This window comes from Burkholderia sp. MSMB1826, from assembly GCF_001526325.1.
Lineage (GTDB): Bacteria > Pseudomonadota > Gammaproteobacteria > Burkholderiales > Burkholderiaceae > Burkholderia.
In genome coordinates this window covers 112,172-169,842 of the sequence record NZ_LOYN01000030.1, presented here as the reverse complement: position 1 = coordinate 169,842, position 57,671 = coordinate 112,172, and the positions used below count along the sequence as shown (strand labels likewise).

47 protein-coding genes and 2 pseudogenes (2 of these 49 running past the window's edge) are annotated in these 57,671 nt (G+C 61.1%); 38 read left to right on the top strand and 11 right to left on the bottom strand.

Annotated features, from left to right (window positions below; genetic code table 11):
* The 4 genes from WS95_RS20160 to WS95_RS20145 all read left to right on the top strand — a co-directional run.
* Nucleotides 1-349, top strand: the 3' portion of a protein-coding gene (locus WS95_RS20160) for an alpha/beta hydrolase (RefSeq protein ID WP_059506516.1). It extends 296 nt beyond the left edge of the window; the window shows 349 of its 645 coding nt (coding positions 297-645); the start codon falls outside the window, past its left edge; it ends in the stop codon at nucleotides 347-349.
* Between the two features lie 545 nt (nucleotides 350-894).
* Nucleotides 895-2,205: a D-alanyl-D-alanine carboxypeptidase family protein gene (locus WS95_RS20155; protein WP_059825256.1), complete on the top strand. Its 1,311-nt coding sequence runs from the start codon at nucleotides 895-897 to the stop codon at nucleotides 2,203-2,205.
* A gap of 48 nt (nucleotides 2,206-2,253) precedes the next feature.
* Complete coding sequence (locus WS95_RS20150; RefSeq protein WP_034208484.1) at nucleotides 2,254-3,180, top strand: D-amino acid aminotransferase; 927 nt, start codon at nucleotides 2,254-2,256, stop codon at nucleotides 3,178-3,180.
* On the top strand, nucleotides 3,180-3,488 hold the full coding sequence (locus WS95_RS20145) for an HP0495 family protein (protein ID WP_059825297.1): 309 nt from the start codon (nucleotides 3,180-3,182) through the stop codon (nucleotides 3,486-3,488). The genes WS95_RS20150 and WS95_RS20145 overlap by 1 nt, the downstream gene beginning before the upstream one ends.
* A gap of 17 nt (nucleotides 3,489-3,505) precedes the next feature.
* Here the strand turns inward: WS95_RS20145 and WS95_RS20140 are convergent, their stop codons facing one another.
* Nucleotides 3,506-4,495, bottom strand: coding sequence for a transcriptional regulator GcvA (locus WS95_RS20140; RefSeq protein WP_006485238.1), 990 nt, complete (start codon nucleotides 4,493-4,495; stop codon nucleotides 3,506-3,508).
* Nucleotides 4,496-4,597: 102 nt separating this feature from the next.
* On the opposite strand from WS95_RS20140, the gene WS95_RS20135 reads away from it, so the two are divergent.
* From WS95_RS20135 to WS95_RS20110, 6 genes are all read left to right on the top strand, one after another.
* Nucleotides 4,598-4,924: a DUF2917 domain-containing protein gene (locus tag WS95_RS20135; protein ID WP_059781492.1), complete on the top strand. Its 327-nt coding sequence runs from the start codon at nucleotides 4,598-4,600 to the stop codon at nucleotides 4,922-4,924.
* Nucleotides 4,925-5,008: 84 nt separating this feature from the next.
* Complete coding sequence (gene lipB, locus WS95_RS20130) at nucleotides 5,009-5,764, top strand: lipoyl(octanoyl) transferase LipB (RefSeq protein ID WP_034208483.1); 756 nt, start codon at nucleotides 5,009-5,011, stop codon at nucleotides 5,762-5,764.
* Nucleotides 5,757-6,749 (top strand): lipoyl synthase, encoded by a 993-nt coding sequence (gene lipA / locus WS95_RS20125; protein WP_006499067.1) that lies wholly within the window; start codon nucleotides 5,757-5,759, stop codon nucleotides 6,747-6,749. Before lipB ends, lipA begins: the two co-directional genes overlap by 8 nt.
* A gap of 257 nt (nucleotides 6,750-7,006) precedes the next feature.
* Nucleotides 7,007-8,023 (top strand): taurine ABC transporter substrate-binding protein, encoded by a 1,017-nt coding sequence (gene tauA, locus WS95_RS20120; RefSeq protein WP_059825253.1) that lies wholly within the window; start codon nucleotides 7,007-7,009, stop codon nucleotides 8,021-8,023.
* Between the two features lie 40 nt (nucleotides 8,024-8,063).
* Nucleotides 8,064-8,864: a taurine ABC transporter ATP-binding protein gene (locus WS95_RS20115; protein ID WP_059825250.1), complete on the top strand. Its 801-nt coding sequence runs from the start codon at nucleotides 8,064-8,066 to the stop codon at nucleotides 8,862-8,864.
* The gene (locus tag WS95_RS20110) at nucleotides 8,861-9,838 is read left to right on the top strand and encodes an ABC transporter permease subunit (RefSeq protein ID WP_034208480.1); all 978 of its coding nucleotides are present in this window, start codon (nucleotides 8,861-8,863) and stop codon (nucleotides 9,836-9,838) included. The genes WS95_RS20115 and WS95_RS20110 overlap by 4 nt, the downstream gene beginning before the upstream one ends.
* 48 nt (nucleotides 9,839-9,886) lie before the next feature.
* On the opposite strand, the gene ggt is transcribed toward WS95_RS20110, so the two are convergent.
* Nucleotides 9,887-11,761: a gamma-glutamyltransferase gene (ggt, locus tag WS95_RS20105; protein WP_059825247.1), complete on the bottom strand. Its 1,875-nt coding sequence runs from the start codon at nucleotides 11,759-11,761 to the stop codon at nucleotides 9,887-9,889.
* Nucleotides 11,762-11,848: 87 nt separating this feature from the next.
* Nucleotides 11,849-12,811: a LysR family transcriptional regulator gene (locus WS95_RS20100; protein ID WP_059825245.1), complete on the bottom strand. Its 963-nt coding sequence runs from the start codon at nucleotides 12,809-12,811 to the stop codon at nucleotides 11,849-11,851.
* Between the two features lie 159 nt (nucleotides 12,812-12,970).
* Between WS95_RS20100 and WS95_RS20095 the strand changes: the two genes are divergently transcribed.
* The 9 genes from WS95_RS20095 to WS95_RS20055 all read left to right on the top strand — a co-directional run bounded on the left by WS95_RS20095 (nucleotide 12,971) and on the right by WS95_RS20055 (nucleotide 25,911).
* Nucleotides 12,971-15,097 (top strand): 3-hydroxyacyl-CoA dehydrogenase NAD-binding domain-containing protein, encoded by a 2,127-nt coding sequence (locus tag WS95_RS20095; RefSeq protein WP_059825242.1) that lies wholly within the window; start codon nucleotides 12,971-12,973, stop codon nucleotides 15,095-15,097.
* A 29-nt stretch (nucleotides 15,098-15,126) separates the two neighbouring features.
* Nucleotides 15,127-16,323, top strand: coding sequence for an acyl-CoA dehydrogenase family protein (locus tag WS95_RS20090; RefSeq protein WP_059825240.1), 1,197 nt, complete (start codon nucleotides 15,127-15,129; stop codon nucleotides 16,321-16,323).
* 14 nt (nucleotides 16,324-16,337) lie between these two features.
* Nucleotides 16,338-17,474 (top strand): acyl-CoA dehydrogenase family protein, encoded by a 1,137-nt coding sequence (locus WS95_RS20085; protein ID WP_059825239.1) that lies wholly within the window; start codon nucleotides 16,338-16,340, stop codon nucleotides 17,472-17,474.
* A 29-nt stretch (nucleotides 17,475-17,503) separates the two neighbouring features.
* Nucleotides 17,504-18,709 carry a CaiB/BaiF CoA transferase family protein gene (locus tag WS95_RS20080; RefSeq protein ID WP_059825295.1) on the top strand — a complete coding sequence of 402 codons (1,206 nt, stop codon included), beginning with the start codon at nucleotides 17,504-17,506 and terminating at the stop codon, nucleotides 18,707-18,709.
* Nucleotides 18,710-18,812: 103 nt separating this feature from the next.
* Nucleotides 18,813-19,118, top strand: a complete 306-nt coding sequence (locus WS95_RS20075) for a DUF485 domain-containing protein (RefSeq protein WP_034208474.1) — start codon at nucleotides 18,813-18,815, stop codon at nucleotides 19,116-19,118.
* An 11-nt stretch (nucleotides 19,119-19,129) separates the two neighbouring features.
* Nucleotides 19,130-20,815, top strand: coding sequence for a cation acetate symporter (locus tag WS95_RS20070; RefSeq protein WP_059781409.1), 1,686 nt, complete (start codon nucleotides 19,130-19,132; stop codon nucleotides 20,813-20,815).
* Between the two features lie 357 nt (nucleotides 20,816-21,172).
* Nucleotides 21,173-22,462 carry a dicarboxylate/amino acid:cation symporter gene (locus tag WS95_RS20065; protein WP_034208472.1) on the top strand — a complete coding sequence of 430 codons (1,290 nt, stop codon included), beginning with the start codon at nucleotides 21,173-21,175 and terminating at the stop codon, nucleotides 22,460-22,462.
* Between the two features lie 4 nt (nucleotides 22,463-22,466).
* On the top strand, nucleotides 22,467-24,476 hold the full coding sequence (locus WS95_RS20060) for a sensor histidine kinase (RefSeq protein ID WP_059781411.1): 2,010 nt from the start codon (nucleotides 22,467-22,469) through the stop codon (nucleotides 24,474-24,476).
* An 82-nt stretch (nucleotides 24,477-24,558) separates the two neighbouring features.
* Nucleotides 24,559-25,911 (top strand): sigma-54-dependent transcriptional regulator, encoded by a 1,353-nt coding sequence (locus WS95_RS20055; protein ID WP_034208470.1) that lies wholly within the window; start codon nucleotides 24,559-24,561, stop codon nucleotides 25,909-25,911.
* A gap of 98 nt (nucleotides 25,912-26,009) precedes the next feature.
* Here WS95_RS20055 and WS95_RS20050 read toward each other — a convergent pair whose 3' ends face one another.
* Entirely contained in the window at nucleotides 26,010-26,546 is a 537-nt protein-coding gene (locus tag WS95_RS20050; RefSeq protein WP_059825238.1) for a peroxiredoxin family protein, read from the bottom strand.
* Between the two features lie 157 nt (nucleotides 26,547-26,703).
* Between WS95_RS20050 and WS95_RS20045 the strand changes: the two genes are divergently transcribed.
* Nucleotides 26,704-27,276 (top strand): hypothetical protein, encoded by a 573-nt coding sequence (locus tag WS95_RS20045; protein ID WP_059825293.1) that lies wholly within the window; start codon nucleotides 26,704-26,706, stop codon nucleotides 27,274-27,276.
* A 333-nt stretch (nucleotides 27,277-27,609) separates the two neighbouring features.
* On the opposite strand, the pseudogene WS95_RS20040 reads toward WS95_RS20045, so the two are convergent.
* Nucleotides 27,610-28,209, bottom strand: a pseudogene (locus tag WS95_RS20040) (ATP-binding protein); the annotation flags it as partial.
* A gap of 91 nt (nucleotides 28,210-28,300) precedes the next feature.
* On the opposite strand from WS95_RS20040, the gene WS95_RS33695 reads away from it, so the two are divergent.
* From WS95_RS33695 to WS95_RS34910, 4 genes are read left to right on the top strand one after another with little or no spacing between them, the layout of a single operon-like run.
* Nucleotides 28,301-29,452, top strand: coding sequence for a tyrosine-type recombinase/integrase (locus tag WS95_RS33695; RefSeq protein WP_082746955.1), 1,152 nt, complete (start codon nucleotides 28,301-28,303; stop codon nucleotides 29,450-29,452).
* Nucleotides 29,449-31,131 carry a site-specific integrase gene (locus tag WS95_RS34920; protein ID WP_156444512.1) on the top strand — a complete coding sequence of 561 codons (1,683 nt, stop codon included), beginning with the start codon at nucleotides 29,449-29,451 and terminating at the stop codon, nucleotides 31,129-31,131. Before WS95_RS33695 ends, WS95_RS34920 begins: the two co-directional genes overlap by 4 nt.
* A 4-nt stretch (nucleotides 31,132-31,135) precedes the next feature.
* The gene (locus WS95_RS34915) at nucleotides 31,136-32,953 is read left to right on the top strand and encodes a hypothetical protein (protein WP_156444511.1); all 1,818 of its coding nucleotides are present in this window, start codon (nucleotides 31,136-31,138) and stop codon (nucleotides 32,951-32,953) included.
* Nucleotides 32,946-33,278 (top strand): TetR/AcrR family transcriptional regulator, encoded by a 333-nt coding sequence (locus WS95_RS34910; protein ID WP_156444510.1) that lies wholly within the window; start codon nucleotides 32,946-32,948, stop codon nucleotides 33,276-33,278. Before WS95_RS34915 ends, WS95_RS34910 begins: the two co-directional genes overlap by 8 nt.
* Before the next feature lie 89 nt (nucleotides 33,279-33,367).
* Here the strand turns inward: WS95_RS34910 and WS95_RS20035 are convergent, their stop codons facing one another.
* Nucleotides 33,368-33,964, bottom strand: coding sequence for an SLATT domain-containing protein (locus WS95_RS20035; protein ID WP_059825237.1), 597 nt, complete (start codon nucleotides 33,962-33,964; stop codon nucleotides 33,368-33,370).
* 9 nt (nucleotides 33,965-33,973) lie between these two features.
* Entirely contained in the window at nucleotides 33,974-35,287 is a 1,314-nt protein-coding gene (locus tag WS95_RS33690) for an SMODS domain-containing nucleotidyltransferase (RefSeq protein ID WP_082746958.1), read from the bottom strand.
* Between the two features lie 471 nt (nucleotides 35,288-35,758).
* Here WS95_RS33690 and WS95_RS34905 point away from each other — a divergent pair, with 471 nt between their 5' ends.
* From WS95_RS34905 to WS95_RS36030, 3 genes are all read left to right on the top strand, one after another.
* Nucleotides 35,759-36,172: a hypothetical protein gene (locus WS95_RS34905; RefSeq protein ID WP_179950208.1), complete on the top strand. Its 414-nt coding sequence runs from the start codon at nucleotides 35,759-35,761 to the stop codon at nucleotides 36,170-36,172.
* Between the two features lie 294 nt (nucleotides 36,173-36,466).
* On the top strand, nucleotides 36,467-37,093 hold the full coding sequence (locus WS95_RS20025; RefSeq protein WP_059825290.1) for a DUF4145 domain-containing protein: 627 nt from the start codon (nucleotides 36,467-36,469) through the stop codon (nucleotides 37,091-37,093).
* A gap of 387 nt (nucleotides 37,094-37,480) precedes the next feature.
* Complete coding sequence (locus WS95_RS36030) at nucleotides 37,481-37,768, top strand: MbcA/ParS/Xre antitoxin family protein (protein ID WP_082746954.1); 288 nt, start codon at nucleotides 37,481-37,483, stop codon at nucleotides 37,766-37,768.
* Between the two features lie 69 nt (nucleotides 37,769-37,837).
* Here the strand turns inward: WS95_RS36030 and WS95_RS20020 are convergent.
* Nucleotides 37,838-38,169: pseudogene (locus WS95_RS20020) on the bottom strand (arsenic resistance protein); the annotation flags it as partial.
* Between the two features lie 2,223 nt (nucleotides 38,170-40,392).
* On the opposite strand from WS95_RS20020, the gene ald reads away from it, so the two are divergent.
* From ald to WS95_RS33675, 3 genes are all read left to right on the top strand, one after another.
* Nucleotides 40,393-41,508 (top strand): alanine dehydrogenase, encoded by a 1,116-nt coding sequence (gene ald / locus WS95_RS20015; protein ID WP_059825233.1) that lies wholly within the window; start codon nucleotides 40,393-40,395, stop codon nucleotides 41,506-41,508.
* Between the two features lie 178 nt (nucleotides 41,509-41,686).
* Nucleotides 41,687-43,222: an MFS transporter gene (locus tag WS95_RS20010; protein WP_059825231.1), complete on the top strand. Its 1,536-nt coding sequence runs from the start codon at nucleotides 41,687-41,689 to the stop codon at nucleotides 43,220-43,222.
* A gap of 157 nt (nucleotides 43,223-43,379) precedes the next feature.
* The gene (locus tag WS95_RS33675) at nucleotides 43,380-43,781 is read left to right on the top strand and encodes a VOC family protein (RefSeq protein WP_082746953.1); all 402 of its coding nucleotides are present in this window, start codon (nucleotides 43,380-43,382) and stop codon (nucleotides 43,779-43,781) included.
* Nucleotides 43,782-43,939: 158 nt separating this feature from the next.
* Here the strand turns inward: WS95_RS33675 and WS95_RS34900 are convergent, their stop codons facing one another.
* Nucleotides 43,940-44,542 (bottom strand): hypothetical protein, encoded by a 603-nt coding sequence (locus tag WS95_RS34900; RefSeq protein WP_156444508.1) that lies wholly within the window; start codon nucleotides 44,540-44,542, stop codon nucleotides 43,940-43,942.
* 1,078 nt (nucleotides 44,543-45,620) lie between these two features.
* On the opposite strand from WS95_RS34900, the gene WS95_RS20005 reads away from it, so the two are divergent.
* The 8 genes from WS95_RS20005 to WS95_RS19975 all read left to right on the top strand — a co-directional run bounded on the left by WS95_RS20005 (nucleotide 45,621) and on the right by WS95_RS19975 (nucleotide 55,939).
* Nucleotides 45,621-47,891 (top strand): iron-containing redox enzyme family protein, encoded by a 2,271-nt coding sequence (locus WS95_RS20005; RefSeq protein ID WP_156444507.1) that lies wholly within the window; start codon nucleotides 45,621-45,623, stop codon nucleotides 47,889-47,891.
* Nucleotides 47,892-47,924: 33 nt separating this feature from the next.
* Complete coding sequence (locus WS95_RS20000) at nucleotides 47,925-49,766, top strand: carbamoyltransferase family protein (RefSeq protein ID WP_059825226.1); 1,842 nt, start codon at nucleotides 47,925-47,927, stop codon at nucleotides 49,764-49,766.
* A 291-nt stretch (nucleotides 49,767-50,057) separates the two neighbouring features.
* Complete coding sequence (locus WS95_RS19995; protein WP_059825222.1) at nucleotides 50,058-51,134, top strand: SGNH/GDSL hydrolase family protein; 1,077 nt, start codon at nucleotides 50,058-50,060, stop codon at nucleotides 51,132-51,134.
* 23 nt (nucleotides 51,135-51,157) lie between these two features.
* Nucleotides 51,158-51,295 carry a hypothetical protein gene (locus tag WS95_RS34895; RefSeq protein ID WP_156444506.1) on the top strand — a complete coding sequence of 46 codons (138 nt, stop codon included), beginning with the start codon at nucleotides 51,158-51,160 and terminating at the stop codon, nucleotides 51,293-51,295.
* 61 nt (nucleotides 51,296-51,356) lie between these two features.
* The gene (locus WS95_RS19990; RefSeq protein ID WP_059825219.1) at nucleotides 51,357-52,523 is read left to right on the top strand and encodes an ATP-grasp domain-containing protein; all 1,167 of its coding nucleotides are present in this window, start codon (nucleotides 51,357-51,359) and stop codon (nucleotides 52,521-52,523) included.
* Between the two features lie 156 nt (nucleotides 52,524-52,679).
* On the top strand, nucleotides 52,680-53,999 hold the full coding sequence (locus WS95_RS19985) for an aspartate aminotransferase family protein (protein WP_059825217.1): 1,320 nt from the start codon (nucleotides 52,680-52,682) through the stop codon (nucleotides 53,997-53,999).
* 295 nt (nucleotides 54,000-54,294) lie between these two features.
* Nucleotides 54,295-54,609 carry a hypothetical protein gene (locus tag WS95_RS19980; RefSeq protein WP_059825214.1) on the top strand — a complete coding sequence of 105 codons (315 nt, stop codon included), beginning with the start codon at nucleotides 54,295-54,297 and terminating at the stop codon, nucleotides 54,607-54,609.
* Nucleotides 54,610-54,625: 16 nt separating this feature from the next.
* Nucleotides 54,626-55,939 carry an amidohydrolase family protein gene (locus tag WS95_RS19975; RefSeq protein WP_156444505.1) on the top strand — a complete coding sequence of 438 codons (1,314 nt, stop codon included), beginning with the start codon at nucleotides 54,626-54,628 and terminating at the stop codon, nucleotides 55,937-55,939.
* Nucleotides 55,940-56,266: 327 nt separating this feature from the next.
* Here WS95_RS19975 and WS95_RS19970 read toward each other — a convergent pair whose 3' ends face one another.
* Nucleotides 56,267-57,388, bottom strand: coding sequence for an IS110 family transposase (locus tag WS95_RS19970; protein WP_059825287.1), 1,122 nt, complete (start codon nucleotides 57,386-57,388; stop codon nucleotides 56,267-56,269).
* A gap of 260 nt (nucleotides 57,389-57,648) precedes the next feature.
* Nucleotides 57,649-57,671, bottom strand: the 3' end of a protein-coding gene (locus WS95_RS19965) for a LysR family transcriptional regulator (RefSeq protein WP_082746951.1). The gene runs 958 nt beyond the window's last position; only the last 23 of its 981 coding nucleotides appear in the window; the start codon falls outside the window, past its right edge — the gene reads right to left on this strand; the stop codon is at nucleotides 57,649-57,651.

Below are 57,671 nucleotides of genomic sequence, written 5' to 3'. Positions count from 1 at the left end.
CGCGCACATGCGCGCGCAGCCCGCGTATGCGGACCTGCCGCTCGTGCTCGCGGGCTTCTCGTTCGGCACCTTCGTGCTGTCGCACGTCGCGAAGCGCCTGCGCGACGCGGGCGAGACGATCGAGCGAATGGTGTTCGTCGGCACGGCCGCGAGCCGCTGGCAGGTGGCCGACGTGCCCGAGAACACGCTCGTGATCCACGGCGAAACCGACGACACGGTGCCGATCGCGTCGGTGTACGACTGGGCGCGGCCGCAGGAGCTGCCGGTCGTCGTGATCCCCGGCGCCGAGCATTTCCTCCATCGCAAGCTGCACGTGCTGAAGCGCATCATCGTCGACGCGTGGCGCTAGGGCCGGCGCAAGCCCGTCATTAGCGTGCGCGGTCCCTAGCCCCGCATGCGGGCGCCGGCGCAAGCGCCGGCGGCCCGTGCCGCGCACCGTCGCCCGGCCGGACGATGCGCGACCCTTCCCCGCACTTCACGCGACATCGCGCCGCACCGCACTCCGCTTGCCGCACGCCGGCGCGACGCGCGTTGCACGCCGCTCGCGCCCGCCCGTCGCGCGGCGTCGAGCGCGCGTGCCCGATGCGTCGCCGCGCGATGCGCGCGCAGCCGGCATGCGGGCGTTCGGCGGCCAAGTTCGCGAAAACGCCGTTCGCGGCCACGTATAATGGCCGCATTCCGCGTTGCCCGCGGCCCGGCTGGGCCCATGCGGCGCTCGTTTCGCCGCCTGTCCGCCCGCTCGCGACGGCCGCGAACCGAACGCGTCCGCACGAGTCCAACCGGCGCGTTTCGCGTTGCCCGACAGTGTCGGGCGAGTGCCCGAAACGCCCGCCGCCTTGCCGTTCAACCCTGCGCGTTTCGCACCGCACTTTCTGCCATCAGCCTGAATCGATCATGCGTCTGTCTTCCCAAGGCCTCAAGTCCCTCGCTTCCTCCATCGCCTTCGGCACCGCCGCGCGCAACGTCGCGCTCGGCGTGATGCTGCCCGTCGCGCTCGCATCGACCATCGTCGTCGCCGAGGCGAAGCCGGCCGCCAAGGCCAAGGCCGCGCATGCGGCGCCGGCCGCCGAGCAGTCCACCGGCGCGCCCGCGACCTACATGCCGGGCGCGGTGCCGCCGCCGGGCGTGAACGCACGCTCGTGGGTGCTCGTCGACGCGACGAGCAACACGGTGCTCGCATCGGGCAATGCGGACGAACGCGTCGAGCCGGCGTCGCTGACGAAGCTGATGACGGCGTACCTCGTGTTCGAGGCGCTCGACAAGAAGAAGATCTCGATGGAGCAGATCGTCACGCCGAGCGACGCGGTGCGCCGCGTCGGCCGCGACGAGTCGCGCATGTTCATCGAGGCGAACAAGCCGGTGTCCGTGCATGACCTCGTGTACGGGATGATCATCCAGTCGGGCAACGATGCCGCGATCGCGCTGGCCGAACTCGTCGGCGGCAGCGAAGGGCAGTTCGTCACGATGATGAACGACGAGGCCGCGCGCCTCGGCATGAAGGGCACGCACTTCGCCGACGTGAACGGCATGCCCGACCCGAACCACTACACGACGGCCGGCGACCTCGCGAAGCTGTCCGCGCACCTGATCCGCGATTTTCCGCAGTACTACGGGATCTTCTCGGAGAAGGAATTCAAGTACAACAACATCCGCCAGGGCAACCGCAACCGGCTGCTGTGGCTCGACCCGACGGTCGACGGCCTGAAGACGGGCCATACGCAGGCGGCCGGCTACTGCCTGATCGCGTCGGCCAAGCGCGCGATCCCGGGTGTCGACGGCCAGCGCCGCCTCGTGTCGGTGATGATGGGCGAGCAGAAGGAAAGCGACCGTACGCAGGACAGCATGAAGATGCTGAACTACGGCTACAGCGCGTTCGACTCGGTGCGCCTGTTCAAGGGCGGCCAGGCGATCGCGACGCCGCGCCTCTACAAGGGCAAGGACAACACCGTGCAGGTCGGCGTGAGCGCCGACCAATGGGCGACCGTGCCGCGCGGCCTCGGCGACAAGGTCAAGACCGAAGTCGACGTCAACGCGCCGCTGATCGCGCCGCTCGCGCAAGGCCAGCAGGTCGGCACCGTGAAGGTCGTCGCCGACGGCAAGACGCTGTCCGAATTCCCGGTCGTGGCACTGCAGGCCGTGCCGGAAGCGGGTATCTTCGGACGTATCTGGGACTCGATCCTGCTGATGTTCAGCAAGAAGAAGTAAGCGCGACGGGCCTTTGTTTTCACGACTTCATCCCCATCTGTCATAGCCATGAGCCAAGCCGAATTCGAACCGATCGTCTACCTCAGCGTCTCGTCGCAGGAGGAACTGGTACCGCTGTCCGAAGCCCGTGTGCCGGTGCTCGACCGCGGGTTCATCTTCGGCGACGGCGTGTATGAAGTCGTCCCCGTGTATGCGCACGACGGCGCGCACGTGCCGTTCCGGATCGAACAGCATCTGGAGCGGCTCGCGCGCAGCCTGAAGAAGATCGGCATCGACGACCCGCACGATGCGGCCGGCTGGCGCGCGCTGATCGAGCGGGTGGTCGCGGCGAACGCCGAAGGCCTCGGCGACGGCAACGCGCTCGTCTACCTGCAGGTGACGCGCGGCGTCGCGAAGCGCGGCCACGCGTTCCCGGCGAACGCGGTGCCGACGGTGTTCGCGATGACGAGCCCGCTGCGCCTGCCGTCGGAAGAGGAGCGCGCGAAGGGCGTGCGCTGCGTGACGGCCGAGGATCGCCGCTGGCTGCATTGCGACATCAAGTCGATCTCGCTGCTCGGCAACGTATTGATGGCGCAGCATGCGGCCGAACGCGACGCGTTCGAGACGATTCAGTTGCGCGACGAAAACGTGACCGAAGGCTCGTCGTCGAACGTGTGGATCGTGAAGAACGGCGAACTGTTCGCGCCGCCGCGCAGCAACAAGATCCTCGAAGGGGTCCGCTACGCGCTGGTCGAGCAACTGGCCGACGAATGCGGGATCCGGTTCGTCGCGCGCGAGATCAGCGAGGTCGAGCTGCGTTCGGCCGACGAAATCATGATCACGTCGGCCACCAAGGAAATCCTGCCCGTCACGTCGCTCGACGATCTGCCCGTGCAGGGCGGCAAGCCGGGCCCCGTGTTCGCGGCGCTGTACGACGCGTACCAGCGTGCGAAGGCGCGCGAGTTTGAACAGTTTGACCTAACCCGGAGAAAATGATGAGCGAACCGACCAAAACCGTCGAGGTCACCGGCGCGATCGAAACCCGGAAGGAGTCGCTGCTGGAGTTTCCGTGCGATTTCCCGATCAAGATCATGGGCAAGGCGCACCCCGAATTCAAGGACACGATCTTCAAGGTCGTGGCCGTTCACGACAACGAGATCGACGTCGAGAAGATCGAGGAGCGCGCGTCGAGCGGCGGCAATTACACGGGCCTCACGATCACCGTGCGCGCGACGAGCCAGGAGCAGCTCGACAACATCTACCGCGCGCTGACCAGCCATCCGATGGTCAAGGTCGTGCTCTAACGCCAGGCAGTCCGGGATCAGCGCAAACGGCCGCTGATCCCTTTCCATCCGCCCTCCAGCGCGCACTCGGCGGGGCATTTCCCCGCCGCGCGCCGCGCGTCCAGCTCGTCGCACAGACGCTTGTATTCGGCGACTTCCTCGAACAGCCAGGTCCGGAACGCCTGCACGCGCGGCGTGTTCAAGAGCGGCGGCGGACACACGAAAAAATAGTGCCACGGGCTCGGCCCGTCGATGTCGAACAGGCGCACGATGCGCCCGTCGAGCAGGTCGTGCACCGCGAGCGAGCGGCGCACCAGCGCGATCCCCTGGCCCTCGATCGCGGCGAGCAGCAGGTTCGACGAATCCTGGTACAGAATGCCCCGTTTCGGCTCGGTCAGCGTGTCGAGCCCGGCCGCGTCGAACCATGGTCGCCACAGCTCGTCGTCCGAGCGCAGCAGCGGGTAGTGCACGAGATCGGCGGGCGTCTGCGGCAGCTTGCCGCCGTTCAGTGTCGGCGCGCACGCGGGAAAGAACACCTCCTCGAACAGCGGCTCCACGTGCAGCCCCGGATAGCTGCCGAAGCCGAAGCGGATCGCGAGATCGACGTCGTCGCGCGCGAAATCGGTGAGCGAGTTGGTCGATTGCAGCTCGACGTCGATTTCCGGATGCCGCTCGATGAACGTGCCGATGCGCGGCGTGATGAAGCGCGCGGCGAACGACGACAGCATCGACACCACCAGCCGCCGGTCGCGGTCGCTCGCGCGCACGTCGCGCGTCGCGTCGGCGATCACCATCAGCGCGGTGCGGATCTGCTGCGCGTAGCGCATGCCGGCGTCGGTCAGGCACAGCCGCTTGCCGTTGCGCGTGAACAGCTGCACGCCGAGCTCTTCCTCGAGCGCGCGCACCTGATGGCTGACCGCGCCGTGCGTGACGAACAGCTCGTCGGCGGCGCGCGAGAAGTTCTCGTGGCGGGCGGCGGCTTCGAACGCGCGAATCGCGTTCAGCGCCGGGAGCTGGCGGAGGTCCATTTGCTAATTTTCCTCACATCGACGTGAAAATTGGTCGTTTGGTCGGGCGCCTTCGAGTGACTACGATTGTAGCCATCGAAGCACTTATTGGCGGAGTCGATCATGCAAGAAATCTCTTCAAGCATCACCTTCGAAATTCCCGCGGGCGAGACCGTGCCGATGAAGGTGCAACGCAGCACGCGGCTGATCGTCCAGTGCGGGCCGGTCTGGGCGACGCGCAGCAACGACGTCGACGATTACTTCCTGGTCGACGGCGAGACGCTCAAGCTGCGCCGCGGCGAGCGGCTGTGGCTCAGCGCGGAAAGCCGGGAGGGCGCGCGCGTCGCGTTCTCGGTGTCGCGGCCGCCGCGGGAAGTCGCGCTCGGCGGGCTGAGCCGGCTGCGCGAACGCGTCGCTGCGTTGGTCCACGGCGGCTGGCGCACCGTCTGACCGTCGTTTCGTCCGACGGATACCGGCGATCCGTCCCCCACCCAAGGCCGGCGAGACCCACGGGTTTTCGGTAAACTACCGCCCATGTCCGTTTCGCCGGTTTCCATCGTGTCCACGCCTGTCGCCGTTTCCGCATCGCCCGCCGGAGCCTTGGATCAGCCGGCTCAGCCGGTCACCGTGCGGTGGCGGGGCCGCGAGGCCTACGAGACGAGCTTCGACGCGATGCGCGCGTTCACCGACACGCGCACCGCCGACACCGGCGACGAGATCTGGGTGGTCGAGCATCCGCCCGTCTACACGCTCGGCCAGGCCGGCGACCCGGCGCACCTGCTGGTGGCCGACAGCGGCGTGCCGCTCGTGAAGGTCGACCGCGGCGGACAAATCACCTACCACGGCCCCGGCCAGATCGTCGTCTACCTGCTGCTGGACTTGCGCCGGCGCAAGCTGATGGTGCGCACGCTCGTGACGAAGATCGAGCAGGCCGTGATCGACACCCTCGCGGCGTATAATCTCGCTTCGGTCCGCAAGGCGGGCGCGCCCGGGATCTATGTGGCATCCGGCGTGCACGAGGGCGCGAAGATCGCGGCCCTTGGCCTGAAGATCCGCAACGGCTGCAGCTATCACGGGCTGAGCCTGAACGTGAAGATGGATCTGCGCCCGTTTCTCGCGATCAATCCGTGCGGCTATGCCGGACTGGAAACCGTCGACATGGCGAGCCTCGAGGTTGCCGCCGACTGGAACGACGTCGCCCACACGCTGGTGGGCCGTCTGATCGCCAACCTCGACGGCGCATCCGCGGCCGCCGACAAGCCGCACGCACTGGAACAATCGAATGACTGACGTTACCGCTTCTCCCGCACCGGCCGATACGGCCGCGACCCCGGCCTACGATCCGACCGCCAAGCAGAAGGCGCAGGCGAAGACGGCGCGCATCCCGATCAAGGTCATTCCGATCGAAAAACTGAAGAAGCCGGAGTGGATCCGCGTGAAGGCGGCTACCGGCAGTTCGCGTTTCAACGAGATCAAGACGATCCTGCGCGAGCACAACCTGCATACCGTGTGCGAGGAAGCGAGCTGCCCGAACATCGGCGAGTGCTTCGGCAAGGGCACCGCGACGTTCATGATCATGGGCGACAAGTGCACGCGCCGCTGCCCGTTCTGCGACGTCGGCCACGGCCGGCCCGATCCGCTCGACGCGGATGAGCCGAAGAACCTCGCACGCACGATCGCCGCACTGAAGCTCAAGTACGTGGTGATCACGAGCGTCGACCGCGACGACCTGCGCGACGGCGGCGCCGCCCACTTCGTCGAGTGCATCCGCGAAGTGCGCGAGCAGTCGCCCGACACGCGCATCGAGATCCTGACGCCGGACTTCCGCGGCCGTCTCGACCGTGCGATTTCGATCCTGAACGCGGCGCCGCCCGACGTGATGAACCACAACCTCGAAACGGTGCCGCGCCTGTACAAGGAAGCGCGCCCGGGTTCGGACTACGCGCACTCGCTGAAGCTGTTGAAGGACTTCAAGGCGCTGCATCCGGACGTCGCGACGAAGTCGGGGCTGATGGTCGGCCTCGGCGAGACGGAAGAGGAAATCCTGCAGGTGATGCGCGACCTGCGCGCGCACGACGTCGACATGCTGACGATCGGCCAGTACCTGCAGCCGTCCGAGCACCACCTGCCGGTGCGCGCGTACGTGCATCCGGATACGTTCAAGATGTACGAGGAAGAAGCGTACAAGATGGGCTTCACGCACGCGGCCGTCGGCGCGATGGTGCGTTCGAGCTATCACGCCGATCTGCAGGCGCATGGGGCGGGGGTGGTCTGAGCACCGCGTTTGCCTCCATCCGCGCAAGACCCGCAGTCCCGAAAGCCCGCAGCGATGCGGGCTTTTTCGTTGGCGCGGCGGTGATCCGCGCATGCGCGCGGCAATCGTCACCCGATCGGACGCGCGATCCAATCCGACACGAAAAGCAAAGCTGAAACGACATCGATAGCTTCGCACGATAAGTTCGCTCCCGCTGCGCGCAAAGCTCGTAAAGTCGGCTCTCCGCTTGCAACACCCGCATTCCGAAGGAGAGCCGCATGTCCCGTTTCAGCTTCATCCGCCGCGCGCTCGTCGCGCTGACCGCCTTTGCCGCGCTCGGCGCGGCGCACGCCGAATCGCGCGAAGTCGTGATCGCGTATCAGGACATGGTCGTGCCGTGGCGCTACGCGCAGGCGAGCGGTGAAGTCGAAAAGGCGACCGGCTACAAGGTCACGTTTCGCAAGCTCGACAGCGGCGCCGACGTGATCCGCGCGCTCGCGTCGGGCTCCGTGCAGCTCGGCGAAGCCGGTTCGAGCCCGATCGCGGCCGGCCTGTCGCAGGGGCTCGACATCTCGCTGTTCTGGGTGCTCGACAACATCAACGATGCCGAGGCGCTCGTCGCGCGCAACGGCTCGGGCGTGACCAGCGTCGCCGCGCTCAAGGGCAAGAAGATCGGCGTGCCGTTCGTGTCGACGTCGCACTTCCATACGCTCGTCGCGCTGCAGGCCGCGGGCGTGAATCCGAACGACGTGAAGATCGTCAACCTGCGTCCGCCCGAAGTCGCGGCCGCGTGGACGCGCGGCGACATCGACGCGACCTATATCTGGGACCCGGTGCTCGCGAAGGTCAAGCAGTCGGGCACCGTGCTCACGACGTCGGGCCAGGTTGCGAAGGAAAGCGGCAAGGCGACGTTCGACGGCTTCGTCGTGAGCCGCAAGTTCGCGCGCGAGAACCCCGAGTTCGTCGCGCGCTTCGTGAAGGTGCTCGCGTCCGCCGATGCCGACTATCGCGCACACACCGCCGCATGGCGGGTCGGTTCGCCGCAGGTCGCGGCGGTCGCGAAGGTATCGGGCGCGAACGCGGCCGATGTGCCCGCGAGCCTCGCGCTCTATGCGTTCCCGACGCCCGCTGAGCAGGCATCGCCGACGTGGCTCGGCGGTGGCGCGCAATCGGGCGCCGCGAAATCGCTCGCGGCCACGGCCGCGTTCCTCAAATCGCAAGGCACGATCCAGACGGTGCTCGCCGACTATTCGGCGGGCGTCGATCCGCAGTTCGTGCAGAAGGCCGCGCGCTGAGCGCGGTCATCCGGCCCATTCATCGCGGAGCCCTTCGATCATGAGCACGCTGGAAGTCCGCCAGGTATCGGTCGCCTATCCGGGCGAGCGCGGCAGGCCGACGACGCAGGCGCTCGCGCGCGTCGACCTGCGCATCGATTCCGGTGAATTCGTCGTCGCGCTCGGTGCGTCCGGCTGTGGAAAGACGACGCTGCTGAACTGCATGGCCGGCTTCGTCGCGCCGACGACGGGCGACGTATGCGTCGACGGCGTGCCGGTCACGGGCCCCGGCGCCGATCGCGGCGTCGTGTTCCAGAAATACGCGCTGCTGCCGTGGCTCGACGTGCTCGACAACGTCGCGCTCGGGCTGCGCTTCGCACGCGTGTCGAAGGCCGAACGTCGCGCGCGCTCGCGCGAGATGCTCGCGCTCGTCGGCCTCGAGCGTCATGCGCATGCGCGCGTGTACGAACTGTCGGGCGGGATGCAACAGCGCGTCGGCATCGCGCGCGCGCTCGCGAGCGATCCGCGCGTGCTGCTGATGGACGAGCCGATGGGCGCGCTCGACGCGATGACGCGCGGCACGATGCAGGCGCTCGTGCTCGACGTGTGGGCGCGCACCGGCAAGACGGTGTTCTTCATCACGCACGACGTCGAGGAGGCGCTCTTTCTCGCGACGCGTCTCGTCGTGATGACCCCGGGCCCCGGTCGCATTGCCGAAGCCTTCGAGCTGCCGTTCGCGCGGCGCTACGTCGAATCGCGCGATGCGCGTGCGGTGAAGTCGTCGCCGGAGTTCATCGCGTGGCGCGAGCGGCTGATCGCGTATCTGCATCGCGACGAGGCCGTCGCGGAGGCCGCGCCATGAGCGAACTCGCGCGGCACGGCGTGGCCGTCGGACGCGGCCGGATCAGTACATTGCACAGGCAGGACAGCATGAGCACGCAGGATTCGTGGGCGGCCGATCGCACGGCCGCGGGTGTCGAGCCGAACGACGGTCGCACGACGCGGGCCGAGGCTGCGGCGCGCGCCGTGCGTGCGCGTCGTTCGTCGGGCCGTTATCGCTTGCCGGGGCAGGGGAAAACGGCTGCGCTCAGCGCGGCGACGGTCGCTGCGCTGGCCGTGCTGTGGTGGGTTGCGACGCATCGGCAATGGTTGCCGCCGCTGTTTCTCCCCACGCCGGAAGCCGTATGGACGGCCTTCGTCGACGCGTGGCACGGCCGTATCCAGGGCGGCCTGCCGCTGTCCGAGCATCTGTTGTGGAGCGCTGCCCGCGTGTTCGGCGCGTTCGCGCTCGCCGCCGCGCTCGGCGTGCCGGCCGGCATCCTGATGGGCGTGAGCCGCATCGCACGCGGCGTGCTGGATCCGCTGCTGGAGTTCTACCGGCCGCTACCGCCGCTCGCGTATCTTCCGCTCGTCGTGATCTGGTTCGGCATCGACGAAACGGCGAAGCTCGTCGTGATCTTCCTCGCCTGCTTCGCGCCGATCGCGATGGCCGCACGCGCCGGCGTGCGCGCGGCGACGGTCGAGCAGATCAACGCCGCGTATTCGCTCGGCGGCAGCTTCGCGCAGATCGTGCGGCACGTCGTGTTGCCGGCCGCGCTGCCGGAAATCCTCACCGGGCTGCGGATCGCGATCGGGTTCGGCTGGACGACGCTCGTCGCCGCCGAGATGGTTGCCGCGACGGCCGGGCTCGGGCAGATGGTGCTCAACGCATCGAGCTTTCTGCGCACCGACATCGTCGTGATGGGGATTCTGATCATCGGCGCGATCGCGTGGCTGTTTGATCTGGCGATGCGCTGGGTCGAGCGGCGGGTGGTGCCGTGGAAGGGGAGAGGGTGACTCGAAGCAGGCGGCGCATGCGCGCCGTCCGCTGCCGACAAGCGTCGATCATTCCCCCATCGCCACCCCTTCCCGCCGCGGATCCGCGCCGCCGAACCACACCGTCTGCCCCTGCACGTTCAGCCGCTGGATCCCCTGCAGCCCCGAGTTCATCTCGACGACCTGTACGTCGTGCCCGCGGCCCTTCAGCCCGTCGACGAGCGCGTCCGATACGCGCCCGCGCTCGAGTTGCGTCGGCCCGTTCATCGACCCGAAGTTCGGCAGCGCGATCGCCTGCTGCATCGTCATCCCCCAGTCGAGCACGCCGACCAGCGTCTTCGCGACATGATTGATGATCGCGGGGCCGCCGGCCGAGCCGACGATCATCGTCACCTGCTTCGTCTTCTTGTCGAACACGAGTTCGGGCGACATCGCCGAGCGCGGCCGCTTGCCCGGCTGCACGCGGTTCGCGATCGGTCGGCCGTTGTCGGTCGACGCGAACGAGAAGTCGGTGAGCTGGTTGTTCAGCAGGAAGCCGCGCACCATCAGCCGCGAGCCGAACGCGTCCTCGATGCTGGTCGTCATCGACAGCGCCTGACCGTAGCGGTCGACGATCGCGATGTCGGACGTCGACGGCAACTCGGCGCTGCGGTCGTCGGCCATCGCCAGCGTCGCGCCCTGCGGCGTGCCGGCCTGCGCGACGCCCATGCTCGTGTCGCCGATCAGCCGCGCGCGGTGCGCGAGATAGGACTTGTCGGTGAGGCTCGCCCAGTTGCCGCCCGGCAGCGGCACGAAATCGGGATCGGCCACGTAGCGCGCGCGGTCCGCGTACGCGAGACGCCCGGCTTCGCTGAACAGATGGGCGGCGAACGGCGTCGGCTCGTAGCCGAGCTCGGTGCGCACCGGCTTCTGCGCGCCGATCTGCTGCCAGTCGGGCATCGCCTCGAGAATGCCGAGCATCTGCGCGATCGCGAGGCCGCCCGACGATGGCGGCGGCATCCCGCAGACCACCGAGCGCCGATAGTCGGCGCACAGCGGCGCACGCACCTTCGCCTTGTAGCGCGCGAGATCCTGCAGCGACAGCAGCCCCGGGTTGGTCGGGTGCTTGCGCACCTTCGTGACGATGTCGCGCGCGATCGCGCCGCTGTAGAACGCGTTCGCGCCGCGGTCGGCGACCTGGCGCAGCACGGTCGCGAGCGCGGGATTCTTCAGCACCGTGCCGGCAGCCTTCGGTGTGCCGTCCGCATTGTAGAAATACGCGCGGGCGGCCGGGTCGTCGTGCAGGTACTTGTCGTTCGCGATCAGCATCGCGAGCCGCGGGCTGATCGTGAAGCCGCGCTCGGCGAGCCGGATGGCCGGCTGGAACAGCCGGCGCCACGGCAGCTTGCCGTGCGCGCGGTGCGCGGCGTCGAGCATCCGCAGCACGCCCGGCGTGCCGACCGAGCGCCCGCCGACGACGCCTTCGTAGAAGCCCATCGGCTGGCCGGTCGGCCCGTAGAAGAGGCGCTCGGTCGCGGCGGCCGGCGCGGTCTCGCGGCCGTCGTACGCCTGCGTCGTCTTGCCGTCGAAGTACAGCATGAACGCGCCGCCGCCGATGCCCGACGATTGCGGTTCGACCAGCGCGAGCACCATCTGCGTCGCGATGGCCGCGTCGATCGCGGTGCCGCCGGCCTTCAGCATGTCGTAGCCGGCCTGCGTGGCGAGCGGGTTCGCGGCCGCGATCATGAAGTGCTGCGAGGTCCAGCCCGACTTGTCGGTCCAGCCGGACGACAGTTCGGGCGCGTGAACGCCGGGCAGCGGGACGGCCGCGCCCGATGCGGCGGCGACCGGGACGACGGCGCCCGATGGCGCGGACGGGGACGTGCAGCCGGCGTTGAACGCGACGAGCGCGACGGCGGCGAGCAGCGTCCAGGGACGCGAATGCGGACGAATCCGGTCGAACATGGAACCCTCGGCAGCAGTGAATTCGAAGGAGACGGCGGCGTTGACGTTGGCGCTGGCGCTGGCGCAACGGCGCCGCCTCCCGGCGCGCTATTGTCGCCGCGTGCCCGGCGGCTTGTCATCCGACAGGAAACCCTGACGCATCCCGCCGAGCCCGCCCCGGCCGGTCTTTCCGGCCTGTTCGAGGATGAATTCTATGAACGTCGACGTCGCGCGCGTGTGGTGGCGGTTCGGCATGTACAGCATGTACATGTGCGTGCCGAAGATGCTGAGCCGGTATGCGTCGAGCGACGTGACGACGGCGCCGCGGCGCAGATCGTCCTGCATCACGTAGTCGGGCACGATGCCGACGCCGATTCCCGCGAGGATCGCCTGGCGCAGGAACAGGAAGTTCTCCGAAATCAGCGTCGGCTCGAGCAGCACCTCGTGACGCTCGTCGCCGAGATACGCGGCGATCCGCAGTTGCCGGCCCATCACCGTCGCGGTGACGACCGGCGCGGCGGCCAGCGCGCCGAGGCTCGCCGGCATCCCGTGCGCGGCCGCGAACGCGGGCGACGCGCACGCGACGTAGCGCACCGCGCCCATGTCGCGTGCGACGAGGTTCTGCGGCGGCTCGGACATCACGCGGATCGCGATGTCGACTTCGTCGCGCATCAGGTCTTCCACGCGGTTCTCGAACACCACGTCGAGCACGATGCCCGGATGCCGCCGCTTGAACGCGAGCAGCCAGTCGGACATCACCATCTGCCCGTAGCCGCTCGGCACCGACAGCCGCACGCGGCCCTGCAGATCCTGCCCGAGCGTGGTCACCGATTCCTGCGCGGCGAGCAGTTCGTTGCGGATGCGCCGGCCGTGCTCGTACAGCTTCAACCCGATCTCGGTCGGCTCCATGCGCCGCGTCGTGCGCCGCACGAGCTGCTGGCCGATCGAGCGCTCGAGCTGGTTCAGCCGGTAGCTGACGTTCGCCCGGCTCATCTTGAGCCGCTGCGCGGCCTTGCTGAGATTGCCGGCGTCGAGGATCTCGACGAGCAGCGTCAGCGCGTTCAGGTCCATGCGGGGTGTCTCCTGATCCGGCCCGTTTAACGGTCGGAAAGCATTCGGTGTCAAGTCGGACTTGACAGCTTGTAAAGGCGTGCGGGAATTGTCAATGAATCTCGATCAATCGAGAATCGGGTCATGCCTGCTGCATCGACAGCTTCGACAGGAGACGCCATGAATTCCCCCGCCACCCCTCCAACCGGCACCGTCACGCGCGAGCGGCGCGACAAGGTGCTCGTCGTCACGATCGACCATCCGCCCGTCAACGCGCTGTCCGCCGACGTGCGGCGCGGCCTCGCCGACGCGATCGACGCCGCGCAGGCCGACGACGCGATCCGCGCGGTGCTGATCGTCGGCGCCGGCCGCAACTTCATCGCGGGCGCCGACATCCGCGAATTCGGCAAGCCGCCGGTGCCGCCGTCGCTGCCCGACGTGTGCGAGCGGATCGAGTCGAGCACGAAACCGGTCGTGGTCGCGCTGCACGGCGCGACGCTCGGCGGCGGCCTCGAGGTCGCGCTGGCCGCGCATTACCGGCTCGCGGTGCCGGGCGCGAAGCTCGGGCTGCCCGAAGTGACGCTCGGCCTGCTGCCCGGCGCGGGCGGCACGCAGCGCGCGCCGCGCCTGATCGGCGCGAAGGCCGCGCTCGACCTGATGCTGACGGGCCGTCATGCGAGCGCCGAGGAAGCGCTCGCGCTCGGCCTCGTCGATCGCGTCGCGCACAGCGACGACACGCTCGCCGAAGGGCTCGCGTACGCGCAGGAACTCGTGTCGCTCGGCGCGCCCGTGCGCCGCACGCGCGACGCACGGGGCCTGGCGGACCGCGCGGCCGCGCAGGCCGCGCTCGACGCGGCGCGCGCGGAATTGCCGAAGAAGTCGCGCGGCCTGTTCTCGCCGGCGAAGATCGTCGACGCGGTCGAGGCCGCGCTCACGCAGTCGTTCGATGCGGGGATGAAGCTCGAACGCAGCCTGTTCCTGCAGTGCCTCGACAGCCCGCAGCGTGCGGGCCTCGTGCATGCGTTCTTCGCGGAACGCGAAGCGGCGAAGGCGCCCGAGGCGCGGCGCGCGAGCGCGCGGCCGGTCGAGCGGATCGGCGTGGTCGGCGGCGGCACGATGGGCGCGGGCATCGCGGTCGCGGCGCTCGACGCCGGGCTGCCGGTGACGATGATCGAGCGCGACGAAGCGTCGCTCGCGCGCGGCCGGGCGCACGTCGAGAAGGTGTACGACGGCCTCGTCGCGAAAGGGCGGATGACGCCGGCCGCGCACGCGGCGCGGCTCGCGCGCTTCAAGGGCAGCACGTCGTACGACGCGCTCGCGCAGGCCGACGTCGTGATCGAAGCCGTGTTCGAGGACATGGCCGTGAAGCAGGCCGTGTTCGCCGAGCTCGCCCGCGTGTGCAAGCCGGGCGCGGTGCTCGCGACCAACACGTCGTATCTCGACATCGACGCGCTCGCCGCGAGCATCGACCGGCCGGCCGACGTGATCGGCCTGCATTTCTTCTCGCCGGCCAACGTGATGAAGCTGCTCGAAATCGTCGTGCCGGCGCGCGTGAGCCCGGACGTCGTCGCGACCGCGTTCGCGCTCGCGAAGCAGTTGAAGAAGACGCCGGTGCGCGCGGGCGTATGCGACGGCTTCATCGGCAACCGGATCCTCGCCGTGTACCGGACGGCGGCCGACTACCTGATGGAAGACGGCGCGTCGCCGTACCAGATCGATCGCGCGGTGCGCGAGTTCGGCTTTCCGATGGGCCCGTTCCAGGTGGTCGACCTCGCGGGCGGCGACATCGGCTGGGCGACCCGCAAGCGCCGCGCGGCGACGCGCGACCCGAACGCACGCTACGTGGAGATTTCCGACCGGCTGTGCGAGCGCGGCTGGTTCGGGCAGAAGACCGGCCGCGGCTACTACCTGTATCCGGACGGCGCGCGCGTCGGCACGCCCGATCCGGAAGTGGAAGCGATCGTCGCGCAGGAACGCGCGAAGAAGGGCGTCACGCCGCGCACGTTCACCGACGGCGAGATCCTGCGCCGCTACCTCGCCGCGATGATCAACGAAGGCGCGAACGTCGTGCACGAGAAGATCGCGCTGCGCCCGCTCGACGTCGACGCGGTGTTCCTGCACGGCTACGGCTTCCCGCGCTATCGCGGCGGCCCGATGCACTACGCGGACACGGTCGGCCTCGCGAACGTGCTCGCCGATATCCGCGCGTTCGCGAAGGAGGATCCGCTGTTCTGGAAGCCGTCGCCGCTGCTCGTCGATCTCGTCGCGCGCGGCGCGGATTTCGCGAGCCTGAACCGCATCGACTGAACGCCAACCGCATTTGCAACGGACCGAAGATGGACCTCTATTTCACGCCCGAAGAAGAAGCCTTCCGCGCGGAAGTGCAGCGCTTCCTGCAAGCCGAACTGCCCGAGCGCATCGCGCGCAAGGTGAAGGGCGGCCTGCATCTGACGCGCGACGACATGCGCGAATGGCACGCGATCCTGAATGCCCGCGGCTGGCTCGCGAGCCACTGGCCGCGCGAATACGGCGGCCCCGGCTGGAGCGTCGCGCAGAAGTTCCTGTTCGACGACGAATGCGCGCTCGCCGGTGCGCCGCGCATCGTGCCGTTCGGCGTGAACATGCTCGGCCCCGTGCTGATCAAGTACGGCAGCGACGCGCAGAAGCGCCATTGGCTGCCGCGCATTCTCGACGGCACCGACTGGTGGTGCCAGGGCTATTCGGAACCGGGCGCGGGCTCCGATCTCGCGGCGGTGAAGACGAGCGCGGTGCGCGTTGGCGATCACTACGTCGTGAACGGCCAGAAGACGTGGACCACGCTCGGCCACTACGCGAACATGATCTTCTGCCTCGTGCGCACCGCGACCGACGTGCGCAAGCAGGAAGGCATCAGCTTCCTGCTGATCGACATGAACACGCCGGGCGTCGATGTGCGCCCGATCATCACGCTCGACGGCGAGCACGAGGTGAACGAGGTGTTCTTCACCGACGTGCGCGTGCCGGTGGAAAACCTGGTCGGCGAAGAGAACCGCGGCTGGACCTACGCGAAATACCTGCTCACGTACGAGCGCACCAACATCGCCGGCATCGGCTTCTCGACCGCTGCCCTCGACCGGCTGCGCGCGGTGGCCGCGAAGGTCGCGAAGAACGGCCGGCCGCTCGCGGACGATCCGTTCTTCGCGGCACGCGTCGCGCGCGTCGAGATCGAACTGGAAAACATGCGCACGACCAACCTGCGCGTGCTGGCCGCGGTCGCGGGCGGCGGCGTGCCGGGCGCGGAAAGCTCGATGCTGAAGATCCGCGGCACGCAGATTCGCCAGGAGATCACCGCGCTGATGCGGCGCGCGATGGGGCCGTATGCGCAGCCGTTCGTCGAAGAGGCGCTCGACGCCGACTACGCGGGCGAACCGGTCGGCCCCGACGAAGCCGCGAGCGCCGCGCAGCAGTATTTCAACAACCGGAAGCTGTCGATCTTCGGCGGCTCGAACGAGATCCAGAAGAACATCATCGCGAAGATGATGCTCGGGCTGTAACGAGGGACGCGACGATGGATTTCCAGCACACAGAAGACCGCCGGATGCTGGCGGACACGTTGAACCGCTTCATCGCCGAACAGTACGCGTTCCCGGTGCGCGACCGCATCGCGCAGTCGGCCGAAGGCTTCGACCGCGCGATGTGGCGGCGCTTCGCCGAGCTCGGCACGGTCGGCGCGCTGTTTCCGGAAGCCGACGGCGGCTTCGGCGGCGCGGGCTTCGACATCGCCGTGGTGTTCGAATGCCTCGGGCGCGGGCTCGTCGTCGAGCCGTTCCTCGGCGCGCTGCTGGCCGGCCGTGCGCTGTCGCTCGCGGGCGACGATGCGCATCGCGACAAGCTCGCCGCGCTGATCGACGGCAGCGCGAGCGCCGCGTTCGCGCACGACGAGCCGGGTTCGCACTACGAGCTGACGACCGTGCGCACGCGCGCCGAACGTGCGGGCGACGGCTGGGTGCTGACGGGCGCGAAGGGCGTCGTCGACCAGGCCGCGCAGGCGGCGTTCTTCGTCGTCAGCGCGCGCGTGTCGGGGCGCGACGACGACGCGGCCGGCATCGGCCTGTTCGTCGTGCCGGCCGATGCGCCGGGCGTGTCGCTGCGCGACTACCGGAAGATCGACGGCGGCCGCGCGGCCGAAGTGCGCTTCGAGCGCGTCGCGCTGCCGGCCGATGCGGCGCTCGGCGCGCACGACGGCGAAGCGGGTGCCGAGCTGCTCGAACGCGTGCTCGGCTACGGGCTGCTCGCGCTGTCGGCGCAAGCGCTCGGCGCGATGGACGTCGCGAAGGAAGCGACGCTCGACTACCTGCGCACGCGCAAGCAGTTCGGGTTGCCGATCGGCAGCTTCCAGGCGCTGCAGCACCGGATGGCCGACCTGCTGCTCGAAGTCGAGCAGGCGCGCTCGGCCGTGATCAACGCGGCCGCGCAGCTCGATGCGCCGCGTGCGGTGCGCGAGCGCGCGCTCGCGGCGGCGAAATACAGCATCGGCCGGATCGGCACGCTCGTCGCCGAGGAATGCATCCAGCTGCACGGCGGAATCGGGATGACGTGGGAATTGCCGCTCGCGCACTACGCGAAGCGGCTCGTGATGATCGATCACCAGCTCGGCGACGAGGATCACCATCTCGCGCGCTACATCGCGCTGTCCAAACGATAACGGCGCAAACGCGAATGGAGGAGACGACGATGACGAACGACACGCGCGCGCTGCCGCTGGCCGGCGTGAAGGTGCTCGATTTCTCGCGTGTGCTCGCGGGTCCGTGGTGCGCGATGGTGCTCGCCGATTTCGGCGCGGAAGTGATCAAGGTCGAGCATCCGGCGCGCGGCGACGATACGCGCGACTGGGGGCTGCGGATCGGCGACACCGAGACCACGTATTTCAACAGCGTGAATCGCAGCAAGCGGTCGATCTGCGTCGACCTGCAGACGGAAGCCGGCCAGCGCCTCGCGCGCGAGCTGGCCGCGCAAGCCGACGTGCTGATCCACAACTTCAAGTTCGGCGGCGCGGAGAAGCTCGGGCTCGGCTACGACGCGCTGGCCGAGCTGAATCCGCGCCTCGTGCACTGCGCGATCTCGGGCTACGACCGCTCGGGCGCGGAGGCCGCGCGGCCCGGCTACGACCTCGTCGTCCAGGGCGAGGCCGGGCTGATGGCGCTGAACGGCGAGGCCGGCCAGCCGCCGCTGAAGTTCGGCGTCGCGGCGGTCGACCTGTTCACCGGCATGTATTCGGCGCAGGCGATCCTCGCCGCGCTTTACGAGCGCCATGCGACGGGGCGCGGTCGCCGCATCGAGATGGCGCTGTTCGACTGCGGGCTGATGATCACCGCGTACTACGGGCTCGATGCGCTGCTGATGGGCGAGGACCCGCCGCGCTACGGCAACGCGCATCCGTCGATCGTGCCGTACGGCGTGTTCGATGCGGCCGACGGCCCGCTCGTGATCACGGTCGGCAACAACACGCAGTTCGCGCGCTTTTGCGACGCGATCGAGCGGCCCGATCTCGCGGCCGACGAACGCTACAGGACCAACCTCGGCCGTTCGGAGAATCGCGCCGACCTGCTGCCCGAGATTCGCCGCGAACTCGCGCGCCGCTCGCGTGCGACGCTGCTGGCGGCGCTCGCCGCCGCGGGCATTCCGTGCGGCGAAGTGCTCGGGCTGCACGAAGCGCTGACGTCGGAACGCGCCACCCGCGCCGGGCTCGTCACGCGGCAGCCGCATCCGGTCGCGGGCGGGGTCGACGTGCTCGCGCCGCCATACCGCTTCGACGGCGCGCGGCTGCCGGTGCGCGGTGCGCCGCCGGTGCTCGGCGCGGATACGGACGCGGTGCTCGGCGGCTGGCTCGGGATGTCGGCCGACGAGGTGGCGCGGCTGCGTGCGGATCGCGTCGTGTAACGCGTTGCCTGGATTGCCGCCGCGGCGCGGGCGGAGCAGTCGATACGCGCCGACCATCCACGAGACAGCTCTCGCGATACGACGAGACGATATTGGAGACAACATGGAGCTTTCCGTCATCGAATCGGTCACGGCGCGCCCTGACTACCAGCAGCTCGTGCGGGCACGGCGCCGCTTCAGCTTCATGCTGACGGCGCTGATGATCGCCACGTACTACGGCTTCATCCTGCTCGTCGCGCTCGCGCCGCACGTGCTCGCCGCGCCGCTGTACCGCGGCGCGACGACGACGGTCGGGATCGCCGCGGGCGTCGCGATCATCCTCGTCGCGATCGGCCTGACCGCGTGCTACGTGCTGCGCGCGAACCGTGCGTTCGACCGCCGCGTCGACGCGATCCTGCAGCGTTCGTAACGGAGGCCGACATGCGATTCGTTTCGCGCGCGCTCGTCGCGCTGGCCGTTCTCGTTTCCTCCGCCGCCCGTGCGACCGGCGTCGCCGGGCCGATGCCCGACAAGGTCGAGCTGAACCCGGTCGCGATCGGGATGTTCTTCGCGTTCGTGTTCGCGACGCTCGCGCTCACGCGCTGGGCCGCGCGCCGCACGCGCTCGACACGCGACTTCTACACGGCCGGCGGCGGCATCACCGGGCTGCAGAACGGGCTCGCGATCGCGGGCGATTACATGTCGGCCGCGTCGTTCCTCGGGCTGTCCGGCATGGTGTTCATGTTCGGCTTCGACGGGCTGATCTATTCGATCGGCTTCCTGGTGGGCTGGCCGTTCGTGATGTTCCTGATCGCCGAACCGTTGCGCAACCTCGGCAAGTTCACGTTCGTCGACGTCGTCGCGTACCGCTTCGCGCAGCGGCCGATCCGGCTGCTGACGTCCGCGAACGCGCTGACGATCGTCGTGCTGTATCTCGTCGTGCAGATGGTCGGTGCGGGCAAGCTGATCCAGTTGCTGTTCGGGCTGTCGTACGGCACGGCCGAGCTGATCGTCGGCGTGTTGATGGTCGTCTACGTATTCTTCGGCGGGATGACCGCGACCACCTGGGTGCAGGTGATCAAGGCCGTGCTGCTGCTCTGCGGCGCGACGCTGCTCGCGTTGCTGGCGCTCGGCGAATTCGGCTTCGACATCGACGCGATGTTCCGCCGCGCGGTGGCCGTGCATCCGGGCGCGCTGTCGATCATGGGGCCGGGCAAGCTGATCCGCGATCCGGCCAATGCGCTGTCGCTCGGCATCGCGCTGATGTTCGGCACGGCCGGCTTCCCGCACATCCTGATGCGCTTCTTCACGGTGCCGAACGCGAAGGAGGCGCGCAAGTCGGTGCTCTACGCGACGGGCTTCATCGGCTATTTCTACCTGCTGACCTTCGTGATCGGCTTCTCGGCGATCGTGCTGCTCGCGCAGCATCCGGAATTCTTCCGGCTCGGCGCGAACGGCACGTTCAACCTGACGCACGACCTGCTCGGCGGCTCCAACATGGTCGCGGTGAAGCTCGCGCAGGCGGTCGGCGGCAACTGGTTCTACGGGTTCATCGCGGCCGTCACGTTCGCGACGATCCTCGCGGTGGTCGCCGGCCTCACGCTCGCGGGCGCGACGACGATCTCGCACGACCTGTACGCGCAGATGTGGGCGCGCGGCAAGCCCGACGAGCGGCTGGAAATGCGCATCTCGCGCGCGGCGACGATCGCGCTGTCGGCCGTCGCGATCGCGCTGTCGATCCTGTTCGAGCACGTGAACGTCGCGTTCATGGTCGGGCTCGTCGCGGCGGTGGCCGCGAGCGCGAATTTCCCGGTGCTCGCGATGTCGATCTTCTGGCGCGGGATGACGACGCGCGGCGCGGTGCTCGGCGGCGGCCTCGGCCTCGTGTCGGCGGTCGTGCTGACGGTGCTGTCGAAGTCGGTGTGGGTCGACGTGCTGCATCATGCGCACGCGCCGGTGTTCCTCGACAACCCAGCGCTCGTGTCGGTGCCGCTCGCGTTCGTCGGGATCGTCGTCGGCTCACTCGCGGATCGCGGCGAGCGCGCGCGCCGCGAGCGCGACGCGTTCGCGCGGCAGGAGTTCTACGCGCAGACGGGCGTGCTCGCGAGCCGGGCCGTGCAGCACTGATTCATCCGATGAAACAATGCGTCCGTCCGGATCGCCGGACGGATATTTTCCGGAAATCCGGAATCCCGGATTTCCTTGCCTGCCGCATTATGGGAAATACAATGAAAACAACGGCTTGAGGGGTTCCGGAAACCTGGCATCGACCTTGCAATATGAAAAGCGCGGCCATCCCCCGGCCCGACTATTAAACCAAGGAGACAATCGATGACCAGCGCCTTCCTCCCCTGTCGGATGTTCTGAGGCATCGCTTGTTGCGGCACGGCAGCCGCGCGGGCGAATGCCTTCTCCCCTGAGACATTCGCCTGCGCGCGTGACGCCGTTTCCACCGGCTCATCATCTACTTCAGCAGGAACCATCGTGAAGAAGAAACCCTTCTACAAAGTGCTCTATGTGCAGGTGATCTTCGCCATCATCGTCGGCGTGATCCTCGGCCACTACTACCCGGCGCTCGCCACCGACATGAAGCCGCTCGGCGACGGGTTCATCAAGCTGATCAAGATGGTGATCGGCCCGATCATCTTCTGTACGGTCGTCACCGGCATCGCCGGCATGGAGGACATGAAGAAGGTCGGCCGCGTCGGCGGCAAGGCGCTGCTGTACTTTGAGATCGTGTCGACCTTCGCGCTGGTGCTCGGCCTCGCGGCCACGCACCTGCTGCGTCCGGGCGTCGGCTTCAACATCGATCCGGCGACGCTGAACGGCAAGGAAGTCGCGTCGTACGCGGCGAAGGCGCACGGGCAGTCGACCGTCGACTTCCTGATGCACATCATCCCGAACACGATGGTCGACGCGTTCGCGCAGGGCGAAATCCTGCAGATCCTGCTGATCGCGCTGCTGTTCGGCAGCGTGCTCGCGCACCTCGGCGAGCGCGGCAAGGTCGTGACCGACTTCATCGACGGCCTGACGCGCGTGCTGTTCGGCATCGTGCACATCGTCACGAAGCTGGCCCCGATCGGCGCGTTCGGCGCGATGGCGTTCACGATCGGCAAGTACGGCGTCGGCTCGCTGGTGCCGCTGCTCAAGCTGATCGGCACGTTCTACCTGACGTCGGTCGTGTTCGTGCTCGTCGTGCTCGGCGCGATCGCGCGCTTCACCGGCTTCTCGATCATCCGCTTCGTGTCGTACATCAAGGAGGAGCTGCTGATCGTGCTCGGCACGAGCTCGTCGGAAGCCGCGCTGCCGCAGTTGATGGAAAAGCTCGAGAAGGCGGGCTGCTCGCGTTCGGTCGTCGGCCTCGTCGTGCCGACCGGCTATTCGTTCAACCTCGACGGCACCAACATCTACATGACGATGGCCGTGCTGTTCATCGCGCAGGCGACCAACATCGAGCTGACGTGGATGCAGCAGCTCACGCTGCTGGCCGTCGCGATGCTGACGTCGAAGGGCGCGAGCGGCGTGACCGGTGCGGGCTTCATCACGCTCGCCGCGACGCTGGCCGTCGTGCCGACGATCCCGCTGTCGGGCATGGTGCTGATCCTCGGCATCGACCGCTTCATGAGCGAATGCCGCGCGCTGACGAACATCGTCGGCAACGGCGTGGCAACCGTCGTCGTGTCGGCGTGGGAGAAGGAGCTCGACCGCAACAAGCTGCGCCAGGCGCTGAAGGGCGGCGCCGAAGTCGCGCCGACCGAGACGGCCGGCGTCTGACGCGATGAACGAGCAGGCGGCGGCACGGCCCGCCGGCCGTGCGGCCCGCGGCGGCCGGGGCATCGGGGCAGAGGCCTATGACACAATAGGCGATCCGCATCGCCAGGAAGCCTCGACCGTGACGCGCCGCCTGCTCATCCTCGTCGTGCTCGCCGCCGCGCTCGTCGCGGCGTGCGCGCTCACGTGGACGATCACGTGGCAGCGCGGCGTCGCCGAGCTGCAGCGCAATGCCGCGGTACGCGTCGAGCGCACCACCAACGCGCTCAAGAGCACGCTCGACCGCTATGAATCGCTGCCTTATCTGCTTGGCAGCCATCCGTACGTGCAGGATCTGCTTGCCGAGCCGAAGCGCGGCGACTACACCGCCCGCGTCAACCGCTATCTCGAAGACCTCAACGAACACGCGCACGCGACCGTCACCTACGTGATCGGCGCGGACGGCCTGTGCGTCGCCGCCAGCAACTGGCGCGCACCCGACAGCTTCGTCGGGATCGAATACCGTTTCCGCCCGTATTTCCTCGATGCGATGAACGGCCGGGTCGGCCGCTTCTTCGGGATCGGCACGATCTCGCGCGATCCCGGCTACTACATCTCGCAGCCCGTGTGGCGCGACGGCAAGATCGCGGGCGTCGTCGTCGTGAAGCTCAATCTCGAATGGTTCCAAGGCGCCGACGCGTCCGAGCCGCTCGTCGTCGTGGACGATCACGGCGTCGTGTTCCTGTCGTCCGTGCCCGCGTGGAAGTACCACACGCTGCGCCCGCTCACGGGGCCCGTCGCCGCGTCGATCTACGAAACGCGCCAGTACGCGCAGCAACCGGTCACGCCGCTGCCGCTGCGTGTCGAGCAGACGCTTGGCGCCGATGCGGAGATCGTGCGCCTCGGTGCCGGCCGGCGCGCGCCGCGCTTTCTCGCCAGCAAGCGCCGGATCGGCGAGCCCGACTGGCTGCTCGTCACGCTCGCGCCGATCGCGCCGATCGATGCCGATGCGCGCAACGCCACGATCGTCACCGGCTTCGGCTTCGTGTCGGTCGCGCTGCTCGCGTTCTACTGGCGGATGCGCCGCGCCCGCGTGCGCGAGATGATCCGCGGCCGCGCGCTGCTGCAGCAGGCGTACGCGGAACTGAACCGGCGCGTCGAGGAGCGCACGGCCGACCTGTCTGAAGCGAACGAGCGATTGCAGAAGGAAGTCGGCGACCGGATCCGCGCGGAGCAGGAACTGCGCGCCGCGCACGACGAACTGATCCAGGCGAGCAAGCTCGCCGCGCTCGGCCAGATGGCGGCCGGCATCACGCATGAACTGAACCAGCCGCTCGCGGCGCTGCGCAGCTTCTCGGACAACACGCGCGTGCTGCTCGATCGCGGCGAGCAGGCCGCCGCGCGCGAGAATCTCGAGGCGATCGCCGCGCTCACCGAGCGGATGGGCAAGATCACCAACCAGCTGAAGCTGTTCGTCGGCCGCGCGAAGCCGCGCAACGAGCAGGCGCTCGTCGTGCGCGCGCTGCGCAGCGTGCTGTCGCTGCTCGACGAGCGCCTGCGCGGCGTCGCGCTCACGCTGACGCTGCACGACGCGACCGTCTCGCCCGCGCACGACGCGCCGCTCGATCTGGCGCGCGACTATCCCGAACTCGTCGCGCGCTGCGAGGACCTGCGCCTCGAACAGGTGCTGATCAACCTGCTCGGCAACGCGCTCGACGCGGTGGCCGGCGTCGCGGCGCCGGCCATCGAGGTCACGATCGCGGTGTCGGCCGCGACGCTCGCGGTCGAGGTGCGCGACAACGGCTGCGGCATCGCGCCCGATTTGTTGCCGCGCCTGTTCGAGCCGTTCTTCACGACCAAGGAAATGGGGCGCGGGCTCGGGCTCGGTCTCGCGATCTCGTCGTCGATCGCGAGCGACGCGGGCGGCGCGCTGACCGCACGCAACGCACCGTCGGGCGGCGCGCTGTTCGTCTTGACGCTGCGGCGCGCCCGCACGCATCATCCGGACTCCGTGTCCGAGCCGGCGGGCTCGCATTAGCGTGAGCAGGCCGGTCGGCGAACGACCGGCATCAACGAGATGCCGCGCGCGCCGCGCGGCTTGTCAGGAGCGAGTGAGTACGATGGCCAACCGGCTGCAAGTGATCTATATCGAAGACGATGCGCTCGTGCGCCGGGCGAGCGTGCAGAGCCTTCAACTGGCGGGCTTCGACGTCGCCGGCTTCGAGTCGGCCGAAGCGGCCGAGAAGGCGATCGTCGCGGATACCGCCGGCGCGATCGTCAGCGACATCCGGCTGCCCGGCGCGAGCGGGCTCGACGTGCTCGCGCAGTGCCGCGAGCGCGTGCCCGACGTGCCGGTGATTCTCGTCACCGGTCACGGCGACATCTCGATGGCCGTGCAGGCGATGCGCGACGGCGCCTACGACTTCATCGAAAAGCCGTTCGCGGCCGAGCGCCTGATCGAGACGGTGCGCCGCGCGCTCGAGCGCCGCGAACTCGTGCTCGAGAACCATGCGCTGCGGCGCGAGCTGGCCGGGCAGAACGTCGTCGCGCCGCGCATCATCGGCCGCAGCCCCGCGATCGAGCAGGTGCGCAAGCTGATCGCGAACGTCGCGCCGACCGACGCGTCGGTCCTGATCAATGGCGACACGGGCGCCGGCAAGGAGCTGATCGCACGCAGCCTGCACGAGTTGTCGCCGCGCCGCGACAAGCCGTTCATCGCCGTGAACTGCGGCGCGCTGCCCGAGCCGATGTTCGAGTCGGAGATGTTCGGCTACGAGCCCGGCGCGTTCACCGGCGCCGCGAAGCGGCGCGTCGGCAAGCTCGAATACGCGTCCGGCGGCACGCTGTTCCTCGACGAAATCGAAAGCATGCCGCTCGCGTTGCAGGTGAAGCTGCTGCGCGTGCTGCAGGACGGCGTGCTGGAGCGGCTCGGCTCGAACCAGCCGATCCGCGTGAACTGCCGCGTGGTCGCCGCCGCGAAGGGCGACATGAGCGAGCTCGTCGCGGCCGGCACGTTCCGGCGCGACCTGCTGTACCGGCTCAACGTCGTGACGATCGCGTTGCCGCCGCTCGCCGAGCGCCGCGAGGACATCGTGCCGCTGTTCGAACACTTCATGCTCGATGCGGCCGTGCGCTACGGCCGGCCCGCGCCGGTGCTGACCGACCGGCAGCGCGCGAGCCTGATGCAGCGCGACTGGCCGGGCAACGTGCGCGAGCTGCGCAACGCCGCCGACCGCTTCGTGCTCGGCGTGGCCGACGTGCCGCAGCAAACGGGCGCCGCCGACGACGCCGACAACGACCAGACGCTGAAGGAGCGCATCGAGCAATTCGAGCGCGCGGTGATCGCCCAGGCGCTGAACCAGACGGGCGGCGCGGTCGCGGCAACGGCCGACCGGCTGCATGTCGGCAAGGCGACGCTGTACGAGAAGATGAAGCGTTACGGGCTGTCGGCGAAAGGCGAAACCGAGCGCTGAAAAGCAAACGGACCGCGGAACCGGGGCGTCCGGTCATGCGGTCCGTTGCGTGCCGGAACGGCGCGGTGCGCGCGCCTTCCGGCCGGCTCGGGCGGCGCTCAGGCCGCGTTGCCGTCGAGCGCCTTCTTGAGCAGCGCGTCGAGCTCCGCGAATTGCGGCGCGCCGACGTAGCGCTTCAGGATCTTGCCGTCCTTGTCGACGACGAAGGTCGTCGGCGTGAGTTGCACGTTGCCGAACTGCTTCGCGACGCTGCCGTCGTCGAGCGCGACCTTGAACGGCAACTGGCGCGTCTGCGCGTAATTCGCGACGTACATCGGCGGATCGTAGTTCATCGCGACCGCGACGAATTCCAGCCCCTGACCCTTGAAGCGATTGTAGGTGTCGACCATCTGCGGCATTTCCTGCATGCAGGTCGCGCAGCTCGTCGCCCAGAAGTTCACGAGATAGACCTTGCCCTTCAGGTCGCCGGCGGTCGAGACCTTCTGGCCCGACAGCAGCGTGAAGGTCGCGTCCGGCACGCTGGACTTGCCGTTGAACGCGAAGAAGCCGGCGACGGCGATCGCCGCGGCGACGGCGGCCGCGGCGAGGTAGCGGACGGGGCCGGCACTGCGGCGGGTGGAAGGCGTGGTGTTCATCTGGTGCTCTCGGAGTCGATGACGCTGATCGACGCAAAGGACGTCGAAATTCGGCGCTCATTTTAGCGCGAATGCGGGGCGCGCACCGGCAGCCGCCGCGCATCCCGGTTTTCCGGTTCGACGGATAATGGTCGTTTTGCCTGCCGCGATCCACGCCATGCCGAAGGAAGTCATCGATTCGTTGTGCCCCCTTTTTCGCCCGCTGCGACACTTCGCCGCGCTGGCCTGCGTGAGCGCCGCGCTCGCCGCGTGCTCGCCGTCGTACGACTGGCGCACGCTGCACAACGACGCCGGCTACACGATCGACCTGCCGGCGAAGCCGACCGTCGAGGAGCAGCCGGTGGCGCTCGGCGGTACGTCGATGCCGATGCGGATGCAGGCCGCGCACGTCGACGGCGCGGTATTCGCGGTCGGCACGCTGACGTTGCCCGACGATCGCGACGACACACGCCGCGCGGCGCTCGAATTCCTGCGCGCGGGGCTGTCGCGCAATCTCGAAGGCGCGCCGCGGACGGCCGCGGTGCCCGTGCCGCTCGCGGCCGGCGGCGCCGTGAACGGGCTCGAACTGCGCATCGCGGGCGCCGCCGCCGGCGGCGATCGCGCGCGCAAGACGATCGTCGCGCGGCTCGCCGCGCGCGGCCGGCACGCGTACCAGGCCGTCGTGATCGCCGACGGGCCGCTCGCACAGGAGCAGCTCGATCAATTTTTCGGCTCGTTCAAACTCGATTGACGACGGCTGGCGAGGGCGCTCGGACACGCCGTGACAACTGAAAGTTCATTCGCAGCTTTCGACGCTAATCGCCGGATTTTGCGAGGGTTTTTCGGCTATCCACAGCGCATGTGGATAACTTTGTTGAAAAGTGGCGGGGATTTCCCGCGAAGCCGCGCGGGACGGCCTTCCGGCCCGTTTGGTCGCCCATCCTCCTTTTGAGAAAAATCAATCGAAACAACGGGATACGAATTCCGCCCGGCAAAGGCCGCGACGAGCCGCGATCCGGGGCCGGATTCGCGGAATTGTGTATAAGTCAAGTCTTGACAGCCTGATTTTGTCCTCCTGGGCCGCTCACGGCGCCGTCAACGCGCGCCGGTAGCGGATCGCCTCGGCGATCTGCGCGGCCGTCGGCAGCGGGTCGCCGGCCAGATCGGCGATCGTCCGTGCGACTTTCAGCACGCGGAAATACGCACGCGCCGACCAGCCGAAGCGCTCGCCGGCCTCGCGCAGCAGCCGCTCGCCTTCGTCGGTCGGCCGGCACAGGTCGTCGGTTTCGCGGCCGCTCAGCATGTGATTCGTCTTCCCCTGTCGCTCGAGCTGCAGCGCACGCGCCTGCGCGACCCGGGCCGCCACCGCCGCGCTCGGCTCGCCGGGCGCCGTCGCGCGGGTCGCGAGTTCGGCCGGCGACAGCGCGGGCAGGTCGATCTGGATGTCGATGCGGTCGAGCAGCGGCCCCGACAGCTTGCGCAGATAGCGGGCGGCCGCGTCCGGCGAGCAGCGGCAGCGCCCGGACGGATCGCCGTGCCAGCCGCACGGGCACGGGTTCATCGCGGCGATCAGCTGGCACGCGGCGGGGAAGTCGGCCTGCTGGGCCGCGCGCGAGATCGTGATGCGGCCGGCTTCGAGCGGCTCGCGCAGCATTTCCAGCACGTGCCGGTCGAATTCCGGCATTAGGTTATGTATTTTGTCTGTCTGTTTCATCGGACGCACTAGGTCATCTAATCTTTGGACTCTTGCTGCGCACGCTCTGGAGACGCCGAGAATGAAGATCCATTTGGTGCTATGTGATCCTCGCGAGGCAATTGCACGCTTGGCAGAGCTGGTTGATGCGACTGGCGTTGGCGCAATCCCATCATTTCAGTTCAAGGATCTTCCCGCACTGGCTGTCATCGTTGGTGAAGATGGTTTGCCGCACTGGCCTGCAACATTATATGTTTTGGATCAGGCACTAAATAGCAACAGCGTTACAGGAGATACTTCACGCACGTACGGAGAAGCTATCGTGTCATGGCTCCTGTATTTGCGTGCGGAGGAGAAGAATTTAGGCGATGCAACAGAGCAAGACGTCAAGCTCTATCGAAACAAGCTGATCAACGGTTCTTTGACAGAAGGACGCCCCCGATATGCCGCCTCCACCGTGAACATGAGGACAATGACAGCGGTCCGATTTCATATATGGGGCCAATTATCTCGACAGATGCCGAGCCCGCTTGGCGGGTGGGCCGTCCAGCGAGATCGTAGCCGCTTGTTACGTCGTTTCGCTGCATACGAACCGCATCGGAAGCGAATCGTTCAGGCCCCTGAAAGCAGGCTGCCCCGGATACTTGGAGCGCAACAGCTGCGCGTGCTTCTATCATGCGCCCCGCAACCGTATCGACTAATTTTCCGATGGGCTGTCTGTACTGGACTACGTCGCTTCGAACTGTGTGGACTTAGAAAAACTGATTTGCCATCAGGGAGCGCGAATACTTCAGCAATTGAGCAGTTCGACCTAGTCAGAAAAGGCGGTCGAACGGTAACGGTGTATGTCCCTTCAAGACTCATCGATGAAACCCGATGGTATGTGACGTCTGACAGGCCGAGGGCTGCGCCGACCTATGAATCTTTCATCTTTCTCAACGCACGTGGTCGAAGAATCGATCGAACTGCACTTTCAATGGCGTTTCGGCACGCAGCAGATGCGGCGGGAATCGATGCCACGTTACATCACCTACGACACACGTACGCTGTCACGACACTCAAATATCTCCAGGAGCGAGCGCATAACGGAGAATCAATCAATCCTCTGAAGACCCTTCAGATACTGCTTGGACACACCGCAATCGAAACGACGGAAATTTATCTCCGCGCACTGGATGCAAATTCGGTGGCGGTTCAGGAGGCGTTGGACTTTCTGTACGGAGGAACGTTGTGAACGATGCATCAAACCGTGCAGCTGCAGCATTTACCTTCGTGATCAGGGACCGCCAAGGCGTCGCTCGATCAATACTCAATTTTTCGGATCTGAATCTTTCTGATCGGATGACACGAGCGCTCCGAGCAGCATTCGAAATTGAATGTGGCCATCTGGCCGTCGAAACGCAACGGCAGGTGTGGCGCTGTTGCAAGAAGTTGTCTATGTTTATGCAGGATGAAGGTCTTGATAGAAAGATACCGCTCCCTTCCGATATGCTCCTGCGTTATCGACTTTGGCTCGAAAAAACTTCGCTATGTGACGCAACCAAACAAAGCATTCTTAACGTCGGTATTTCTATTGCAACTGCCAGCTCGAGGATTGACCCAGGGATAGTAACTGCGGGTTTCAGGCTCGATGTGAGAACTTTTGATCGAGGGGCTCCGAAGCCATCTCTAGCCCTATCCGAGCAGTCGATGAAGCGAGTGTTTCAAGCTTGCTATGAAGAGATTTCGGCGATCGAGAGTCGGCTCGCGACTGGGCGAGGTTTGTTGGCAAACGATTACCCAAGTGATGTCGACAAGATCCGCCGCGATGTTATGCGCAGCTTTGTAGCGCTAACGACTAACGGGTTTCCGAAGAGGCGTGACATTGTTGCCAAGGGAAAGGCTTTCACAAAACGGATCGATGAGTTTGGGGGAGTGCGCGCTATCGTAAGTCAGCTGCACGTAACAGCAAGAGATATATTGCCCTTCTATCTTGCTATTTTGGCACAAACAAGTGGAAATCCGATGGCCATTCTCGACATCGGACGTGACTGTACCCGTGAGCATCCGCTACGTGCCGATATTGCGTCAGTTGTTTGGTCAAAGCCTCGATCTCGGCGTGAGCAAAAAGCTGATTTTCCAGTTGCGCATCGATGGGCTGCGCCAAATTTAATTAAGCGTCTCAAAGAGCTCAATGATCCGCTACGCCCATGGGCTGGAGAACGATTCGGCGGAAAATTATTTTTAGCGTATTGCAATGGGAAAGTGGCAGTTCCGTGCATTCAGCTTTTCCATGTCATGCTCGACGATTTCATTCGAGATCATGCGCTCGAAAACTTCGACTTCAAGCAATTAAGAAAGACCGGGGCCACGATAATCTTTCGTGAGACAGGTGACGTTCGCGTTGTTAAGGAGAGACTAAATCACCGATCTACCTCCACGACTCGTCGATATATAGAAGAGCCACTGCAACGAGAGGTTCACGATCAACTCATTAATCGTTTTCAAGGGGAGTTGATATCGATGTCGGTGGGCGGCACGGGACACGCCTATGCGAACACCGAGACCGCCAGTATTCCGAAAAAACCTTCGCAAACGGTGTTCGGTTTCCTGTGCCGAGATCCTCTTGCAGGCTTGGCTACGGGGTCTGTTCGTGGACAGCCCTGTGAGCACTTCCAGCAGTGTGCGACTTGCCCTGGTGCAATAGTGCCGCTCGACGATCCGAAGATTGTTGCTAGGCTCCTGGATTCGTTGGATCAGCTCCGGATCAAACGTGCCGACGCGGAAGTGGAGGGATGGGGGAGGCGCTTTGATGTTTTGTACGGGGTGACAATATCCATTTTGCAAGACGAATTAATTCATAAAGTCAGCCCGGCCGTAATTAATGCCGCATCACATTTTCGACATGGCTGGCCATTGCCTCGGTTGGACTAATGATATGCGAAAACCCGATCTAATCAAGAGCGTTGATCGCTGGACTTGGCTCTTACAAAACGATAAATTATTAGAGGGGCCGGTGGTCATAAATTGGCGAAGCCTTGACATTCATTGTGATGCAAGTGCTTACCAGAGGCAAACAATTCGGACCAATGCAAAGGAATATCTGGAGGCGGTAATCGGCTGGAGAGAGGAGCGTCTAGGTGGCATTAGCGGGCGCTCTATAAGAAATCGATTCTCGAAGCTGCGTGGCCTCGTTAAATGGATGTCCAAGCGAAGGTTGTGGCGGTTTAGCGATCTGACTCCCGATCTGGTGAATGAATTCATGCGAAGCACGGTCGGACGGCAAGTAGGAATTCCGACAAAAAAGACCGTGCAGTCATGGTGCGCGTTGTTTACGGATATGTGGCTGGTTCGCGATCGCTGTCGAACCGGATTGCGTTTCGATCCGATGATGCACGATTCCTTCGGAAAGTGGCGTAATGTAGGGGCTCCGTTGTCGAAATGGGCGCCCCTGCGGGAACAATTTTCGGTGCCACTTATTAAAGATGCTATAGAGTGGACGGATCATATTGGTCCTACGCTCGTCCCAATTCTCGAAAAAATTTGGGATATGCATCACAAAACTGAATTTAAGTCGAAAGCAGATCTTAAAAAAATCTCGGATCGCTATCTCGCATCGATAGCAGAGACTGCCGATTTTCATGAATTGGCAAACGCGACAAGGATGCGGGATCGGCCGACGTTTGAGGTGGTTCGCGAGACACTGCGTTTAACGCTAGGAGCAATCGTCGTACAGGTGCTGTTTTTATGTGGACTTCGAGTGAGCGAGCTTGTCACTCTGAAGTGTGGGTGTTTGACGGAGCATACGCATTCCGATGGATATAGGTATATGTATATCGAAGGAACTGTTGCTAAATCAAATGGTAGACGCCACAAATGGATAGCGCCGGCGCCAGTCTGCAAATCTTTGCAACTGGCGGAGAAGATATTTTCATTTCTGGGAGAGCAAAGAAACGCGCTTCTTTTATCACCTGGTGGAAATGGATCTCTGCCGCGTAGAGCGCAATCGTTCCGTCGTATGAGCGAAGCCCACGCAGGGATTCTCCTGCGTAACTTTGCGAGATCCTCATGGCGTGAGTATCCATTTCCTGCCGGCGCAAGATTGCATCCACATCAAGGCAGAAAAACATTTGCGCGCTTTGCAGTTACTCGAGACAAACGAGCTTTAGAGGCGCTGGCGCAGCACTATGGGCATATCCACAGCGGAATCACCGATAAATCATATGTTGGGGTGGACATCGAGCTTGATGAGCTTCTTGATCGAGCTAATCAAGAGGATCTTGCATCACAGCTGATGGACCTTATTTCCGCTGCCGTAGTAGGAGGTAAAGCGGGAGCGTCGCTTATGTCTTTAAAAACGACGTACTATAAGAATAAATCATTTCGCGGGAAGCGCTCACTGAATTCACTGATCGAAAGGATGATAGCGGATGGCATAAAATTAGCGCCGTGCCATTGGGGCTATTGCGTATATGTCGAACAGCTTTCTGCGTGCCATGGAAATGAATTGGGACCCAATGAGATTGAGCGCTCGCCGGACGTTTGTGCGCGATGCAGCAATTTCGCGGTGACTGAAGTGCATCGACCATGGTGGGAGGCACGCTTTCGTGCGGATGAGGCATTCCTCCAAAAACAGTCGCTTCCGGAGCAGACGAGATCCTTCGTAGAGCAAAGGCTTGCTAGATCTGCCACGTTACTTCGTCAGATCAACACGAGTGTTTTGGATGTTGGAAATGACGGGGGTAAGCATGAATAACGACGAAATGCGTTTGTCGCCGATCACTCGTGCGGAGGCTGCTCTGGAGCATCTTGTCGCAGACGGATACGGCTCGATATCACTTTCACTGATTTGCAAATTGGCAAAAGTTAGTCGCGCGAGTATCTATGAAAATCATCCAGACTTTGTTGATCGTGTAAAATCCCTGCGCCAGCCTCGAAAATCGAGGCCGCAAAAACTTGATCCAGATTTGCAAAAGGTTATGGCAGAAAACGAGTCTCTTAAGCAACAAAACAAGGATCTTTTGTATCTTTGTGTTGAACTCAAATCGAGATTGATGAACCTGGAAGCTATCGGAAAATGATCGCGTGTCTGGAGGCATGATTTAACGCTGTATTCATTGAGGGGGTTCACCCTTGCTTACCAAGGTATTCTGGCCCCCCGTGTTGTGAATTATTTCACTAAGCAGACGATGTGCGCCTGGAATGCACAATAAATGACGACGAGCGCGATTGCGAGCAGTGTCGCCAAGAGGCTGAGTGGTATTTTGTCTCTAATTAGGGAGAAATTTTTCTGTTCGTCAATCCAATCAATTTGGTGCTCCCAGAAAAATTTGTAATGAGCATACCAGTTGCTGAAGGCTATTTGTTTGCTAATGCACAATTCATAGTATGTGCTTTCGATATCGGCGAGTTGCTTCTCATAGTTCGATAGATCCGGATCGGTCGTGGATTGAACGGTTCGATAAAGATTGCGCAGCCGGTTAAAAAGTTTCGTCAATTCAACGCCCGCGGTTTCGTAAGACGCCTTTTTTGCATCGTAAAATGTTATATAGAGTGCAATTATTCCGATGATGACAAAAGTCGCAGACAGAAATTTTGTCGATAGGCTGTCAAAAACGAGTGCGTAGATGCCGAAGGCAGTCGAAATGAATCCGATCCAACCTGGCGTTTTATCCACGAGATCAAATGTCGCAAAGTGCTTTTTTGCACCAAATCCCACGTTGTAACCTGTTGTTGCGATATTCTTTAAGAGCGCATCTTTTTGCATATATAACTCTTAGTAGGTTATGGGGACGTGAATCCGATCTTTCGCAATAACAACGCCATTTTTAACTGCATAGCATTCGACGATGTGGTCACCCGAAAAATCTGTCGACTCGCTAATGGAGTGTGTGCCGTCGTCCCGAGTAATCTGACCGCGAATGCAATCTCTTCTGATCGCTTCCGGCCCTCGATTTAATACTTTCCAGTAAATATCAAATTGACCTGGGATGTTGTGATCGGAAACAAAAAAGCGAAGCCGTTTTTGGACTCTGAGCGGAAGTCTCCGTCGGATCATTTCAGTGAGACGTGCTTCTCGGAAGCCATTCTGAGAGACGTCGCAGTCAATTTTGAGGGCGTGACGGATATCGATTGGCCGTTGTAGCTCAATATATTGTTCGGTGTTGCGTGCTGAGCCAAAAATTGCGGCCGCCTCGAGTGCGGCGACGGCCGCGCTCTTCTGCAGAGCAACGCGGGATGGGAAAGGCGAACCGAACACTTTTTTCCATTTTTCACATTGCTTTGGCAAATTTGTCTCTTCGATCGCTTTCAAGGAGAGGTCGTAAGAAATTTTGGCGCGTTTCTGAAATTTGTCTTTTACTTTGACCCGCTGTCCACTGCCGAGTGCGGCAAAATATTCCTGATCTGGAAGGTCGGATAGATAAAGAAAAAAGTCGCGACACATTTCATCGTAGTAAAGATAACTTTTTGTGTCGTAATCTTTTGTGCCCTTGAGGAAATTGTGGGCAAGTGTGTCAATTAATAGGCCGCCCATGCCCACGCCATGTTTATTTTTCCATGCGCGTGCCATTTTGCAAAGGCGTCTAAGGTTTTGATTTTTATTGTCGTCGAACTCCCGAATTGCCTTTATTTCATCACGGGGCTTTGTAATCTTCCAGCTGCCACCATCGTATGTGTCGGGATACTTGAAGCTGCCATCTTTTTGTTCAAATACAGGCTGAACTTCAACGTGGAAGTCTTTATACAGAACACGAACAACGAGGCGATCCACAAATACATCAGTTCGAGGATAGCGCGCCTTGATGGCATCTTTCGTGCGTGTTAGAAGGCGTGACTGACCATTGGTGTTGTTATATTCGTCCCATAATCCGGCGGGAACGATGTATAGCATGTCTAGATCGGAAATTCCGTGAATTGCCGTCCATCTTCCGTAAGATCCGACCTGAAGATTGTTGCTTGTTTTGGAGTCGATCTCTCGAAATTCACTATTTAGCGCACCAGTGATCTCTCCGTACCGCATCGAGATTTGATCGTCATTGTCGACGGCAAGATTTGCAACGAATTCCTTAAAAATATCTGCGGTGCTCAAAATCAACCCCTTGGTCTGGATGCCGCTAACGGCTTGTTATGGGTGCGCTGTTGATCTTGGCTATTTGTCAGCTGCGCTTATAGTATTCTGCCACCAAAATGACCTTTCGATTCGCGTACCGAACTGGTGTCGAGGCGGCGCTGTCCTCACCGAGGTGAGCGATGTGCCGCATGCCCGCTCGCGACACCAGTGATTTGAGCGGAAGAGGCGATTCTGTACCGGCGATACGTGGGGGCAGCCTTCCAGGCGACCTGATGGTCATCCAACCTTCGTTGAGTGGACGGACATCTGCCCTGGGACGAAACTGGGAAAGCTCCTCATTAAGGAAACGGGAAACGGGAGCTATAGTTCAGACGGCTTATGAACCGGGATTCCACGATGAACGTCCAGTCAGGGCTCCTCAGAGCCAAGCTTGCGCTTCGCATACGTACTGCTGCGCCGGCGGATTGGGGGGAGTTCTCACGTCTTTGGATGGCATTCAACGCAATTTATGGCGGAGAGCCTGACCAAAGGGAGCGTTCACGAGTGATGGCGGTGATTCGCAAACATATGAATGCGCGACAAGCTTTGGCGGTGTTGCGTCAGATCACTCGATCAGTGGACAGATTACTCGAAGTGCCGCCTGGGAATATGCTGCTTGAGCACGAGGATCCGAATTTTCGCGCCACTGCTCAGCGGTACGCTGCGATATACCGCAACAAGAAAGAACGGTCTGTCAGTCGATTGGCCGCAGTCGCGGCAATACTTTACCAGGTGCGTTGCAATCTCATCCATGGTTCAAAGGATCCTTACGTTGAACGAGACCGACTGCTGGTCACCGAGAGCCTCGCGATATTGAACATACTTGTTCCGGCGTTGGAGCAGGCATGTTTGGCTGCAGCCTAGTTTGACGGTCTAGCAGCTGGTAGTGTTGGGCGCTCTCGTACTGCGTAGATGCGAAACGGAAGGCAGCCTTGATCCAACGAGGCCAGCTTTCAGGAACGGTGGCGAAACTCGGAACTGTAGCGGTGGCCTCCGTGGTGGGAGCAAGTTCTACCCTGATCCACGGCGCATACCGGAACATCGGTGAAGCCATGTGGGTCTTGTTCGGACATGCAGTCCACCAGCAGTGTGATGCGCTAAGACTGCTGAGTCGAATATCGGGCGTGTCGCAATCTGATGGTGGCGAGTGAGGAGTTCATGAGCGAAAAGCAGATCATCATTATCGACTGTCCGCGGTGTGAGGTTCGCGTGAAGTCTGAGGCGGCGGCTTGGGTCGGAGATGCGGACGACTGCGCATATGTCCTCGTCGAGTGTCCTTCTTGTCAACAAGCGCTGTTCGGAACGACGTCTATCTTCAGAGATCAGCTCGGAAATTGGGCATGGGATACGGCTGAGCGGTTGTGGCCGGCGCCCTCAATGGCTGTCCTAGGCCCATCGGTACCCGAGGCGGCACGACGTGATGTGAGCGCCGCTCAAAAATGCTTCGGACACGGAATCTATCCTGCTGCCGCTGTCATGTGTGGCCGTGCGCTTGAGCGACTCATCCACGCAAAAACTGGCAAGTCTCAGATGCTTGCCAGGGGGCTAGCCGAATTGAAGTCACAGGGCGTCATTGACCAGCGTCTTCATGAATGGGCAGACGCTCTGCGTGTCGAGCGGAATATCGGAGCGCACGCATCTGATGTCGAAACTACGAAAGAAGACGCACAAGATATCATCGACTTTACGGTGGCGATCTTCGACTATGTGTACACGCTGGCGGAAAAGTACGAAAAGTATCGACGTCGCAAGGCGCCGGCCGACAGACTGCCGGACCTTTCTTAACGTGAACGAGGTTCCGCTAGCGCTTTAAGGGCCCTCGACGCGGGAGCGGCCGGATGAGTTGCGTGTTTCGTCTTGGGAATGGTGATACGATGTATTCCAATCTCCAGTGACGTTGATCAAGCGTTTGGCACGCAACGTAGGGTTTGGTGTGGCCTCCAATGCGTCGCACTGGTTCAGATTCATGAAAGAAAACAGGGAGCGGAGCATATTGGTCTGGACGTCGTTCCGCAGCATGCTTCCGCCCCGCCTCTTCAAAAGTCGGCGTAAGCCGTGGGCTTTGGTCTTCTACTACCTTCTGACCGATAGTCGTATCGGATTGCGATTTCACCGTCGCGTTGCGCGCGCCGATGCACAATTTGGGTTTGCCGAATCGGCTACGAGGTGTACATGACCGACCCTAGAAAGGCTGGCGGTTTGGGCTCACCATCGAGGAACTCACTTCCACCAGGGGTTCCGCCTGCCGTCGTAGAAATGCTTGCGGCGCAGGTTCAAAGGATGGTTGAAGAGTCAGGGAGTCCGGATGGCTTTGACGCAGCGTCGTGGCTCAACGACTGGCTTCACTCACCATTTCCGGCACTCGGTGGAGATTGCCCGGTCGACCACCTTCACACTCCCGAGGGTGTCGATCTAATTTCGAGAATGCTGGCGAGCGCCCAAACGGGGGCTTACTGGTGAGCCCTTTAGGCAGCTGTGCTGCACCGCCACCGCGCCTCGGGTGCTCGTCGAGTGTCGAGCACTTTCAGCATGGCAGTCGCCGAGCCTGAGCCAGTACGCCAGCGCGGAGTTAAAAAACACCTGGATAGGATCGGCACCGCCAGCAGCGCGATCACCAGCGGCTGATTCAAGATCGTTTCGCCCTGGAACGCGAACAGCAGCATGAGTGTGGCCAGCAGCGCGGCGATTGACCACGGGCCAATTTTCGCCATCGCGGCATCGAGTGTCGCTTGTCTCTTCGCAAGCAGCACCTTGCGCCAGACCTGCGCGAGAACCACCGGGATGACGATATAAAGCATGACCGACGTGAGCAGCGTCGCCCACGGCACCGTGATCGCAGACTGGAGCCCCAAGCCGACGAGGCGGCTCATACGGCTCTCGAAGTATGTCCAAAACAGAAGTACGACAGATGCTCGGGGAGACGTTCCGCGGGTAAGCCAGTTCCGCTCCACTGATACCAGGGGAAGGCGGCGCCACTCTCGCCCCAAAAGAGCCAAAAACTAGTAGTCCTCGCGGCGGCGCAACAAGCGGATCGGCAGACAAGGGGCTGCGCTCGAAGGCCATTCATGAGCTTGCGCCGCGCATGCAGAAAATCGGACGGACCATGTCGGGCTGGCCGCGGGGATTCGAGGAATTGGTCAATGCGAAACGGCAATATTGACCTCGGCCGGGGTCGATCCTAACTTCGGCCCGAAGCGTTGAGGACATCTCCTTGCGTTTGTTCACGGAGTTGCCGGAGCCACCGTTTGCATTCCTTCATCGCGCATTGGTCGACGCAATAGGTGGCCAAGTGGTGCGGGCCGTGTGACAGGTGTTCTCAATGAACCGTGGCGATCCGATTCGCATCGGATCGCTGCCATGCTGCCGTTCGCGACCGAATCGGACGCGAAGATCAGCCGTTATCTTGGACACGCTAACCCCTCAACACTGGGCCGCTTCCGAGAGGGGCATTCGTTCCTCGACAGCGGGTCCCTGGCTCGCTGGGGCGCTTCGAGATCTAGGCAATCGCTCTGCCTAATCTCCACCGGGTAATAACCGGTGAGGCGAGCCCTTACTTCCAACCACAAACTCGAGGACGCAGGAACTGGACGCGCTGTGCGTGCTAGCGCGCAGCGAAGCCGTGCGCCCCGCGATGGGTTGAGATTGGGACATTTTATAGGGCCCACTGGTCTGTCCAGCCGAAACTGCAACGCAATGTTCTTCGGATGAGGAGGGTTCAAGGTGGCGGGTCTGTATTGGGCAGATGGGGGACGGCCGGCCTACTTGCCGAGGCGCCTTTGCATATCAGCCGTGATCACGGCGATTGATCCGAAGAACTTCGTCCAGCGTGCCCCTTATTGCATTTCGCCGTCGTCAGAAGTTGAGCGAAGTCGAGTTGGCTCGGCGTCTCCGCTTGGCTCGCCAGTACGTCGGAACGCTAGGGAGTCGCAATAATTAAGTCTCAAAGATATGGCAATTATGCCTGCCGGATGCAAAAAAGACACACGATGAATAACGCTTATACAAGAATTTCATCTACCGAGTCTATGGTCGGTCCGTTACTATGGGGTCGCCGCACTGCCCAATCGGTTTGGGTGTTGTGCAAAAAAATGATTAATGGATACTTTTGTACTCGAATTTTGGTCAATCGGGTCAGCGCTAAGGTTAGGCGGAATTCGCCGCCACTTGGATGGTGTCGGGAACATCTCATTAATTGGTGTCAGTTAGGAAGTATATTTCGCGAATTGTGATGTTCGGAGTTTTATTGTTTCGTGTGGTTCGGTAATTAAAAAATTGACGTGGCTTTATTGATAAATATTTTCAATGGCCTGCGCCGTGATGGGTTACACGACTTGGTTGAAAAGAAATGTCTGTAAGGACTGTAATAGGCCGACAGCGTAGCTTGTTGGTTTTGTGCATGCTGCATAAACGCAATGCAAATCGAGTCATTACATTCCAAAGATTGTGTTGTGTAGCGAACTGGCCAGAGTATGAGGTTCCAGCCGGGTCGTCCGACATTGTCTGGCTATATCCGGTGGTTGGTGCTAGCGACGTGCCGATTTTGACGTGCATGCGCCAAGACGTCGGTGAGCCCTCTCTGGTTGCGGTTACGGGAACGGAGTGGCAGACCGACCAGCCATTCACGCCTGATGGCATCTATGGCGGAGGATGCGTCAGATGATGACGCAGTGTGCGGCGGTGCAACCTGTGGCCCCGCAATGCATGACGGCAGCGCGCAGTTGTGATTCGGGCCCCCAAGGCAGCGAGATCGGCATCAGGAGCGATCTTGGACGAGGGGCTGGTTTGCCAGGCTGTCACGGTGGCCAAGTTGCGTGAGTCGCGACGGCGACGAGGGGTTTCACGGTGTTGCTGGTGCGCGCCACGAGAACGTGTCATCCCTATTGGCCCGGCAGTCGGACATCGGCATTGCGATGTTCAACGGGATGTTAGGTGCCGTACGACTGGAGTCTGTTCGCTGTTAGGTACGTATCACGAAAAAATGGGTAAGGGAGATGTTGCTGTCGTCTCCAGCACCAACGCCATTGATCATCCCAATTCACACCGTGATTGGGAATGTATAGCGCAACCAGCCACTGGAGGACGATATGCGAATTGGTGTACCGAAGGAGATCAAGAGCCACGAATATCGTGTCGGGATGACGCCGGTCGCCGTGCGTGAAGCGACGACCCGAGGACATCAGGTCATTGTCGAAACGCAGGCGGGTCATGGGATCGGCGCCACCGACGATGATTATCTTGCCGCAGGGGCGCGGATCGGCTCCAGCGGGGAAGAAATCTTCGGCAGCGCCGACTTGATCGTCAAGGTAAAGGAGCCGCAGGAGAGTGAACGGGCTAGGTTCGCGCCTCATCACATGGTGTTTTGTTACTTGCATCTGGCTGCAGATCGGGAACTGTCGATGAGCTTGGCTGCCAGCGGCGCAACGTGCCTTGCGTATGAGACGGTGACCTCGGACGATGGGGGGCTACCGTTGCTTGCCGGTGGCTCGGAAGTGGCCGGACGCATGTCCATCCAGGTTGGCGCACGCGCGCTGGAGCGGGCGAACGGCGGCCGGGGTTTACTCCTGGGCGGCGTGCCTGGTGTCGAACCTGCCACGGTAGTGGTGCTGGGAGGAGGGGTGGTTGGTGCGAATGCGACCGCCATGGCAATCGGTATTGGCGCGAGAGTGGTCGTTATCGATCGATCACTTGACGTGTTGCGACGGCTCACGGTGCAGTTCGGTAGCCGAATCGAGACGGTCTATTCGACTCAGGACGCGATCATCCGTCACTTGCGCGATGCGGACTTGGTGATCGGCGGCGTGCTTACGCCGGGAGCCGCGTCACCGAAGCTGGTGACGCGGGCGATGCTGAGTCAGATGAAACGGGGCGCGGTGCTGGTCGACGTGTCGATCGATCAGGGTGGCTGCTTCGAGACGTCCAGACCGACCACGCATGCAGAGCCAACTTATGTCGAGGATGGCATCGTGCATTACTGCGTGCCGAACATGCCCGGCGCGGTTCCACTGACCTCGACGTATGCATTGAGCAATGCCACCTTGCCTTTTGTTCTTCAGTTGGCTGATCTCGGTTTGAACGAGGCGCTACGGTCAAATCCCCATTTGATGAATGGTTTGAACATCACTCGCGGCAAGATCACCAACAGAGAGGTCGCGAAGTCGATCGGCCAACCATTTGTCGCGCCGGAGACCGCGCTGATTTGAGTGCTAAGCTGGACCCTGGGTTGACGGCGTATATTTATGCGTGCTCGACTGTCCAAGACAGTCGTCAACCATCCAGTCGGGTGATGTGAGGCGCGTTCCATTCCGCGCGCTGCAAATCGACATTACTCAGTTTCGCGAAGCAACGCTTCAGGGTGTCACTTCTCACCGAGAACACGCGATGCGCATTCCTTATGTCAGCAAGAACCTAGTAGCGTTGGCGGCAATCTGCTTGGCTGCACTGATGTTCGGTCTGGAGATATCAAGTGTGCCCGTCATCCTGCCCGCTCTTGAAACCGTATTGCACGGGGATTTCAAGGACATGCAATGGATAATGAACGCTTATACCATTGCCTGTACAACGGTTCTGATGGCGGTTGGGACCCTCGCCGATCGCTACGGGCGACGACGCGTCTTTGTCGTCAGCCTGCTGATCTTTGGCGTTACCTCGCTAGCGTGTGGATTGGCAACGAGCCCGTCCATCCTGATTGCAAGTCGGTTCTTGCAAGGCATGGGCGGGGGCGCGATGTTCATCTGCCTCGTGGCGATCCTATCGCATCAGTTTCAGGAGGGGCGAGAGCGCAGCCGAGCGTTCGCCGCGTGGGGGATCGTTTTCGGCATCGGCTTGGGTTTTGGGCCGATCATCGGCGCAGCGATTATCGCACTATCCAATTGGCAGTGGGTGTTCCTGATCCATGTTCCGCTGACGATTGTGACGCTGTGCCTGGTGTTCGGCGGCATGACGGAATCGCGGGATCCCGAAGCTAAACGCCTCGACGTACCAGGAATCATTGCACTTTCGTTGTCGGTGTTTGGATTGACCTATTACATCACGCAAGGATCCGACCTCGGCTTTTCGAGTCCGCCCTCGATCGCGATTCTTGCCGCAACGGCCGCAGGGTTCGCAATTTTCGTGCTGGTCGAGAAACTGTCTTCGCGGCCAATGTTTGACTTCTCGGTGTTCAAGATTCCCAACTTCTCGGGGGCGATCATGGGCTCCATGGGTATGAATTTTAGCTTCTGGCCATTCATGATCTACCTGCCCCTCTATTTTCAGGGCGCGCTGGGCTACAAAGCAGTTCCCGCCGGCCTTTCGCTGCTTGCCTATACGCTGCCTACCGTTCTAGTCCCCCCGCTGGCCGAGCATCTGTCTAGCAGCTATCAGCCACGCATCGTCATACCGTTTGGATTGTTCACGATCGGCCTCGGCTTCATGCTGATGTGGCTGGGTTGCGATGTGGATCACGCGAGTTGGCTGACGATGTTGCCCGGTTTGGCGCTGTCTGGTATTGGTTTGGGATTGACTATCACGCCGGTCACCAACACGACCACGGGGGCCGTACCCAGCAACCGTTCCGGCATGGCGTCAGGGATCGACATGAGCGCCCGCCTGATTTCGCTGGCCATCAATATTGCGCTGATGGGATTTATCTTGTTGAGCGGAACGCTGTCGTACCTGACGAACGCATTTTCCAAAACCTTGGGGTCGGCTCAATTGCGGCTACTCGCGGAGAAAGTGGCAGCCGGAGATTTTTCGTCGTTCGAGACGCGCTTTCCCGAACTGGCTCACCTGGATACGGGCGGTATCGTTCGCGCGGCCCTCGTGCACGGTTTCAGTCTTGTGTTGCTGTATGGGGCGATCGGTGTCTGGATCTTGGCGACGCTCAGCTTCGTGATCTTCAACACCGGAAAACGAACGGTTCAGGTTGCCTCGTGAACAATCGATCGAGTCGGCGGGTATGGCCGGCTTCGCAAGTTCCGAGTCCCACCTTCTTGAATGTCCGGCGCCTGACACATCACTTTTGATCACCGCTGAATCAGCAGTTACGTGATTCGGCCAAGGACAACATTCGTCGCCTGCGAAGGACTTGCAAATGTTCAGTCACGTCACCGTTGGTGTTAGCGACATCAATCGCGCGTCGTTATTCTACGATGCCCTTCTAACTCCGCTTGGCCTGAAGCGTCGACTAGTGATGCCCGACGGCGGGCCGGTCGCCGTTTGCTGGGTTGCGCAAGGCCGCCCGTTGCCACGCTTTTACGCATACTTGCCGTTTGACGGGCGGCCCGCCGGGGCCGGCAATGGAAGCATGGTTGCGTTCCTCGCCCCGTCGCGCGACGCGGTCGCGGCATCATTCGCTGCAGGTCTCGACGCGGGCGGAACTAGTGAAGGGGAACCCGGGCCGCGCCCTCGATATGGCGAGGGGTACTTTGGTGCGTATCTCCGTGATCCGGACGGTAACAAGATTCACATTGTTCATCGTAGTGATGTGACGTAGTCCTATCTGACAAGGTCCGTCGAATTGAGGGCTTGGGCGAGCGATTGCCACAACTTTCCCGAGACCGACAACGGGCCGACGTCGACCAATCATTCCCCACCCTTTTCCCGTTGGATCTGGAGACGAGCTCCCAATCGATGTTTTTCCACCGCGTACTGTCAAGACGTAGCAATGGTAAAGGCTAAACCTATTGCGGTTGGAGAAATAGTCGCGATCGCCTGCTCGGGGCTAACCACCCACATCAGGAGCCTCGTTACTTGATCTGCACATTGGACAGGAAATATCACTGCCTCAAGGTGAGGGAGTGCGAGCACAATTTCTCGCGCTTTATTCGGTGCTTCATTCAGTGCGGCGACTATGCCGTACCAACTCTTAGTTTGGAATATAGATTCGAGAATCGGCAACAGGAACCGCGGATATCGGCCCTGCCGCAGATCGAGAACTGATGTATCTACGTGTTTCCACCGACCAATTGAGTTTTTGGTGTTGGTCGCAGGATTCGAAAAATACGCAGTGATCTCGAAATAGGCAAACTGATGTGTCGGGACTCGGGAAGGGCCAGGTCGGTACCCGAGATCCGCGTCCGCCTTGACGAAGTCAAGTGCGGCACTACCATAGTACGCACAAAAACCGGGCAACTTCTTTCCAAACACTGGGGATAAATCGAGTCCCGCCCAGAAAGCAGGTTGATGCAGCATCACATGAAGTGGCCATCGGTACGTGCCATACAGGCGAACCTTCGTCTTTTCTGAATATTTCATTCGATTGTTGATCCTATCTTGATGAAATTTTTGCGATAGAAAAAATTCCGCTTTGCTGGGGCGATGTTGGCGCTCACTTCATCTTTTTAAACCAAAGAATCATGTGGTCAAATAGTGGGTATCAATATCGAAAGATAGCGTATCAATATTGGTGGAATAGAGGATGGAAGCACAAGGATTCTGATGATCTCAAGATTGCGTTTTTTTGCTATTTCTCGCAAGCGTATCTTGGAGTGAATCAGGATGCCCTGATGTCCGAGCCGGAATTCGATGACCACTCGGACAGTTCGCAGGCGACAGCGCTTGCGGCGTGGGGAAATGTCAAATGATCGCCACCACTGCGATCTGGTGCATATTATGGTCCCGCCAGGCGTGACGGTAGTGCGCCGCCCATTCGACTTTGGGGGCGACGAGGCAGCGAGGTCCGCATCTGGAGCGCTTCAGAGCCCGTTGTAACAAAATATCGATAGGTGTGCGCCAATGACGACTGCTTCGCTTACATATAATACGTTGGCGCCATTTGACAAGGAACGGAACGAATCCTCGTCGAGTTGACGAGGTGAGTGCTATCTGAGAATCAATATTCAAATTATCAGTCATGCTTGGAAAATATCGGGAATCCAGGCGAAAATGAGGCTGGATACTAGGGACAGTGTTGTTGTGTGTGCTGATAGGCGGATGTACATGCAATGAATAACGCTTATTCAAGAATTTCATCTACCGAGTTTGTGGAGGGTCTATTAGTATTAGTTCATCACATGGCCGGATAGACCTGCGCATTTTTGAAATGACTGTTTGATGGACAACGTTTCTCTAGACAGCCGATCAGGTGATCAAGGGGAAGCGTAGTGCGGCTGCATCTGGATACCGCCGCCATTGCTCGGAAAGTGGTCGAAGAAATTCCATTGGCTGTTGTCAATGCGCGAATCAAATTTATGATTTGCGAACTTTTTAGTTTCCGGAATTTATCTGGGCGCGGTAATTAATTATTTATATCGCATTTGTGCGTGCGATTTATGGGTGGTGCCGGTGATGTAATTATGCATCTCGATCGAAAGGAAGATTAAGGAGTTGTCCCTTGAATCCGAATCGCATTCTGTCGAATGAGCCGGCGATGCGCGCCGATGCGCGCGTCGTATCTGAAGTAACTGAGCCCCCCAGGCGCTCCGATGAGGTATTGGAAAATGCGGTAGACATTTGCCGGGCGATTTTGAATTCGGATGTTGATCCATATACTGCTTCCATACGTGCGGAGCGCTATATCCGGAAACAGCAGGCTGTAGTGATTGCCGATAAGAAGCGCTGGCCCGATGAACTCACGCACATGCCGAACGACGAGTTTGAGCAAGGTCTTGATGATCTGGCGACGGCGTGCGCACCATCTGAATGGCGAGTCGTGGATGGAACGGACGAAACCGTGAGGTTTGTCTTGAGTCAATGCGTTCCCCGTGAACTGCTGCGTGGAGCTCTACTGCAAAATTTCTGCAACGCGTCGAACTCTCATGAGGTGGTGGCGAGCCTCGTACACCGGATCCATGCGCTGCAGGTCGGTGAAGGTAAGGTTCAATCGAATTCCGCGAATCGATATCGGTTGCTGTTGTCCCAATATGGCCTCGATTTGCCCGACGTGTCGTCCGAGCGATTCTTCGCGTATCCGGATGTTATCCCATCGTCGTGGCACCTCCCGGCATACCAATTGAGCCTGTCCTTGTTTCCGAAGCGTTTCGAAGCTGAAATTTTTGGTGCGGCACTCTTTGATGCGTCGGAAATAATCGCGAGTCCGTTGCAGGCGCTAGCCGGAGATCGGCACACCGAAATTGGCCGTAGCCTCTACATTAAGCAGAAACTGTCGATCGAGGAGGAGTTGACCCGAATCATCAGAGAGGTGATCTCCCGTTCGTTGAGGCAGACTGTGGATGCTTGCCGTCCAGGTGATCGTGATGCCGTCGCGGCCGCCTATCGCTGGCGAATTCTGCTTGGATTTCGGACTTCGGCAATGCTTTCGATCGCATGGCGGGAAGATCTACAGGCACTGCTGAACAGCGATTACCTGGGGCCGAGGCATGCCATGGTTCGCTTGATTCAGCGCAAGGGCGTACATGCCGTTGGCTATCATGAAAGGCTGAAGGTCGGTGAAATTCCTTTCGATACCCTAATCGTTGACGATCCGGTGGCCTTCGTCCGTGGTCTCGAGCGCTCGCGTTGGATTGCGCCGGGGCATCCAGACAAAAGTTTGTTGATCACGAAGCTGATCGAATTCGGCGGACCGATGTTCCGGGTGTTCTCCGATCCGGAGATCGATACCATCCGGCGATGGATTGCTGCGATTCCTGCTGACCTCGGCAAGGGCCACGACGACGCACACTCGGTCGACATCCCGCTCGCGTGCCCGGCCCGCGGCTCCTCTTTGCATGTGCAGGGCAATATCGATGGTGGTGTCGACGTGGTTCAGATTGCCGATAAGGCTCGCTTTTCTCCGCGGACCCTGTACACGAAGCTTCTCAACCATGAGCACGATCCAGTCATTTATCGGGAAGCAAGGCAGTTCGTGAAGCTCTGGCTGGCCCGAAGCGGGGCGGACTTGACGCGTGACGAGGGAGCCATTCCGTTCGACGTCTATTCGCACGCAAAACTCCGGAATTGGTTCGACGATAAGGCCGCTTCGCAGTTGAAAAGCTACGAGGAATCGGAGCGAGCAATTCAGAAGACCCGCGAAGAAGTGATAGATGAGGCGCTGCAGCTGTGTCCGATGATCTTCATCGACGGGGCCTGGTTGCAGAAATGGGGCAATGCCGGGCTGGTGGAAACGGATATCGGATCGCACCTGTTCAAGATTTATGCGGACGAGATCGGCAATGGAAACTTCGCTTGGAATCATCCCAACATCTATCGGATGCTGATCGGTCAGATGGGGGTTGAGCTACCCGATTTCAGAACCAGAGAGTTCGCGGAATGGCAGGGTTTCCGGACATCCGCCTTCGAGGTACCGGTTTTCTGGCTGAGCATTTCCCTGTTTCCGCGAGCCTACCTTCCGGAGACGCTCGGCTTGAATCTCGCGATGGAGTTGTCCGGGGTGGGAGGTTCATACAAGACCGCGCATGACGAGCTTCGACATTATGGATTCAGCACGTTGTTCGTCGATCTGCACAACACCATCGACAACGTTTCAACCGGACATTCGGCGTTGGCACTGGAAGCCATTGCGTTGTATATGGATCAGGTGGCGCGGGATGGTGACGCGCGATCGGTCGCTGAGAGATGGCGCCGAGTCTGGACCGGATATCGCGCGTTGACGCCACGCGGAAGAAAATGGACAGAACTGTTTAAACCCGCTGTGTATGCCTATTGATTGCATTTCCCTACCACAAAAAAGGTCCTGCTCATGACTTCATATATCGTGGGGTTGTCCGCCTACTATCACGACAGCGCGGTTGCGCTGCTGGCCGACGGAGAGATCATAGGCGCAGCCCAAGAGGAGCGCTTCACGCGGATTAAACAGGACAAAAATTATCCCGCCAATGCACTAGAGTTTTGCCTTAAGCGCGCGAACATCTCCATTGATGAGGTGGAGAAAGTCTTCTATTACGAGAATCCGAAAAAGAAGTTGCGACGAATCATGTCGACATACCTCAATTTTGGGGTTGCAGGATACGGCTCATTTGTGTCCGAACTTCCGGCGTGGATCTTCGAAAAGTCCAACGTCAAGCGCACTTTGTCCCGGGAACTGCAGTCGCAATTCGGCTCGAACATGATTCTGCCGTCAATCGAATATATTGATCACCATATGTCGCATGCGGGGGCTGCTTTTTTCCCGAGTCCGTTTCCGCGTGCAGCCGTGATGTGCATTGACGGTGTCGGGGAATGGGCAACGACGTCGGCATGGGTCGGCGAGGGAAATACGATCAGACCGGTGTGGGACATCGAATTTCCCCATTCTCTTGGCCTGCTTTACTCCGCTATCACGTATTTCTGCGGTTTCAAGGTGGACTCCGGTGAATACAAACTGATGGGATTGGCGCCCTATGGCGAGCCTCGTTACGCGCAGGTCATCCGCGACAATCTCATCGACGTCAAGCCCGACGGCAGCTTTTGGATGAACATGGAGTATTTCGACTATGCAGTCGGAAGCAGCATGATTAATCAGAAATTCGAAGCCCTGTTTGGAGGACCTCGACGTAAGCCCGAGGCGTTAATTACCAAGCGGGAGTTCGATCTTGCCGCCTCTATTCAACTTGTGCTCGAAGAAACCCTGATTCTCCTGGCGAAATCCGTGAGGATGCAGACGGGCCAGAAGGCGCTCTGTCTTGCAGGTGGCGTTGCCCTGAATTGCGTGGCGAACGGGAAGTTATTGAAGACTCGGATCTTTGACGACATTTGGGTTCAGCCGGCAGCCGGTGACAGTGGCGGTGCGTTGGGGGCGGCGCTAGTCGGGTGGCATATGGGGAAGCAGCAGCCGCGCAGGCTTACCGGTCGTGATGCGATGCAATCTGCGCTACTGGGATCGAGCTACAGCAATGCTGAAATTGAGGCGGCATTGACTGCCTCCGGCGCTGTATTCCGATATGCGGAAGAAGATGAATTGTATGGCGAGGTCGCGGATCTTCTGGCGAAGGGTAATGTGGTCGGGTGGTTTCAGGGACAGATGGAATTCGGTCCACGGTCGCTAGGCGCGCGTGCGATTCTGGGTGATGCGCGCAATGTCACGATGCAGAGTGTCCTGAATCTGAAGATCAAGAATCGTGAGTCCTTCCGTCCGTTCGCTCCCGCGGTGCTGGAGGAACACGCGTCGCAGTGGTTTCAGACGGATCGGCCGAGTCCCTACATGCTATTCGTGGTGGGCGTCGAGGAGAAGCGCCGAAGGACGCTCTCCGAGCAGGAGAAAAATCTGGATGGGATCGAACTGCTCAAGTGCATCCGGTCGAGCATTCCCGCGGTGACGCACGTTGACTACTCCGCGCGGGTCCAGACTGTCGGGGCGCGCGACAACACACCATTCCGGAAACTGCTGGACGCGTTCTATCAGAAGACCGGATGCCCGGTGCTGGTGAACACTTCCTTCAACGTGCGCGGCGAACCCATCGTGGAGAGTCCCGAGAACGCCTATCTCTGCTTCATGAGGACGCAGATGGACTACTTGGTGATTGGACAATACATCCTGTCCAAGGTTGATCAAGCAGAGCTTGTCGAGGAGAAAGACTGGCGCGAGGAATTTGCACTGGATTGACCGGGATGTTTCCAGATCCGATAAATTTCAATCTTTAGGATGGGGATTCCACATGGTAGCTCTCAAAAATGTGATCCAGATGTTGGTGTTTTCTTTGATTTTCATTCTAATGGTGATGCCGGTTGGATTATTTGTGAGGCTAATTCGGGATCGTCACATGATTAAAATTCCGGTGTCACGTGAGACGTATTTCAATTTCAGGCGCTGAGTGATCGTAGGAAAATTGCGCGCGACAAATGCCGAATATTCTACTGGTCGATTTAATACCGTGATGAGGTAATCTTGAAAAAAATGACACCGGAACAGGCGCTGGAGGAAGTGTATCGTCTTACGCCGCAAATGAAGATTTATGACGAATTCATTTCCGATGTTCGTTGGCTTCCTTACACCATGTTTTTTCATCCCGCGAACTACCGATCGGATGTTGTCAATACCGATTCATTGGGGTTCCGAGACAGTCCCTGGAATGGTCGAAGTGTCAGCGTCGGAGAACTGCCGTCGACGGGATCGATCAATTTACTGGTTGGTGGCTCGAATGTGGTCGGGACAGGTGCCACACACGACGCCTTCACCACGTCGGCGTGTCTATCTGAGATCACGCGCGAAGCATGGCTGAACTTCGGCAGCCGTGGCTATAACGCCCTTCAGGAAGCGCTACTGTTCCTGATGCACCGTCACCGATTCGATCGACTCAACCATGTCGTCATCTTGAGCGGCATGAACACACTCACCCTCGAGGGTTTGCCGGACAGCCTGTCGTCTGATCATGGCCGTTTCTACTACTCGTATGAGTACAACCAGTACATGAGCAGGTACTCGCATGACCTGCGGCGCCGCAGTGGCGGTGCGTCGACAGCGCCCAAGAAAGGCGTACTTGGCAGGTTGACGAATATGCTCGGGGAGTACGTGGAAGATGGCGATCCGACTGGAACCATCATCGACGATCGAGACAGCCCCCCGGAAGAGCGGCTGCAGCGAGCGTCCGGGGAAATCGTGAAGTCAGTCGCTTTGTGGAAAGAACTACTGGCGCCGTTTGGCGTGTCGCCAGTCTTTGTGCTCCAGCCGCTGACGTATTGGAGCAAGGATTACATGACGCCATTCGAAGAGGAGATTTTCAATGCAATCGACAGTTGCCCAAACAACTTCTGGCGGCTGTTCGGGAAGATTCTGGGCAAAGAAGTGCATAGTCCGTTCTCGGCGCTGATCGAGAAGGGGTGTCGTGAAATAGGTGTCGAATACTTTGACATGAACGATCTGCTGAAGGGTTCACCGTTGGCTAGGCACGATTTGTTTGTCGATCGCGTTCATTGCACGGATGAGGGCTATGCTGAGATTGCCCGTCTAATCAATGACGTAATAGTCTCGTGAAATTATCGATCCGGAGTGAGATCATGAATCAACGCATCAATACCGATCGCCGTGCGATGGCCAGTGCGAAGAGTCGGAAACAGAATATCTTAATTGCCTTGATTAAAAAGATTTTTTCAAAAAAGAAGAAGAATAACAACTCTATCTATCCGTTGCGGTAGGGCGGTGACTAGTCGGCTGTCCTGTCAGCGGAATCGATCTCGTTATTTTAGGGGTGGCGGCATGAAGAAATTCGCTATTTTGAGTGATGGGTATGCCAGTTCAAGACTGAGGTTGGCGGGTTCAGACGTTGAAATCATTTCAGTCGATGACATTGTGAGGCGTGACCTCTCGTTCGGCGAGGATGACGTGCTGTACGTGCCGTCTGAGGATGGCTTGAACCTGGTCGCAGAACGTAGCGCGAATGAGTCGACCAAGAAGGCAATTCGTCTGTTCAAAGATAAGTTCGAGTTTCGCGGAAAGGTAGCGAAGCTGTTTCCTGATTTCCACTACTTTGATTGTCTTACCGACGAGATCGGAGCATTGGATTTGAATTTTGACGATGGCAGGAAGTACGTGATCAAGCCGCGGCGAGGATACTATGCGACAGGGGTGAGGGAGATCGACCACCGTAGCGATTTGAAGGCCGTGCAGCTGGAAATTCAGGCCGAATTGGCGGAGCGGGGGCGATATTACCCGGACAGCATGCTATCCGGCAGCTCGGTGATTGTCGAAGAGTTCATCGGAGAAGACATCAGGAACTCACTGTCGCTCGAATCCTGTGAGCTGGCTGCCGATCTCTTCTATGACCGCGAGGGTGTACCTCAAATTGTAGGCTTGTACCATCATCCGCATCCGACATGCAGTGCCTATTTTCACACATTGTACTACTCGAACGCGGAGATCGTACGGCGGTACGCGGGTAAGGTCATAGAGTTTTTCACCGCGCTCCAGGCACTGGGAATGGATCTTCGCTCTTTTCCGATGCACGCGGAATTCAAGGTGCACCGGAATACTCTGATCCCGATTGAGGTCAATCCGTATCGGTTCGGTGGCTATGGCTTAGCTGACCTCATGCATTATGTTGCGGGAATCAATCCCTATCGTGCCTTCTTTGAAAACGAACACCTCGTCGCGGACGAGGTGTGGGCGAATCAGCGTGACAGCTATGCTTGCGTGGTGGGTTATAACGGGCAAGATCTGGTGACGGCGAACCATGTGCCCGACCACGAAGCGTTCAAGGCATTCCTCGCGCCCGGCCTGTTGCACTATGAGCCGCTGGATCACACCAATTGCCCACTCTTCGGAATCTCGTACCTCAAGCGGCATCAGGCGGAAACGCTCAGGCCGATACTCGAGGTGGATTACAGACAGTTCTTTTCGCCAGCATCCGTGACAGTCAATTTGTAGGACGAGTGGTGGTCCGGTGTAGCGCTGGACGATGGGGTTGACGGATTCTTGAGGCGGCACATTCGAGCCGATCCGCCGCGACGGCCGGCAACCGGCAGTGACGGTATTGCATCTTTTTTCGACTATGAATCATCACGCACGTCGAGGACACCACTGATGACACACGTCTTTTACCGTTCACCTAAAACATGGATGCCGATGGCCGCTTCTGGTCAGGGAATCCACGTTACCGACGCATCTGGCCGCCGCTACCTCGACTCCTGTAGCGGCGTGGCGGTCACCAACCTGGGTTACAACCACACGCGTGTGATCGAGGCGCTTCAGCGTCAGGCGGCCAAGCTAGCCTATGTGTACGGCGGCGTGTTTCGAAACGAAGCGGCGGAGGAGCTGGCGACATTTTTGGTTGAACGCTCCCCCGGGCTGGACAAGGCTTACTTTCTCTGCAGCGGTTCGGAAATCGTTGAAATAGCGCTTAAGACCGCCCTACAGTACTTCGTGGAGCGCAATCAGCCGAGCAAGCGTCTGATGATCTCGCGCCGGCAAAATTACCACGGGAGCACGCTGGGTGTATTGAGCATCTCGGGGAATATTCAACGACGCGACATTTTCGATTCCGTCCTCTCCCGTGGGCATTTCGTGTCGTCGTGCTATGCGTACCGCAATCAATTTCCCGGCGAAAAGGAAGAGGATTACGCGCAACGCCTGGCGGACGAACTGGAGGAGAAGATTCTCGAGTTGGGCGAGGGCAATGTCGCCGCGTTTGTTGCTGAAACCGTGGTTGGCTCCACTTCAGGAGCGGTGCCTCCAGTTAAGAGTTACTTTCAGCGAATCCGTAAGGTGTGCGACAAGTACAACGTCCTATTGATACTCGACGAGGTGATGTGTGGCATGGGGCGCACAGGCTCGCTGTTTGCGTGCAGCCAGGATGATGTCAGACCCGACATCCTGACGATCGGTAAAGGACTTGCTGCCGGCTATCAGCCCATCTCCGCGATGCTAATCCGACAACAGATTTACGATGCCATCGATGCGGGATCGGGGGTGTTGAGGAACGGACAAACCTTCGCGTTTCATGCGACCGCTTGCGCGACGGCCCTGGAAGTGCAGCGGGTGATTGAGGATGAGAACCTGTTGGATGCAGTCCGGGAGAGAGGCGTGCAATTGCGACAGGCGTTGCACGATCAGTTTTGCGATCATCCCAATATAGGCGATATCCGAGGACGCGGACTGTTTCTCGGAGTGGAGTTAGTGAAAGACCGCGTGACCAAGGAGCCGCTTCCATTGGATCCGAATCGTAGCCTCAAGCTCCGCGCGTCTGCTCTGGAATCTGGGCTACTGTGTTATCCGCTGAGCGGCACCATTGACGGAAAGCTTGGCGAGCATGTGCTGTTCGCGCCACCGTTCATTGTCTCAGAAGACGAGATCGAGAAGATCGTGTCGATCTTCGCACGAGTTATCGGCAACGAGTTGTCCTGATGCCAAGTCGGTGCGCGTCATGCACACGCGCACCGACGTCATTCTGAGAGTTGACTATCCTGTCAATCATTCTGCTGGTTGATGGCAAGTGGAATGAATTTTGGTTCGAATCAGGAAGTGAGCATTGAAATTTAATTTACTAAAATTAATTGGCAGTGCATATTATTTAAATATAAAAGTTTATGTTTTATATTTTTCGTGAATTTGCAAGGAATTTATTGACCCGGGGGTGCATTTTATTCGTCTGGTCGGAATCAATGATCAGGCAGATGGTCGGAGCCTTCGAATATTGAGCATGAAAATGAACCTTGATAGACGTAAGTTTGACGGCTGGGCGTTGGAGATAGTCGATTTCGACCGCTTGCCGAGCGATGCGGGCTACATCTTTCGCAATGCGGGTGTCTGGTACGTCTGCTATCCGACGAGCGGTCAGCCGACCGACAGACAGACATTGTTGAGGGTCATCGACTGGCTGAGACGTGCCGGTCCCGACGTGCGCCTTGGACTGGAGGCCGTGCCAGAGCATAGTGGCGTTTCCAATGACGAAGCCCTAGGCGGGTTGCGATTGGAAGAGGAAACCGACATCGCGATTTCCCAAGTTTGCCACTGAGATAAGGGGAACCATATTGCGCTCTGAAACTGAAAGCCTCGAAGTGTGCGCTTCTATCGACGAAGTATGGGTCATCTCAAACGTGCTCTATTTCGATACACGTGAACGTGCGCTGAAGCGCGCGGACATTGAGATTTGTGACAACGATATCGTCGGAATCACAGCGCCAAGAACGTCATCGGCCTCGGTCAATATCGACGGAGGTGAGTTGGTGTGTCTGCCTGGTTTTGTGAACGGCTGCGTATCGACGGGACTCAATCGAGAGGACGGGGATGACGATCGCGCTGCACGACTGGATGATGCGCTGTCCCTTGCGGTGTCGAGTGGAGTTACGACCGTGGGGATGTTCAGCCACTGCGTGGAGGAGGAGACTGCCGCTATCGCGAAAGTCGGAGTGCGAGCGAGCCTGTATCGCGAATATATGGATGTCTGGCTGGGGCCGGAGCACCGACCCGTCGAGATGGATGTCCTCGGATGTCTGTCTGACTTCGAAAAGACGGTACGGCGCTTCGAAAGCTCGGTATTGGCGATTCAGCCTGCAATCGGCTCGCAACTAGCTGCGTCTACTCAGTTGTTAACTGCGCTGCACGATGCGGCCAAGAAGCGGCATGGAAGTTGGGTGATCCGGGTGGATGGGGGGGCGCCGTGGGTCGAATCATTCCGGGATGCGTATGGATGCTCGGGGCTGGCGCTGTTGCGCAGCCTAGATGTGGTGGACGAGCATGCTCTCATCGTGGCGACGGTGCCGATGCCGTCGCTTGAATGGAGACATCTGAGGAAGTGCCCTGCCAGTGTGGTCTATCCCGCCCACGAATTTGGTGCGAAGGTGGGCGAGAGTAGAGATATCGCGCGAATCGATATCGCCGGCCGAGCACAGGCGTCGCTGTGTTGGGAGCGAACTCCCCTGCTCGGGTCTGACGACCTGCGAGCTTGCTGCAGTTCTGAGCTCGCCGGTGAGGTCATCGACTTGCTAACCTGGAAAGGCGCGAAGGCACTAAATTTTCCGGAGACGGGGAGCGTTGCCGTCGGAAAGCGATCGGATCTGCTTTTGTACGATCGACGGTTGCTCCCCGAAAGAATCCCGGAACCCGGTGAGTGTGCTGCGATACTCGACATGATTCTGCGCTATTTGCCCCAAGGCGTACTGATAGACGGTCGCTGGGTGGTGCGTGATCCCGACTTGGTCAGAGGTGGCGCTAGTCGGCCGTCCGTGACCCCGCTAAGGCTTGCTCGGAGCGAGGTGGCGGTGGCGTCGGAGTTTGCGGGGTGTAATAGCGGCGATCCGGCCTCAGTTTCACATGCAGCACGTCACGCAGGTCAGTTGTCTTGATGCGTGTGCCTCGCGGACATCGTTTCAACTGATATGACTTTCCGCGTCAACCGAAGCGACCGGTTTTCGGGGTTCCGTGGACGTTCGAATTTCCTGAGGGCGACGTAGCAGTAACGACGACGGTGGATCACACTGATATGCGCGGGTTGGGTACCGCATTACAGAGGTCCGTCTCATGAGCCTGCCGCTCTCTAATGGCGCAAATTGGACATACCTTGCCTTGCCTGTTGCCTAGTTGAACCGCGGGTTGCTCGAGTACCGGGCTACGCCGCCTTCAGGAAACTCTCCGTGATGATGCCCATCAATTTGCAAATCCTCGTTGGCGTATCAGACACTGCGCGGGGACGTCACCGTCATTGCGAGACGAGCGATGTCCCAAATAGAGCCAACCAGTTCGCGCGCGACGGCGACGATCGTGATGCCGGCGTTCTTGCCGCGCGCTGCCAGCTTGCGGTACCGCTGGGATAACCGAACCTGGGCGTCCCAGGCACGGTCGATAACCACTTTTGGTAGTCCCTCATGTCGACGTTGAATCTGCGGCCCGACGCGAGCTGCATGCCGGTAACTCCAGGCGGCCTCGACCAGCAACTTACGGGCGTAGCTGTTGCCGGTTTTGGTGATGGCTCCCTGGCGTCGCTTGCCGCCGGACGAGTGTTCGGATGGCGTCACGCCGAACCATGCCATGAGCTGACGCGGATGCATAAATCGCGATAGATCGCCAAGTTCCGACACCATGCCAACAGCGGTCAGAAACTGCACGCCCCGCATGGCCTGCAATGCCTGTATGACGGGGTAGAAACGCCAGTCAACGACAGCTTCGCGCAACGCCGCTTCCAGACGATCACATTGGGCAAGCCGATCGTCGATCGTGCGCCGGTGTTCCTCGAATGCCAGTTGCTGCCACGCGTTGCCGAACGAGTAGCAACTGATCCAGCGCTTGTGTGCTTCACTCCAGTCGGCTCGCCCCGTATAGCGCACCCCGTGCGCGAGCAGAAACGACTTCAAACGCTGCTTTGCCTGACGCAGCTCCTCTCGGACGCTCGCCCATGCTCGTGCCAGATCCCGAAAAGCTTCGTCTTCGACCGTCGGCACATGCACGGCCGACAGATCGTCGGCACGCAGTGCACGCACAAGCTTCATCGCATCACGGCGATCCGTCTTGACGCGATCGCCAGGTTTGCGGGGTATCAGCGACGGCGCGCACACCATGCACTCGAAGTCGCGCTCCACGAGCTGCCGATACAGGCCATAGCCACACGGACCGGCCTCATAGACGACTCGCACGTGCGGCGCCTTCGACTGCAGCCGCTTGCACAGCCGATCAATCTCCGCTTTGGTCGTACCGATCTTGCCGAGCGATTCGACCGCGCCTGCGTCGACCGCGTATGCCACCGAGATCGACTCCTTATGCACATCCAGACCGACGTACAGCGTGCTATCTTTTTCCATGCTGGCCTCCGTGGTGAAAATCGCCGCGGTGCGGCTTCGGCCCACCGGTGCGGCTCTGGCAGCGATGCTAACCCGCGTTGAATACACCACGCCAGGCCAGCCCTACCTCACGGAAAGTCATACTGCCTAATATGGGACGATATGGCGCAAAATTTCGATGCGATTACATGGGCACGTAGTATCCGTAACGCTGTCAAATCGTCGGGGACGTCCTTGCCCTGACGGACGCGTCGACAGTCCTGATCTACCTCAACATTCAGTTAAAACAGGTCGTGTTCTTTCA

What these genes read in the sequence shown, in the direction of transcription:
- WS95_RS36030 (WP_082746954.1), top strand. Translation starts at nt 37,481, where the DNA reads ATGACCGACCCTAGAAAGGCTGGCGGTTTGGGCTCACCATCGAGGAAC.
- WS95_RS20095 (WP_059825242.1), top strand. Translation starts at nt 12,971, where the DNA reads ATGAATTCCCCCGCCACCCCTCCAACCGGCACCGTCACGCGCGAGCGG.
- WS95_RS34900 (WP_156444508.1), bottom strand. Translation starts at nt 44,542, where the DNA reads ATGAAATATTCAGAAAAGACGAAGGTTCGCCTGTATGGCACGTACCGA.
- WS95_RS20115 (WP_059825250.1), top strand. Translation starts at nt 8,064, where the DNA reads ATGAGCACGCTGGAAGTCCGCCAGGTATCGGTCGCCTATCCGGGCGAG.
- WS95_RS20145 (WP_059825297.1), top strand. Translation starts at nt 3,180, where the DNA reads ATGAGCGAACCGACCAAAACCGTCGAGGTCACCGGCGCGATCGAAACC.
- WS95_RS20075 (WP_034208474.1), top strand. Translation starts at nt 18,813, where the DNA reads ATGGAGCTTTCCGTCATCGAATCGGTCACGGCGCGCCCTGACTACCAG.
- WS95_RS20025 (WP_059825290.1), top strand. Translation starts at nt 36,467, where the DNA reads ATGAGCGAAAAGCAGATCATCATTATCGACTGTCCGCGGTGTGAGGTT.
- WS95_RS20155 (WP_059825256.1), top strand. Translation starts at nt 895, where the DNA reads ATGCGTCTGTCTTCCCAAGGCCTCAAGTCCCTCGCTTCCTCCATCGCC.
- WS95_RS19980 (WP_059825214.1), top strand. Translation starts at nt 54,295, where the DNA reads ATGAAAATGAACCTTGATAGACGTAAGTTTGACGGCTGGGCGTTGGAG.
- WS95_RS20000 (WP_059825226.1), top strand. Translation starts at nt 47,925, where the DNA reads ATGACTTCATATATCGTGGGGTTGTCCGCCTACTATCACGACAGCGCG.
- WS95_RS20050 (WP_059825238.1), bottom strand. Translation starts at nt 26,546, where the DNA reads ATGAACACCACGCCTTCCACCCGCCGCAGTGCCGGCCCCGTCCGCTAC.
- WS95_RS19990 (WP_059825219.1), top strand. Translation starts at nt 51,357, where the DNA reads ATGAAGAAATTCGCTATTTTGAGTGATGGGTATGCCAGTTCAAGACTG.
- WS95_RS20060 (WP_059781411.1), top strand. Translation starts at nt 22,467, where the DNA reads ATGAACGAGCAGGCGGCGGCACGGCCCGCCGGCCGTGCGGCCCGCGGC.
- WS95_RS20135 (WP_059781492.1), top strand. Translation starts at nt 4,598, where the DNA reads ATGCAAGAAATCTCTTCAAGCATCACCTTCGAAATTCCCGCGGGCGAG.
- ald (WP_059825233.1), top strand. Translation starts at nt 40,393, where the DNA reads ATGCGAATTGGTGTACCGAAGGAGATCAAGAGCCACGAATATCGTGTC.
- WS95_RS19970 (WP_059825287.1), bottom strand. Translation starts at nt 57,388, where the DNA reads ATGGAAAAAGATAGCACGCTGTACGTCGGTCTGGATGTGCATAAGGAG.
- lipB (WP_034208483.1), top strand. Translation starts at nt 5,009, where the DNA reads ATGTCCGTTTCGCCGGTTTCCATCGTGTCCACGCCTGTCGCCGTTTCC.
- WS95_RS20055 (WP_034208470.1), top strand. Translation starts at nt 24,559, where the DNA reads ATGGCCAACCGGCTGCAAGTGATCTATATCGAAGACGATGCGCTCGTG.
- WS95_RS20035 (WP_059825237.1), bottom strand. Translation starts at nt 33,964, where the DNA reads ATGCAAAAAGATGCGCTCTTAAAGAATATCGCAACAACAGGTTACAAC.
- WS95_RS20085 (WP_059825239.1), top strand. Translation starts at nt 16,338, where the DNA reads ATGGATTTCCAGCACACAGAAGACCGCCGGATGCTGGCGGACACGTTG.
- WS95_RS20140 (WP_006485238.1), bottom strand. Translation starts at nt 4,495, where the DNA reads ATGGACCTCCGCCAGCTCCCGGCGCTGAACGCGATTCGCGCGTTCGAA.
- WS95_RS33695 (WP_082746955.1), top strand. Translation starts at nt 28,301, where the DNA reads ATGAAGATCCATTTGGTGCTATGTGATCCTCGCGAGGCAATTGCACGC.
- WS95_RS20010 (WP_059825231.1), top strand. Translation starts at nt 41,687, where the DNA reads ATGCGCATTCCTTATGTCAGCAAGAACCTAGTAGCGTTGGCGGCAATC.
- WS95_RS20045 (WP_059825293.1), top strand. Translation starts at nt 26,704, where the DNA reads ATGCCGAAGGAAGTCATCGATTCGTTGTGCCCCCTTTTTCGCCCGCTG.
- WS95_RS20100 (WP_059825245.1), bottom strand. Translation starts at nt 12,811, where the DNA reads ATGGACCTGAACGCGCTGACGCTGCTCGTCGAGATCCTCGACGCCGGC.
- tauA (WP_059825253.1), top strand. Translation starts at nt 7,007, where the DNA reads ATGTCCCGTTTCAGCTTCATCCGCCGCGCGCTCGTCGCGCTGACCGCC.
- WS95_RS34915 (WP_156444511.1), top strand. Translation starts at nt 31,136, where the DNA reads ATGCGAAAACCCGATCTAATCAAGAGCGTTGATCGCTGGACTTGGCTC.
- WS95_RS34895 (WP_156444506.1), top strand. Translation starts at nt 51,158, where the DNA reads ATGAATCAACGCATCAATACCGATCGCCGTGCGATGGCCAGTGCGAAG.
- WS95_RS20110 (WP_034208480.1), top strand. Translation starts at nt 8,861, where the DNA reads ATGAGCGAACTCGCGCGGCACGGCGTGGCCGTCGGACGCGGCCGGATC.
- lipA (WP_006499067.1), top strand. Translation starts at nt 5,757, where the DNA reads ATGACTGACGTTACCGCTTCTCCCGCACCGGCCGATACGGCCGCGACC.
- WS95_RS20070 (WP_059781409.1), top strand. Translation starts at nt 19,130, where the DNA reads ATGCGATTCGTTTCGCGCGCGCTCGTCGCGCTGGCCGTTCTCGTTTCC.
- ggt (WP_059825247.1), bottom strand. Translation starts at nt 11,761, where the DNA reads ATGTTCGACCGGATTCGTCCGCATTCGCGTCCCTGGACGCTGCTCGCC.
- WS95_RS20080 (WP_059825295.1), top strand. Translation starts at nt 17,504, where the DNA reads ATGACGAACGACACGCGCGCGCTGCCGCTGGCCGGCGTGAAGGTGCTC.
- WS95_RS19995 (WP_059825222.1), top strand. Translation starts at nt 50,058, where the DNA reads ATGACACCGGAACAGGCGCTGGAGGAAGTGTATCGTCTTACGCCGCAA.
- WS95_RS34905 (WP_179950208.1), top strand. Translation starts at nt 35,759, where the DNA reads ATGGCATTCAACGCAATTTATGGCGGAGAGCCTGACCAAAGGGAGCGT.
- WS95_RS20090 (WP_059825240.1), top strand. Translation starts at nt 15,127, where the DNA reads ATGGACCTCTATTTCACGCCCGAAGAAGAAGCCTTCCGCGCGGAAGTG.
- WS95_RS20150 (WP_034208484.1), top strand. Translation starts at nt 2,254, where the DNA reads ATGAGCCAAGCCGAATTCGAACCGATCGTCTACCTCAGCGTCTCGTCG.
- WS95_RS34910 (WP_156444510.1), top strand. Translation starts at nt 32,946, where the DNA reads ATGAATAACGACGAAATGCGTTTGTCGCCGATCACTCGTGCGGAGGCT.
- WS95_RS19985 (WP_059825217.1), top strand. Translation starts at nt 52,680, where the DNA reads ATGACACACGTCTTTTACCGTTCACCTAAAACATGGATGCCGATGGCC.
- WS95_RS33675 (WP_082746953.1), top strand. Translation starts at nt 43,380, where the DNA reads ATGTTCAGTCACGTCACCGTTGGTGTTAGCGACATCAATCGCGCGTCG.